This window comes from Streptomyces sp. NPDC041970 (assembly GCF_055588985.1).
Genome location: NZ_JBVJCD010000011.1, coordinates 55143 through 109496 on the forward strand (window position 1 = coordinate 55143; position 54354 = coordinate 109496).

Sequence of the window (54354 nt, forward strand, 5' to 3'; positions counted from 1 at the left end):
GCAACTCGGGCGTCGGCTTCGCGTACGGGGCGATGCCCGCGCTGGTCATGGCCGCGGTGCCCGCGTCGGAGACCGCGTCGGCGAACAGCTTCAACGCCCTGATGCGCTCGATCGGCACCTCGTTCGCGGCGGCCGTGATCGGGGTGGTGCTGGCCCGGATGACCACGGACTTCGGCGGCTTCCCGCTGGCCTCGCAGAACGGCTTCCGGGTGGCGATGCTGATCGGCTGCGGCGTGGGCCTCGCCGCGGCGGTCGTCGCCGCGCTCATCCCCGTACGCCCGACGCCCGAACCGCCGCTCCCCGCGGCCGGTGCGCCGGAGAGGGCGGGAGCGACCGGCCGCACGGCCTGACCAGCGCCGGGGCGAAGGGCGCCGCCCGGCGGCACGACCGTACGGCGGTACAACCGCACGGCGACCGGGCCGGCGGTACGGCGACCGGGCCGGGGCGGCACCCCGCCCCCGGCGGCCCCGCCCCCGGCGGCAGGCGCCTCGCCGCCGGGGCCGGTGGGCGTCACGGCCGCCGGGGCCGCTGGACGTCAGGACAGCAGCCGCAACCGGCTCGCCCGCGCCGTCGCCACCAACTCCTCGACGGTGGCGAGCTTCACGCGGGTCCGGCCGTCGCGCCGCCCCCGGTCCCGCTCGGCCCGGTCGATCGCCGCGAGGCCGCGGGCGTCCACCACGTGGCGGTTGCGTTTCCGGGCGAGCCGCCGGAACGCCTTCGCGTCGCCCGTGGGGGCCGGCAGCCTCCCCGCGACCGCGTCGGCCAGGAGCGTGCCGACCGTCTCGGCCGCGCACGTCCGGTTGGCGCCGATCCCGCCGGACGGCCCCCGCTTGATCCAGCCCACCACGTAACTGCCGGGCAACCCCGCCACCCGGCCGCCCTCGTGCGGGACCGTGCAGGTCACGTCGTCGAACGGCAGGCCGGGGACCGGGAGCCCCCGGTAGCCGATGGCCCGCAGCAGCAGCCCGGCCCGCAGCTCGACCGCACCGCCCCCGCCGTCCGTGACGCGCACGGCGTGCGCCGGGGCGTCGCCGCCGCCCAGGACCTCCACCGGCCGCGAGTGGAAGCGCAGGACGATGCGCCGGTCCGCCCCCGCGGCGGGCGCCGGGGCGCCGGCAGCCGTCCGCACCCGCGCCAGCCCTTGGAGCAGCCCGGCCCGGTCGACCGGCCCGGCCGCGTCGATCGCCGCCGCCGTACGGGGGTCGTGGTCGTCCACCACCAGCTCCACGCCCGGCAGGTGCTTGAGCGCCAGCAGTTCGGACCGGGTGTACGCGGCGTCCTCGGGCCCCCGCCTCCCCAGCACCACCACCTCGCGGACCCGGCTCGCCCGCAGCGCCTCCAACGCGTGGTCCGCGATGTCCGTACCCGCCAACTCCTCCGGGTCCGCGACCAGGACGCGGGCCACGTCGAGCGCGACGTTGCCGTTGCCCACCACGACGACCCGCTCGGCGGACAGGTCGACGCCCTGCGCGACGGCCTCCGGATGGGCGTTGTACCAGGCCACGAACGAGGTCGCCGACAGGCAGCCGGACGACTCCTCGCCGGGGATGCCCAGCCGCCGGTCCGTGGAGGCGCCCACCGCGTAGATCACCGCGTCGTGGTGGGCCGCCAGCTCCTCGGCCGTGACGTCCCGGCCCACCTCGATGCCCAGGTGCATCCGCACGCGGGGGTGGTGGTGGAAGCGGGAGAAGGCGTCACCGACCTTCTTGGTCGCGGGGTGGTCCGGCGCGACGCCGTAGCGGACGAGCCCGCCGGCCACCGGCAGCCGGTCGATCAGCGTCACCTCGGCGCTGGTGTGCAGCAGCAGGTCCTGGGCCGCGTACATCCCCGCCGGGCCGGTCCCGACGACCGCCACCCGCAGCCGCGCGAAGTCCGAGGGCAGGCTGCGCTCGAAGACCGGCTCGCCCCAGGCGTGGAAGTTGGGCCCGTCCACGAGCGGCGCCCGCGACTCCCCGCCCGCGTAGTAGGCGGCGTTGAGCTCCGCGTACTCCCGCTGCCCGGCGGGCAGGGAGTCCACCGGGAAGACGGCGTCCACCGGGCAGGCGTCGGCGCAGGCGCCGCAGTCGATGCACGCGCGCGGGTCGATGTGCAGCATCTCCGTGCTGCCGAAGGCGCGTTCCTCCGGCGTCGGGTGGATGCAGTTGACCGGGCAGACGGCCACGCAGGTGGCGTCGCTGCAGCAGGTCTGGGTGATGGCGTAGGTCATGGCCTCGGCTCAGATCAGGTTCGCGCGCTTGTAGAAGGCCAGGGCGGGCCCGGTGAGCAGCCGGGCCGAGGCCAGGAAGTCCATCAGCCCCGAACAGCTCGACCGCATCATCGACTTGTGGTGCTCGTTGCTCCTGGCGGCGGCCAGCGCGCGCCGCCTGTCGAGACCGGCCTTCCGGTAGACCTCCGGGTTCACCATGCTGGTCACGATGAAGTACGAGGCGACGGCGACGACGAACGCGTTGATCTGCCGCCGCGCCCACCCCGCGTTCTTCAGCCGCTTGAGCGTCTCGTCGCGGGCGAACTTCATGTGGCGGGACTCCTCCACCACGTGGATGTTGTTGATGGTGCGCACGAACGGCACGACCCGCTCGTCCCGCATCCAGTCCCGCTGCATGACGTCCAGGACCTCTTCGGCGACGAGGATCGCCGCGTACGCCGCCTCGCCGAACGCCAGGGTCTTGAAGACCCGGCCCAGCTCCATCACCGCGCGGCGCGGCCGGTAGTGCGGTGCGCCGAGCTTCTGCGCGCCGCGGGCGAACATGATCGAGTGCCGGCACTCCTCGGCCACCTCGGTGAGCGCCCACTGGAACTCCGCGCCCGCCGGGTTCTTCATGTAGATGTCCCGCAGCACCATCTGCTGGAGGATCATCTCGAACCATATGCCCGTGCTGGCGACCGACGCGGCCTCCTGGCGCGTCAGCTCCTTGCGCTGCGCCTCGGTCAACTCGTCCCAGTACGGCGTGCCGTAGAGCGTGCTCCACTCCGGGCTCGCGCCGTGGAAGTCCTTGTCCAGCGGGGTGTCCCAGTCGACCTCGGTGGCCGGGTCGTACGCCAACTGCGCGGCCGAGCCGAGCAGTCGCCGCGCGACGTCGTCGCCCTCGGGGCTGTGCTGGACCTTCGACGGAACGGTGCTGCCGGCCATGCTGCGGCTCCTTGGGTCGAGTGCGGTGTTCCTCGGTCGTGGTGACGTGCGTACGACAGCGGTGCCGGGCGGGCCCGCGGGGGCTGGGGGCCGCACCGCCGCCCCGCCCGCGCCGGAGAGCCCGGCCGGGCTCCCACCCGCTTGTTAGACGCAAGGTATAACAAGGACCCCCGGCGGGCCTACCCCTCGGTAGAGATAGGTGGGGACGCTCACACCATCTCCTCGACCGCCCACAACACCCGTATCCCCCGGCCCTCTTGCCCCGCCCGCCCCGTCGCCGGAGCCGGCTCCGTCGACCCCGTCGGCCTCCACGGACCCGACCGGCCCCGGCAACCCAGCCGGCTCCATGGACGCGACCGGTTCCAGCGACCCAACCGGCTCCGTCGACGCGGGCGGCCCCGGACGCACGGCCCGCCCCGGAAACGACGAAGCGGCCGGGGCGCGCACGCCCCGGCCGCCGAGGCCGCGTCCCGACCCCCGAGGGGTCAGTCCTTGTCCGGTTCCACGACGTCGCGCTTGCCGTCGTGCTTCGCCAGGTCCAACCCGGAGACTCGGGGGTGGTGCAGGTCGAAGGCCGGCGACTCCGACCTGATCCTGGGCAGCGTCACGAAGTTGTGGCGCGGCGGGGGGCAGGACGTGGCCCACTCCAGGGACCGGGCGTACCCCCAGGGGTCGTCGACGGTGACCCGCTTGCCGATCTTCGCGGTCTTCCAGACGTTGTAGAGGAAGGGCAGCGTCGACAGGCCGAGCAGGAACGAGCCGATGGACGAGAGGGTGTTGAGGGCCGTGAAGCCGTCGGCCGCCAGGTAGTCGGCGTACCGGCGCGGCATCCCTTCCGCGCCGAGCCAGTGCTGGACGAGGAACGTCGTGTGGAAGCCGACGAAGAGCGACCAGAAATGGATCTTCCCCAGCCGTTCGTCGAGCATGGTGCCGGTCATCTTCGGCCACCAGAAGTAGAACCCGGCGAACATGGCGAAGACGATCGTCCCGAAGAGCACGTAATGGAAGTGGGCGACCACGAAATACGAGTCGTGGACGTGGAAGTCCAGCGGCGGCGACGCCAGAATGACGCCCGTGAGGCCGCCGAACAGGAAGGTCACGAGGAAACCGACCGACCACAGCATGGGGGTCTCCAGGGAGATGGACCCCTTCCACATCGTGCCGATCCAGTTGAAGAACTTCACGCCGGTCGGCACGGCGATGAGGAAACTCATGAGGGAGAAGAAGGGAAGGAGCACCCCGCCGGTGGCGAACATGTGGTGGGCCCACACGGTCGCGGAGAGCCCGGTGATCGCGATGGTCGCGCCGACCAGGCCGATATAGCCGAACACGGGCTTGCGGGAGAAGACGGGGAAGATCTCGGTGACCACGCCGAAGAAGGGCAGGGCGAGGATGTACACCTCCGGATGCCCGAAGAACCAGAAAAGGTGCTGCCACAGGAGCGCGCCCCCGTTCTCGGGGGCGAAGACGTGCGAGCCGAACCGGCGGTCCGCTTCGAGGACGAGCAGCGCGGCGGCGAGGACGGGGAACGCCAGGAGCACCAGGACGGACGTGAGCAGCACGTTCCAGGTGAAGATGGGCATACGGAACATCGTCATGCCCGGCGCCCTCATGCAGATGACCGTCGTGATGAAGTTGACGGCCCCGAGGATCGTGCCGAACCCGGACAGGGCCAGGCCCATGATCCACATGTCGGCCCCGACGCTGGGCGAGTGCTCCTCCCGGCTGAGCGGGGTGTAGGCCGTCCAGCCGAAATCGGCGGTGCCGTTGCTGGTCAGCAGTCCGCCCACGACGATCAGCCCGCCGAAGAGGAACAACCAGTACGACAACATGTTCAGCCGGGGGAATGCCACATCGGGGGCCCCGATCTGAAGCGGCATGATGGCGTTGGCGAACCCCGCGAAGGTCGGCGTGGCGAAAAGCAGCAGCATCACCGTGCCGTGCATGGTGAATGCCTGGTTGTACTGCTCGTTCGAGACGATCTGCATCCCCGGCCGTGCCAGCTCCGCCCGGACCAGCAGAGCCAGCAGGCCGCCGAAGAGGAAGAAGGCGAAAGACGTGATCAAGTAGAGGTGACCGATTTTCTTGTGGTCCGTGGTCGTGATCCAGCTCACCACCACACTTCCGAGCCCTCTGCTACGCACCGGTACGGGAGTGGCTACTTCCGTGGGTGTGGTCATATCTTCTCCAGCGGGGTTTCGGTGGGGGGTGACCGATATTCGTGGCAGACAGGGAGAGATTAGGCCGAGCCGTGAGTGGGGCGGCGACGGAACACGTAACTTTCCCGAGATACCACCCCTGCCCGTCCCGCGTTCCCCGCACCCGCGCGAAGAATCCACCGGGATCGAACCGGACGCCGAAGCCTCGGGCCTCCGCGGGGAAGGCCCCGAAGGCACGCCCGCCCCAGCAGCGCCGCGGGAAGGCCGCCCGCCGCCGCTTCCGCCCGCCCGTGACGGGAGCGCGGGGAGCGACGACGCGACCGCGACCGGAGGACCCCGCCCCGTACCGACCCGGACGGAGCCGTCCGCACACCCCACCGCCCCGACGCGTCCGCCGACCGGCTCGCCGGCCCGTCCGGGACCGGAACCGGGACCCGACGCCCCGCACGGAGCGCTCCCGCCGGCGCGCCGCCGCGTCCGCGAACGACGAAGGCCCAGGTCGGACGTCGTCCGACCTGGGCCTTCCACCGGGCCCCCTGTCGGATTCGAACCGACGACCTACGCATTACAAGTGCGTTGCTCTGGCCAGACTGAGCTAAGGAGGCGTGCCGGTGCAGTCTAACCAACCCCGCGCCCCGCTCGTCCGCGTTTTCCGCGTGCTCGGGACTACTGACAGATCGGGAAACGCCAGGTAGCGTCACGGCTGGTCCGCTCAAGTGGACCAGACCACTCCCTACTCGGATCGTCCGGCACGTTCCTGCCGGTGGAGGAGAAGATCAGCATGGCCAGTGTCACGTTCGACAAGGCGACCCGCGTCTACCCCGGCTCCACGAAGCCGGCCGTGGACCAGTTGCAGATCGACATCGCGGACGGCGAGTTCCTCGTCCTCGTCGGCCCCTCCGGGTGCGGCAAGTCCACCTCCCTGCGGATGCTCGCGGGCCTGGAGGACGTCAACGGCGGCGCGATCCGCATCGGCGACCGCGACGTCACGCACCTGCCGCCCAAGGACCGGGACATCGCCATGGTGTTCCAGAACTACGCGCTCTACCCGCACATGACCGTCGCGGACAACATGGGCTTCGCGCTGAAGATCGCCGGTGTGAACAAGACCGACATCCGGGCGAAGGTCGAAGAGGCCGCCAAGATGCTGGACCTCACCGACTACCTGGACCGCAAGCCGAAGGCGCTCTCCGGTGGTCAGCGCCAGCGGGTGGCGATGGGGCGGGCCATCGTGCGGGAGCCGCAGGTCTTCCTCATGGACGAGCCGCTGTCGAACCTCGACGCCAAGCTCCGCGTCTCCACCCGTACGCAGATCGCCTCCCTGCAGCGCCGCCTCGGCATCACCACCGTCTACGTCACCCACGACCAGGTCGAGGCCCTCACCATGGGCGACCGGGTCGCGGTCCTCAAGGACGGGCTGCTCCAGCAGGTCGACTCGCCGCGCACCATGTACGACCGGCCCGCCAACCTCTTCGTCGCCGGCTTCATCGGCTCCCCCGCGATGAACCTCGTCGAGGTCCCGATCACCGACGGCGGCGTGAAGTTCGGCAACAGCGTCGTCCCCGTCTCCCGCGAGGCGCTGACCGCCGCCGCCGACCGCGGCGACACCACGGTCACGGTCGGCATCCGCCCCGAGCACTTCGACATCGTCGAGCACGGCGGCGCCGCCGCGTCGCTGACCAAGGGCTCCGCGGAGGAGCCGGCCGGCCTCGCCGTCTCCGTCAACGTCGTCGAGGAGCTGGGCGCCGACGGCTTCGTCTACGGCTCCACCCGTGTCGGCGGCGAGCACAAGGACCTGGTCGTCCGCGTCGGCGGCCGCGACGTCCCGGAGAAGGGCGCCGAGCTGCACGTCGTCCCGCGCCCGGAGGAGCTGCACGTCTTCGCCACCTCGACCGGCGAGCGCCTCACCAACTGACCCGCCCCCTCCGTACGCGCGGCCCCGCCCCTCCACCAGGAGGCGCGGGGCCGTCCGCGTGGGGCTCACCCGTCCGGCCAGGAGAAATACCCCGGCACACAGGGCATTTCTCTGCGGTCCGTCAACCTGGGATTCGAAAGGGCCCCTCGAACCATCCCCCGCCAGGGTGACGAAATGCTGCCAATCCCTCACTGAACGCTACGCTCGCTGCGTGACCCACACCGCGCGCCGCATCGGCCGATCCCTCGCTCTCGTCCTGCCCGTCGTCATGGTTCTCTCCGGGACCCTCGCGGTCACCAGCGTTCCGTGGGCGGGTTCGGACGCCGACTCCCCCCTGTTGGCCGCCTCCTCGAAGTCCGTCTCCACACCCGCGAAGTCCAGCGCCCCGCAGGACGTCCTGCGCGAGAAGCTGCTCGTGGAGCTGCGGGAGAAGGACCCGGCCGCCGCCCTGACGGGCCTCCAGCGCGCCGTCGAGCAGCGCCCGTCGCTCGCCCGCCACTGCATGTCGATCGCGCGGGCCCTCGGCAGGGCCGCCGTCGAGCAGTACGGCCCGACCCGCGCCCACCGCTTCTCCCGCCCGGTCTGCGACACCTCGTTCGCCTCCGGCGTCGCGCAGTTCAGCTAGGCCCTTCGTGCGGATCGTGCCGGACTCCGCGCGCCCGGCACGATCCGCACCGGAGACCCAAGAGCTGCCCGTCATCCCCGGCGGCCGCGCGCCGACGGGCACGGCACGTCACCGTGCTGCCGGAACGCCCGCCCCCTCCCCGCTCGCCAATGCCGTTCCTCCGCGTGGCAGCGCCGCCTCCGACGCCACGCGCTGATCCACCGGGGAGCGCGGATCGTCCCTCAGCGCCCTCCACAGGACGGCTCTCCTACGCGAACGCCGCCCCCGGTCGGGCGGATCCCTCAGGCCCCGTGGCCGCCGGCACCGCCGGCCGCAGTCGGGGCCGTCAGCCTTTCCGGACCAGGAAGCGCTGGTCGGCCTCCCCGGTGCACCGTTCCTCGATCGCTTCGGCTCCCGCAGCGGTCTCGTCGTCGGCGATGCCGACGCACCGGTCGCTGTTCACCGGGCGCAGCCGGAAGCCCTCGCCGTCCGCGGCGGAGGCGGGGGCGTCGAAGCGGAACAGCGTGGCCCGTGCACAGTCGTCCTGGGGCTCGATCATCCCCCGCACCGGGCCGGTGCCCATGACCGTCAGGCACCCCTTGCCCTCCTGCGGGTGGTGCCACTGGATACGGAAGAGGCCTTCCCCCGCCGGTTCGAGGTAGGTACGTGGCACGGCGGCGCGTGCGCAGGGCAGTTGGGCGGCGACGGCACTGCCGTACACACCGTCCCGGTCACGTCCGTCGCTCAGGCAGAGCTCCGGCGAACGGACGGGATGGATGGTCACCCAGCCGCCGGCGGGGATCCGCGAAGCGGTGGGCGGCGCACCGGAACGGTCGATGAGCGCCCACCCGATGCCCGCGGCGAGCAGCAGGATCACGAGGCCGGCCGCGAGGACGACCGGGCGGCCCGTGCTCCGACGTGACCGCGAGCCGGTGGGCGCGGCGGCCCGCGGTGGCGCTTCGGCCTCGGAGGCGGCCACGGGGTCGGGGGCGGGCTCCGGCGGCGGATCGGCGACGCTCCCCGCGGCGATGCGCTCCCTGGCCTCCAACCAGGCGCCGACCCGCTGCCCGTCCCCGCTGGCGCGGACGAACGCGGCCAGCACATCGGGCCGCGGCAGGCTCGTTCGCCGTAGGACGTCGGCCAGCGTGCTGCGTGCCAGCACGTCACCGCTTCGGGCGGCCCGTTCCTCCAGCTCCCGATACGTCAGCCCCGACCGCTCCTTGAGCTGCTGCAACAACTGGACGAAGCCGGCAGCGTCTCGGGCTCCGTACGGCGACAACTCCCCCGGATCCTTCACGAGCGTCATCCTGCTGCCGCCTCGGCGCACGGGGCAACGGGGCGGATCCGGCCAGGGCCGCGCTGTCCGGGACGCGCCTCGGACACGGTGCCGACCAGCCCGGACAGTCCGCGTCTGTCCGGGACAGCCGGATGCCGTTGTCTCCCCCCTGCCGAGGCCAGCAGTCTCTGGGGTGCCCGGCCGGCGCACCTGTCGCCGGCAGCGCGGGGGAGGCGGCACCGCCGGCCGGGTTCCCGCTTCCCACCTCCCCCGCGCGGCTCGGCAACGTGAGCCCAGATCACCGCGTTCACTCGGAGAAGGAGAGTTTCATGCGTGTACGTCATGCCCTCGCGGCGACCATCGCCGGAGCCGCCCTGACGCTCGGGGTCTCCGCCCCCGCCCAGGCCGCCCCGTCCTCGCCGCGGACCGCGGCGAGCATCCCCTCGTGGTGCATCGGGGGTGTGGAGTGGTCCGACCGCAACACCTACGGTGCGGCCTGTGACGTCACCTTCGCGTACTACGCCAAGGTGTCGTGCTCGAACGGCAGCACGACGAAGACGGCCAGGGGCGTGGTCACCAACGACAACCGCTGGTCCTACGCCTACTGCTCCGCCTTCGGCACCAGCTACCGCGCGGTCCCCGGCACCGGCGGTGTCGTCAGGGCCTGACGCCGCAGCGCGTCCCCGCGCCGCCGTGACCCCTGCGGGGCTCACGGCGGCGCCCCGCTCAACCCCCCGCCCCCGTCCGTCCCTTGACGCGGCAGGTGCGGGTGGGCGGTGCGCAGGCGGCCGGGGGCCCTCCCCGGCGGGCCCGGCGGGCGGCGCCCTCCCGCGGCGGGCACCGCCTATCGTGCCTGCCATGCATACGTATCCGACGCAGGCCGTGATCCTTGCCGGGGGCCAGGGGTCGCGGCTGCGGCCGTACACCGACGACCGCCCCAAGCCGATGGTCGAGATCCCCGGAACCGGGACTCCGATCATCGGCCACCAGCTCTCCTGGCTGGCCGCCGAAGGGGTCACCGACGCCGTGGTCTCCTGCGGCCATCTCGCCGAGGTGCTCCAGGAGTGGCTGGAGTCCGCCGCGCTGCCGCTCAAGGTCACCACGGTCGTGGAGACGGAGCCGCTGGGCCGCGGGGGCGGGCTGCGGTACGCCGCCGAGCGGCTGCCCGACCCGGAGCAGCCCTGGTACGCCACCAACGGTGACATCTGGACGCGCTTCTCCCTGCGCGAGATGGCCGCCTTCCACGCCGAGCGCGACGCCACCGCCACCCTGGCCCTGGCCCGGCCCCGGATTCCGTGGGGCGCGGTGGAGACGGACGCGTTCGGTCACATCACGGACTTCATCGAGTCGCCGCCGTCCCCGTACCTGATCAACGCCGGCGTGTACGTGTTCGCGCCCGCGTTCACCGCGTTGCTGCCGGACCGGGGCGACCACGAGCGCACGACGTTCCCCCGGCTGGCCCGTGAGCGCCGGCTGGCCGGCTACCCGCTGCCGCACGGGGCGTACTGGCGGGCGATCGACACCGCCAAGGACCTCACCGAGGCCGCCCGCGAGCTGGGCTCCCCCGCGAGCTGACCGCCGCCCGGACCCCGTACGAAGGGGCGGCCCCCACCCTCGCCGGGTGGGGGCCGCCCCTCGCCGCGTACGCGTACGTCCCGCGGGTCAGCCGAGGAGGCCGCCGATCGGGTTGCGGCCGCCGCCGGAGGTCGATCCGTCGCTGCCGGAGGTGGTCGTTCCGCCGGTGGGCTCCGGCTCGCCGCCGCCGGACGATCCGTCGCCGCCGGTGGCGCCGGACGAGGTGGGGCCGGCGCTCGTGGTGGCCGGGGGCTCCTGCGGGGCGGGGCGGCGCGGGGGCTCCTGGCCGGTGCCCTGGGTCTCGCTGGGCCGGGTGGCGGCCCCGGTGTCCTGCCCGTCGGAGTCGCGGGGCGCGTCCGGTGCGACCTGGCCCGTGGTGGGCGTCGTGGCCGCGTCCGAGCTGGTGGGCTCGGGGCTGCGCCGCTGCTCCGGCGTACGGGAGGGCTTGCGCTCGCCGGCGGTCTCCCGGGGCAGCGGCACGCCGGGGAGGCGGTTGGTCGGGTTGTCGTTGCGGTCGGGGACGGTGACGACCTCCGTGGAGCGGACCGCCCCGCCGAGGACGGACCCGACGAGCAGGGTGAGGCCGACGACGACCGTCGCCACGGCGGTGCCGCGGCGCAGCACCCGGCGGCGCAGGTCCCAGATCTCCGAGCGCGGGCCGAGCGTGCGCCACGCCTCCGCGGCGAGCCGGCCGTCCGCGGAGAAGACGGGGGCGCCCGCGATGATCAGGGGGCTCCAGGCGGCCAGGAAGATGATGTCCGGCGCGTCGTACACCGCGACCGTGCGCCAGCTCACCGTCACCAGGAGCGCGGCGGAGAGCAGGGCGCCGACCGAGGCCGCGACGCGCTGCCAGAGGCCGAGGACGGTGAGGACGCCGACGACGACCTGGAGGAAGGCGACGGTCAGGCCGGCGCCGACCGGGTGCGAGAGGGCGAAGTCGCGCAGCGGCTCGGCCAGCGCCCAGGGGTGCAGCGAGTTCAGCCACTTCACCATCGAGCCGCGCTCGCCGCCGTCGAAGTAGACGGGGTCGCACAGCTTGCCCATGCCGGCGTAGATGGAGATGAAGCCGAGGAAGACCCGCAGGGGCAGCAGGACCACGCCCAGGTTCATCCGGTGGCCGGGGTAGTACGCGTTCCGGACGGAGTCGCCGCCCTGCTGCCGGGCGCGGGCGGCGGCCGCGTCCTCCGCTGCGTCGTCCTCGCCGTGGTCGTGGAGGGCGTCGGGGTCCTCGGGGCCCTCGACGTGGTCGTACGCGCCGAGCGCCTGCCGCATCGGCGGGAGGAGCGGACCGGTGCGTCCCGGCCGGTGCGGGGCGGTCAGTACGGGGGTGGGCTGCGTCTCGTCCAGCAGCGGGATGACCTGTGTCGCGCCCGCCGCGTGGCCGTCCGGGCGCCCGCCGAACCCGGCGTCGAGGTGGTCGGCGGTCGAACCGCGCACGGCCTGGAGCAGGCCCGTCGCGCCGGGGTCGCCGGGAGCGGACTTGCCGCTCCAGACGACCGGCGCCCGCCTGCGGCTCCCGCCGGCACCGCTCATGGCGGGGATACGGGCCGTCTCCGCGGGGGCACCGCGCAGCCGTGCGCGCTGGCCCGGGGGGAGCTGCACCCGGAAGCTGGCGTGGTTGACGATGACCTGCGCGGGGTCGCTGTCCACCTTGGTCATGCTCAGGGCGGGTTGCTCGTCGAACCGAGGCGTTCTGGTGTCCACACTCATCTAACCGAGTGATGGGTGCTTAGGACACTGCCTTGACCGCCCGGATGTGTCCGAGACCCGTCAAGATCAGGCCAAAGTCGGGCATCTGGGGAGGCGTTCGGCGATCGCGCGGCAACTCGGCCGAGGGGCGGCCGTGTTCCGGCCGTCGCGGGACGGTCCTCCGGCGATCGCGGGACCGTACTCCGGCCGTCGCGCGACCCTTCCCCGGGCGTCGCGGGCGGGGGCGGGTGCGTTGCCGTCGGGGCCGTGCCGGGCGGGGCGGAAGCGCGCCCGCCCCCCCCTGCCGCGAGGGGCGACGGGCGGGGCGGGCGCGGTGCGCGGCCGGGCACGCGGCCGGCCGGGCGGGGTCAGCTTCGGCGGCGCGCCACCTCGTACAGCACGATGCCCGCCGCGACACCGGCGTTGAGCGACTCCGCGCCGCCCGGCATGGAGATCCGGACCCGGTAGTCGCAGGTCTCGCCGACCAGGCGGCCGAGCCCCTTGCCCTCGCTGCCGATGACGATGACGACCGGGCCGTCCAGCGCCTCCAGGTCCTCCACCGTGTGCTCGCCGTCGGCGGCCAGGCCGACGACCGTGAGGCCCGCCTTCTGGTAGCCCTCCAGCGCGCGGGTCAGGTTGGTGACCCGCGAGACCGGGGTGCGGGCCGCCGTACCGGCCGACGACTTCCACGCGCCGGCGGTCATGCCGGCCGCGCGGCGCTCGGGCACGACCACGCCGTGGCCGCCGAACGCGGAGACCGAGCGGACGATCGCGCCCAGGTTGCGCGGGTCGGTCACCCCGTCGAGGGCGACGATCAGCGGGTCCTCGTTGTTGTCGTACGCGGCGGCGGTGAGGTCCTCCGGGTGCGCGTACTCGTACGGCGGGACCTGCAGGACGAGGCCCTGGTGGTTCAGGCCGTTCGTCATCCGGTCCAGCTCGGGGCGCGGGGCCTCCATCAGGTTGATGTTGCCGCGATCGCCCGCGAGCTTGAGGACGTCGCGGACGCGCTCGTCGTTGTCGATGTACTGCTGGACGTACAGGGTGACGGCGGGCACGCCGTCGCGCAGGGCCTCGTAGACCGGGTTGCGGCCCACGACCATCTCCGAGGCGCCCTTCGCGCCGCCGCGCCGGGGGGCCGGGCGGCGGGACGCGGCCTGCTTGGCCTGGGCGGTGGCGATGCGGTTCTTCTTGTGTCCCTTGCGGGCGGAGGCGGGCGGCGTGGGTCCCTTGCCTTCGAGACCACGGCGTCGCTGGCCACCGCTGCCGACCTTCATGCCCTTCTTGTTGGACGTGCGGCGGTTCCTGCGTTGGCTGTTCCCGGCCATGATCTACCTGTTTCGTTGCTTTCAGACGTGCGTACGTATGGGGAAAGTGTGCCGTCCGGTTCCTCGGGCGGCACGTCCGCACCGGTCGGACCGGTGCCACGAGGCGGTGCTCAGCGTGCTCCGAGCGTCCACCGGGGGCCGGTGGGGCTGTCCTCGATGACGAGGCCGGACTGGCTCAGCTCGTCGCGGATGGCGTCGGCGGCGGGCCAGTCCTTGCGGGCGCGGGCGGCCTGCCGCTGGTCGAGGACGAGGCGGACGAGGGTGTCGACGACGCCGTGCAGGTCCTCGCTCCGGTCGCCCTCGCCGGCCCAGTGGGGGTCGAGCGGGTCGAGCCCGAGGACGCCGAGCATGGCCCGGACCTCGGCGAGGCGGGCGACGGCGGCTTCCTTGTCGTCGGCGGCGAGCGCGCTGTTGCCCTGGCGGACGGTGGTGTGGACGACCGCGAGCGCCTGCGGAACGCCGAGGTCCTCGTCCATCGCCTCCGCGAAGGCGGGGGGCACCTCGGCGGCCGGGGGGACCGTCTTCCCGGCCTTCTCGGTGACGCGCTGGATGAAGCCCTCGATCCGCGCGAACGCGGACTCGGCTTCGCGCAGGGCCTCCTCGCTGTACTCGATCATGGACCGGTAGTGCGGGGTGCCGAGGTAGTAGCGCAGCACGATGGGGCGCCAGTGCTTGACCATCTCGCTGACGAGGACGGAGTTGCCCAGCGACTTCGACATCTTCTCGCCGGACATGGTGACCCAGCCGTTGTGCACCCAGTAGTTGGCGAACGTGTCGCCGTACGCCTTGGCCTGGGCGATCTCGTTCTCGTGGTGCGGGAAGACGAGGTCGATGCCGCCGCCGTGGATGTCGAACGCGCTGCCCAGGTACTTGTGCGCCATCGCGGAGCACTCCAGGTGCCAGCCGGGGCGGCCGCGGCCCCACGGGGTCTCCCAGCTCGGCTCGCCCGGCTTCACGGCCTTCCACATGGCGAAGTCGCGCGGGTCGCGCTTGCCGGTCTCGCCCTCGCCGGAGGGCTGGCGCAGGTCGTCGAGCTCCTGGTTGGACAGCTCCAGGTAGCCGGGCAGGGAGCGCACGTCGAAGTAGACGTTGCCGTCGGCCTCGTAGGCGTGGCCGCGCTCGATCAGGCCGCGCATCATCTCGATCATCTCGGGGATGTGGCCGGTGGCGCGGGGCTCGTAGGTGGGCGGCAGGCAGCCGAGCACGTCGTAGCCGGCGTTGAACGCCCGCTCGTTCTCGTAGCCGATCGACCACCACGGGCGGCCCTGCTCGGCGGACTTCGCGATGATCTTGTCGTCGATGTCGGTGACGTTCCGGATGAACGTGACGTCGTAGCCGCGGTAGGTGAACCAGCGGCGCATGATGTCGAAGTTCAGGCCCGAGCGGATGTGGCCGATGTGCGGTGCTGCCTGGACGGTGGCGCCACAGAGGTAGATCGAGACGCAGCCCGCGGAGAGCGGGACGAAGTCACGGATCTGCCGGGCGCTGGTGTCGTGCAGGCGAATAGTCACGCCTCAAGGGTAGTAGGCCGACACCAGTGCCCCGCGACCCCTGCGGGGCGCCGGCCGACATTCCGCCGTCGGGGGCGCCCCGGAGGACGGTCCGGGAGGCCCCTGGGGGCGTGCGCCGGGGCCGTCGCGGATCGCGCGCCGGGGCGCGGGGCCTCCCGGTCGGCGGGGCGCGGGGACCTCCTGGTCGGGCGCGCGCCGGGGTTCGGGGCGCGCGCCCGGCGGGCGACGCTAGATCCGGCCGACGACCTTGCCCGGGGAGATCCGGACCACCACGCGCGGGCCGTCGTCGGCGGAGTCCGGGTTGAACTCCGCGTACGGCTTGCCGGTGTACTTCACCGACAGCTCGTCGATCAGCTCCTGGCCGCCCTCCCGCGTCATCGTCACCTCGCCGCGGATCTCCGCGTAGGTGTACGGGGCGTCGAAGGGCTGGACGACGACGGTGGCGCGCGGGTCGCGGCGGAGGTTCTTCTCCTTGCGGCGGCCGACGACGGTGGAGACCAGGAGGTCGTCGCCGTCGCGCTTCACCCAGACCGGGGAGAGCTGGGGGCTGCCGTCGGGCTGGATGGTGGCGATGATGACGAAGACGGGCGTGTCGAGCAGGTCCTTGAGCTGGGCGGAGAGTGCGGCGGCCATGCGTACGTCCTTCTGGGGGTGCGGGCGTCGGGGAGTGCGGGGTGTGGGAGGGGTGCGGGCGTCGGGGTCCGGGGGCTGGAACGTCCTGTGCGCTCCTACCCGGTTCTACCCGGTCCTCGCCCCCGCCCCGGTCCCGCCCCGCCCCCGCTCACCCTCCCGGCCGTTCCGGCGCGTCCCGTCCGGCCGGGAGGGTGGCGCCGGCGCCGCACCGGCCGGCGGGACCGCCGTGAGCGCCGCCCAGCCGGCGCGTATCCCACCGCCGCGCACACCGGACAGCGCGGCGCGCCCTCAGCACGCACCCGGTCAGCGCGCCCGGCCGGCGCGTGCCCCATCAGCGCGTCCAACCGGCGCGCGCCCCTCGGCACGCCGACCAGCACGCGCCCCGTCACCCGGTGCGGTAGACCAGCGCCGTGGCGATGCCGGCGAGGCCCTCGCCGCGTCCGGTGAAGCCGAGCCCGTCCGAGGTGGCGGCGGAGAGGGAGACCGGGGCGCCGACCGCGGCGGACAGCACCTTCTGCGCCTCGTCGCGCCGCTTGCCGATCTTCGGGCGGACGCCGACGACCTGGACGGCGACGTTCCCGATCTCGAAGCCCTCGGCGCGGACGATGCGGGCGGCCTCGGTGAGCAGCGTGACGCCCGCGGCCCCGGACCACTCGGGCCGGCCGGTGCCGAAGTGCTGCCCGAGGTCGCCGAGGCCGGCCGCGGAGAAGAGCGCGTTGCAGGCGGCGTGCGCGACCACGTCCGCGTCGGAGTGCCCGGCCAGGCCGGGCCCCTCGCCCTCCCATCGCAGGCCCGCGCACCACAGGTCGCGGCCCTCCTCGAAGGCGTGGATGTCGGTGCCGATCCCGACGAGCGGGATGACGGGGGCGGCGGCCGCGGCACCGGGGTCCTCAGAAGCCATCGTTGGCCCTCCTGCGGGCGAGCACCGCTTCGGCCAGCACCAGGTCGAGCGGCCGGGTCACCTTGAACGCCTCCTCGTGGCCGGGGACGACGACCACCGGCGCGCCGAGCCGCTCCACCATGCCCGCGTCGTCCGTGGCGCCCTCGCCGTCGACCGCGACCTCGGCGTGGGCCCGTACCAGCGTCTCCCGGTCGAAGCCCTGCGGCGTCTGCACCGCGCGCAGCCTGGCCCGTACGGGGGTGGCGACCACCGGTTCCGGTTCCCCCGGAGCCGCCGCGGGGCCGACCTCCTTGACGGTGTCCGCGAGGGGCAGCGCGGGGACGACGGCCGGGGCCCCGTTCCGTACGGCCTCGACCACCGCGTCCACCGTGTCCACCGGCACCAGCGGGCGGGCGGCGTCGTGGACCAGGACGACGGAGACGTCCTCGGGCAGCACGGCGATGCCGCGCCCCACGGACTCCTGGCGGGTGTCACCGCCCGGCACCACCAGGTAGTCGGTGCGCTCGGGCAGCGCGTGCTCGTCGAGGAGGTGCTTCACCTCGGCCGCGCCGTCCGGCGGGGCGACCACCACGACGAGGGAGACCGTCCGGGAGGCGGCCATGGCCCGGACCGCGTGGATCAGCATGGGCGTCCCGCCGAGCGAGCGCAGGGCCTTGGGCGCGCCCGGTCCGAGCCGGACGCCCCGTCCGGCCGCGGGGATCACCGCGGCGGTACGGGGAGGGCGCGACGGGCCGGACGGGGGTGGCGTCGATGACATCGGTTGCACTCCGAAGGATCGAAGGTTCGGCGGTGGAGGTCCGAAGGTTCGGAAGGTTTGTCGCCCCGGCCCACGTGGGTAGGGGCCCAGCGAGCCGGGCGTGCCGCCCTGACTCGGACCGGGCCCCTTCCGTGACACCCGGCCGGGCCGGACGCGGTGGCGGCCCGGTGACCCGCAAGGGCGGCAGCGGCACCCGTAGCAGGGTTCGAACATGCCGCAGCGCCCGACGACACAGCACGAAAACGGCTGGTCAGCGGGCACTGCGGCATATTCATACAACCGGTGTCATGCGATGCGCACCGGCGTGCTGCGGTTCAGGACGCGAGGACCTCGTCGAGCAGAGCCTCGGCCTTGTCCTCGTTCGTGTTCTCCGCGAGAGCCAGCTCGCTCACCAGGATCTGGCGGGCCTTGGCGAGCATCCGCTTCTCGCCGGCGGAGAGTCCGCGCTCGCGCTCCCGACGCCACAGGTCGCGCACCACTTCGGCGACCTTGATGACATCGCCGGAGGCGAGCTTCTCGAGATTCGCCTTGTAACGCCGGGACCAGTTCGTCGGCTCTTCGGCGTACGGCGCGCGCAGCACCTCGAAGACCCGGTCCAGCCCGTCCTGCCCGACCACGTCGCGCACGCCCACGAACTCCGCATTGTCCGCGGGCACACGAACCGTCAAGTCGCCCTGGGCGACCTTGAGCACCAAGTAGGTCTTGTCCACGCCTTTGATCTGGCGAGTTTCGATAGCCTCGATCAGCGCGGCCCCGTGATGGGGATAGACCACGGTGTCGCCAACCTTGAACGTCATGTGACAGGTACCCCTTCCGTGGCTATCCAGAGTAACACGAGAATCGCCTCTCCTGAATGGCGTTTTCGCAGGTCAGGGCATATCTCGGGGCTTGACAACAGCAACACGGACGTGCTGCGGAAGCCTTCCGGAAGGCGGTATTCGCAGGTGGGAGCCGCTGTGCGCCCGACGCCAAACGCTCGCGCCGCGCAGCCCGGAAGCCCTACAGAAGAGGCCGAAAGTCCCGGTTTGTCGCTTTCTGGAGGCCGATCATTCAGCGCTCCGTTCGACACTCGCTCACCCGTACGGGTGTAAGTACCGGCCCGCAATGGAATTGATCAAGCCGTTCCGCCCCGTGCGCCGCTTTCCGTCGTACGGGCCGGAGAGCGAAGAAGCGGGAAGCGGGGCCGCCCCGGAAGCGGTGAAGACGGGAAGCCGAAGCGGATAATGCGCCACCGCCGGCGGAATTGATCACGGGGTTTATGTGAACACCGTGTGGCATAGCGGAGGCCGAAGGGCCTGACCGGAGGTCGGTACGCGCCTGCCGGCGCCCTTACGGTCCACCGCCGGACCGGACGCCGGGAAGTGGTGGAGGGCACAGGGGCGGGTCGGGTGCGGGCCGGGCGCGGCGGCTCGGTAGCCTAAGCCCGCTGACACACCCTTGGGGCGGCTTCGGCGTCTCTCCTTCCGCCGCCGTTGCCGGGGAGGGTCGGCACGACGTGAAGCCGGAGCACCACCGGCGCCACCGCCCGACGTCCGAAGCCCGCAGTCCGATCGTTCAAGGAGTTGCCGCCGCCGTGAGCCGCAGCCTTCGACACGGCGCTCTCGCCGCCACTGCCATCGCGTTCTCCATCGTCTCGCTGTCCGCCTGCAGCGCGGGCAACGACGCCCAGACGCTCCAGGTCAGGCCGGACAACGCGGCCACCTCGGTCGGCACCATCAAGATCCAGAACGTGAACGTCATCACCCAGCCCGAGAAGGGCGAGGGCCCGGCCGCCGTCGCCGCGACCCTGTTCAACGAGGGCTCCGAGCGCGAGGTGCTGGAAGCCGTCACGCTGCCCGGCAGCGACGCCGAGGTGAAGCTGCGGGCGGCCGGGGGCAAGGGCCCCATCGTCGTCCCGCCCGGCGGCCAGGTCATCCTCGGCGGCAAGGGCAACGCCGCCGCCATGATCGAGAACGGCCACGAGGCCACGCGCGACGGCGACGTGCAGCAGGTCGTCTTCAAGCTGAGCCGCACCGGCGACGTCGCCCTCGGGGCCAACGTCTACCCGGCCGAGGGCTTCTTCAAGGACTTCGGCCCCGCCCCGCAGACCGCGACCCCGACGCCCGAGCCGAGTGCGACGCCCTCCGGGAGCGCCGAGACCCCCGGCGGGGCCGCGGAGACTCCGGGCGCGACCGAGGGCGGGACGCCGGGCACGCCGGACGGCGCCGCCTCCACGCAGCCCGCGGCCCACTGAGGCCCGCACGCCGACCGCGTACGCACGGCACCGAGCACGACGAAGGGCGCCCCCGGCCGGGGGCGCCCTTCGTGTCGTCGTCCGGACCGCTCCTCGCCGGAGCGGGTGCCGTCTACGGCTCGAACTTGTACCCGAGGCCCCGCACCGTGACGAGGTAGCGCGGCGCGCCGGGGTCGGGCTCGATCTTGGCGCGCAGGCGCTTGACGTGGACGTCGAGGGTCTTGGTGTCGCCGACGTAGTCCGCGCCCCAGACCCGGTCGATGAGCTGCATCCGGGTCAGCACGCGGCCCGCGTTGCGCAGCAGCATCTCCAGCAGGTCGAACTCCTTGAGCGGGAGGTCGACCTTTGCGCCGGAGACGGTGACGACGTGGCGGTCCACGTCCATCCGGACCGGGCCCGCCTCCAGGGCCGCCGGGGTGACCTCCTCCGGCTCGCCGCGGCGGCGCAGGACCGCGCGGATGCGGGCGACCAGCTCGCGGGAGGAGAAGGGCTTGGTGACGTAGTCGTCGGCTCCTATCTCCAGCCCGACGACCTTGTCGATCTCGCTGTCCTTGGCGGTGACCATGATCACCGGAACGTTGGAGCGGCTGCGGAGCTGGCGGCAGACCTCGGTGCCGGGCAGGCCGGGGAGCATCAGGTCGAGCAGGACCAGGTCGGCGCCGTTGCGCTCGAACTCGTCCAGGCCGTCGGGGCCGGTCGCCGCGATGGCGACCTCGAAACCTTCCTTGCGCAGCATGTAGGACAGGGCGTCGCTGAAGGATTCCTCATCCTCGACGACAAGCACTCGGGTCACGGAAGAGCCTCCGGGGCAGGGAAGGGGTCAAAGGTGTCGGTCTCGTACGGCCCCTCGTCGTCGCCGTTGACGATAAGCGGTCCGCCGGTGGTGCGCTCCCTCACGACGCCCGATTCGGGCAGCCGGAGGGTGAAGGTGGAGCCCTGGCCCTCGGAGCTCCATACGGTGACCTCCCCGCCGTGCGAGGCGGCCACGTGCTTGACGATGGCGAGGCCGAGACCGGTGCCACCGGTGGCCCGCGAGCGGGCCGGGTCGACGCGGTAGAACCGCTCGAAGACCCGTTCGCGGTCCTTCTCCGAGATGCCGAGACCCTGGTCGGTGACGGCGATCTCGATGAGGTCCCCGCCGGGAGCGGTCACACGGCGCGCGGCGATGCCGACGCGGGTGCGGGCGGGGCTGTAGTTGACGGCGTTCTCGACGAGGTTGCCGAGCGCCGCGGCGAGCTGGCTCCGGTTGCCCCAGACCGTGAGGTCCTCGGCGCCCCCGGAGGCGATCGTGATCTGCTTCGCTCCCGCCTGCTGGCGGCAGCGGTCGACGGCCTCGTCGACCAGCGTCTCCACCGGGACCGGCTCGGCGTCCTCCAGCGGGTCGTCGTTCTGCACCCGCGAGAGGTCGATCAGCTCCTGGACGAGGTTGGTCAGCCGGGTCGCCTCGATCTGCATCCGTCCGGCGAACCGCTCCACCGCCTCCGGATCGTCCGAGGCGTCCATGACCGCTTCCGAGAGCAGCGAGAGCGCGCCCGTGGGGGTCTTCAGCTCATGGCTGACGTTGGCGACGAAGTCGCGCCGGACCGCTTCGATCCGCCGCGCCTCGGTGAGGTCCTCGACCAGCAGCAGCACCAGCCGCGAGCCCAGCGGGGCGACCCGCGCGGAGACGGCCAGCACCTCGCCCCGGCCGGTGCCGCGCCGGGGGAGGTCCAGCTCGACCTGCCGTATCTCACCGTCCCGGCGGGTGTCCCTGGCCATGTTGAGCATGGGCTCCACGGCCAGCCGGCCGCCCCTGACCAGGCCCAGGGCGTACGCCGCCGAGCTGGCCTTCACCACGCTGTCGCTCTCGTCGAGGACGACGGCGGAGGAGCTGAGCACGGAGAGGACGATGTCCACGCCGGGTGGGAGAGCGGCGTTGCCGTCCGGCCGCAGCGAGGTCCGCGTGGGCCGTTTGAGGTCGCGCTCGCTCCAGCGGAACGCCAGCATGGCGATCACACCGGTGCACAGCCCGGCGATCGCTGCTGCTGCGGCGACCGCCGCGTTCACGTCCATGCTTCAAGGTTATGCGGCCGCGACAACCCCCTCCCAGCCGTCCGTGTGCTATCTCGAACACTCGTCGCCCAGAGTTCACTGGGGGGATGGGGCCGGTTCATTTACGGGGTTGGATTCGGACGCGTTGCGGCCGCACCGTGGGAGCGTGGGGGTCGGTCCGAGACCCCGGCCTCAGTTCGGAACTGGAGAGGGACTTCCATGCGCGACGCTTACCACGAGGAACTCGATTCGATCGGAGAGGGCCTGGTCGAGATGGCCCGGCTGGTCGGTTCGGCGATCGGCCGGGCGACCACGTCCATGCTCGACGCGGACCTGACGCTGGCGGAGAGCGTGATCGCCGGCGACCAGAAGGTCGACGAGCTCCAGCACGACCTGGAGGCCCGCGCCATCGCGCTCCTCGCCCGCCAGCAGCCGGTCGCCACCGACCTGCGCATCGTGGTGACCTCGCTGCGGATGAGCGCCGACCTGGAGCGCTCCGGCGACCTCGCCCAGCACGTGGCGAAGCTGGCCCGGCTGCGCTTCCCGCAGTCGGCGGTCCCCCACGACCTGCACGCCACCATCCTGGAGATGGGGCAGCTCGCGCAGCGCCTGATGGCCAAGGCGGCCGAGGTCATCATCACCAAGGACGTCGACCTCGCCCTCCAGTTGGAGCAGGACGACGACGAGATGGACCTGCTGCACCGCACGCTGTTCCAGCACCTGATGGACGACCGCTGGAAGCACGGCATCGAGACGGCCGTCGACGTGACCCTCCTGGGCCGCTACTACGAGCGCTTCGCCGACCACGCGGTCTCGGTCGCCAAGCGCGTCGTCTACCTGGTGACGGGCGAGCACGCGGACGAGATCCAGGCGGCGGCCCCGGTCGAGGGCGCGTAGCCGCCCCGTCGGGCCCGGTCCCGTACGCCCCGGCGCATCGACGGCGCACGCCTGTCGCACATACGTTTCTGCACGGATGCGCCGTTGATGCGCCCGCCGGGGTGGGCATGGAATGGGGTGGGCGGCGGCGTACCGACGTGTTCCGTGGGTCGTGCCGTACGCCTCGGCGTACGAGTACGTCTCGTACGCCACCGGCGGCGGCGCGGCACGCGTCCGCCGCCCAGCCGTACGCCCCTGAGGAGGAACCATGGCCGATTCCCCCACGACCGACCCCCAGCAGGAGATCCCGACCGAAGTGGTGCGCCTGACCGTGCTCGGCGCCTGCGGCTGCGGCTCGGGCTGCGGATGCGGCTGCCAGTCCGGTGCTCCGTGCCAGTGCGGCGGCTGCTCCGGCTGACGCGCGCACCCCGACGCGGACGGCGCCCGCCCGGAGCACTCTCCGGGCGGGCGCCGTCCGCGGGCGGTGGGCCCGCAGATACCGCCGGGGGCCGGTCGCCGGGAGCTCGGCGTTCCGGCGCAGCGGCGATCAGCCGGGCGCGTCCTCGGAGGCCGGCGGCGTGCTCGCCGGCCACGGCCACGACGTCGGGGGCGGGCCGAACGCGCGACGGGCGGCCTTCACGGTCAGCGCGGCCATGGCGGCGTTGGCCCCGCCCCCGATGACGGCCCCGATGCCGAAGGGCGCGACGCGGCCGAGGACGATGATCCCCTGCTTGGTCCCGTACTTCGTGATGAAGTTCCGCCCCAGGATCTTGTTGATCTGGCGCAACGTCGTCAGCGGCACCTTCGCGACGATCTGACGCCCCCAGTGCTGACCGGTGCGCTCGGCGACCTTGGTGATGGTGGCGGACCCGGACCCGCCGAGCATGAGGCCCAGCACGATCGTCCGGCGGCGCTCGACCTCGTCGAGGGGGACGCCGTGGATCTCGGCGACCGAGAGCGCGAAGAGGGCGCTCAGCTCGAGGGACGAGAACGTCTCGCCCGCCGACAGGGCCAGGGCGGCCCCCGTGCCCACGCCGGGCGCGGCCGCGGCGCCGCCGACCGCGGCGCCCGTACCGGCGAGGGCGCTGACGTACATCCGCTCCAGGTTGCGGACCACCTCCGCGGGCGTCGCGTCCGGGTTCCGCTGGCGGGCCCGAGCGATGTTCTTGCTCACCAGCGGGGTCTGGAAGTCGATCGCCTTGTCCAGCAGGTCGAGGACGCGCTGCCCGCGTCCCGCCGACTCCGGAACCGCACCGTCGGAGGCATCTATGGCCATGCCCTGAACTCCTCGTGTCGTCACGTCCGGACGATCCTCCCACCCGATCATCCGAACGCGCCCCGCTTCCGGCGGACTTGGGCCTCCACCGCCGGGCACGGGCGGCACGCCCCCCGGCGCCGGGACGACGGTCAGACCGCGCGCTCCACCGGCGCGGGCTCCGGCTCGGCCAGGTCGGGGCGGGCCTCGGCCGGGACGGGGGCGGGTTCGACGGGCGTCGGCGCGGCCTCCGGGTCGGCGGACTCGTCGCGCGGCAGGTTGCGCATCAGCAGCCAGTAGCCGGCGCCGGCGACGGTGCCGATCACCGCGCAGGCGCCCCAGAGCCAGGCGGCGCCGTAACGGTCGATGACGACGCCCGACATCAGGGGCGCGACCAGCGCGGCGACCGACCAGGACATCGTGTACACGCCCTGGTAGCGGCCGCGGCCCTGGGCGGGCGACAACTGGACGACCAGCCCGGTCTGGGTGGGGGCGTTCACGATCTCGGCGAGGGTCCAGACGCACACCGTCAGGGCGTACACCGCCACCGACCCGGCGAACGCGGTCAGCCCGAACCCGTACCCCGCGAGCAGCGAGGAGATGATCAGCAGCCGGCGCGGGTCGCGGTGCTGGATGAACCGGGTGACGGGGATCTGGAGCGCCACGATCAGGACGCCGTTGACGGCGATGGCGGTACCGAACTCGGAGCTGGACAGCCCGTCCGCCCCCATCGCCACCGGCAGCCCCACGTACCCCTGCTGGAAGATCAGCGACACCAGGAACGACAGTCCCACGACCCCCATGAAGCGCCCGTCGCGCAGGACGGTGGTCAGCCGCACCTCGTCCTTGGCGCGCTTGCCGCCGACGGTCGGCGCCGGGGCCTGCTCGGGCCGCGACTCCGGCACCTTCGCGAAGACGACGACGGCGCAGACCAGGGTCATCAGGGCCTCGCCGAGGAAGCCGGCGCGGTAGCTGTACTCCGCGATGAACCCGGCTCCGGCCGACGAGATCGCGAAGCCGAGGTTGATGGCCCAGTAGTTGAGCGAGAAGGCCCTGACCCGGTCCTTGGGCTCCACGATGTCCGCCATCATCGCCTGGACGGCGGGGCGCGAGGCGTTGCTCGCCATGCCGACGAAGAACGCCACGGCGGCGATGGCGAAGGGGTGCACCATGAACCCGAGCACCGCCACGGAGACCGCCATCGAGAGCTGCGCGATCAACATGGTGGGCCGCCGCCCGAGCCGGTCGGTCATCACGCCCGCGCCGATCGAGGAGATGACTCCGCCGAGCCCGTGGAGCGCGGCGACCAGACCGGCGTACGAGGCGGAATAGCCCCGGTCCAGGGTCAGGTACAGCGCCATGAACGTCGCGACGAACGCCCCGAGGCGGTTGACCAGGGTGCTCAGCCACAGCCACCAGAACTCCCGCGGCAGCCCGGAGACGGTCTCGCGGGCGGCTGTTCGCAGACCGGCGACGGACATAAGGATTCCCCCCACGGGACGTACGGACCGAGCGCCGCCGGTAAGACTCCCGACGACCCACCGAACATTACGAAGCCGGGCTTCCCGACCGCCACCCGATTGACGCCCGCCGTCAATCGTCGCGGCGGCCGAACGTCCGGACGGCACGGGCGTCCGCGGTACGGGCGGGCGCGCGGAGCCCGCGGGGGTTCCATTACGCTCGGACCCATGGCCGACGCACCGTACAAGCTGATCCTCCTCCGCCACGGCGAGAGCGAATGGAACGCGAAGAACCTGTTCACCGGCTGGGTGGACGTCAACCTCACCGAAAAGGGCGAGAAGGAGGCGGTCCGCGGCGGTGAGCTGCTCAAGGACGCCGGCCTGCTCCCCGACGTCCTGCACACCTCCCTCCAGCGACGGGCGATCCGCACCGCCCAGCTCGCCCTGGAGTCCGCTGACCGCCTCTGGATTCCGGTCCGCCGCTCCTGGCGCCTGAACGAGCGCCACTACGGCGCGCTCCAGGGCAAGGACAAGGCCCAGACGCTCGCCGAGTTCGGCGAGGAGCAGTTCATGCTGTGGCGCCGCTCGTACGACACCCCGCCGCCGCCGCTGGCCCGCGACGCGGAGTACTCCCAGTTCGCGGACCCGCGCTACGCGACCCTCCCCCCGGAGCTGCGCCCGGACACGGAGTGCCTGAAGGACGTCGTCGTCCGGATGCTCCCGTACTGGTTCGACAGCATCGTCCCGGACCTCCTCACCGGCCGCACGGTCCTGGTCGCCGCCCACGGCAACAGCCTCCGCGCCCTGGTGAAGCACCTGGACGGCATCTCGGACGAGGACATCGCGGGCCTCAACATCCCGACCGGCATCCCGCTCTCCTACGAGCTGGACGCCGACTTCAAGCCGCTGAAGGCGGGCGGCACGTATCTGGACCCGGACGCGGCGAAGGCCGCGATCGAGGCCGTGAAGAACCAGGGCAAGAAGAAGTAACCACCTCTGCCCGGCTCGTCGAGCCCCCTGTTTCGCTGATATTCCGCGAGACAGGGGGCTTTCTTGCTCGGTGGAAGGGTTGCGTCGAAGACCCGAAAGCGATCAGGACCTGCCGCCCGATTTCACCACGAGCCGGACATGCCTTGCTCACCGCTTCAGGGCACTGGCAAAATCACCGGCAGACGATGATGACGTACGGGGGATGGTCAGTGGGAACGCAGTTGCGTGTCGGTCAGGTGCTCCGGTCCGGGCAGGACAGGGACCCCTCGGTGGCCACCATGAACGGCTACCCGAATATCCATCACGTCACGGCCTCTCAGGTTCTCGCTCAGATCCAGTTGAGCAAGGGGATCAACCCCATGGCGGAGGTCAAAGTTGACGGAGGGCGACGAAGGCCGGCCATTTTGATCCGGTCCAGCCCCTGGAAGGCCGGCACACCGGAGACGCCCTGGCACGATGTGTTCGACCTGGACAACGGTCGCGTCCGCTACTTCGGGGACCATCGCGTCGACCACACGGTCGCCGTCGGTACCACGCAGGGGAATTCCTTGCTGCTGAAGGCTTTGGCAGAGCACCAAGCGCCCACCGAGGAACAGCGGGCGTCCGCCGTTCCGCTGCTCGTCTTCGCTGCGGTGTCGCGCAATAACGCTCGCAAGGGCTATGTCCAGTTCTACGGGGTCGCCGTCATGGAGAGCGCAAAGCGGATCGAGCAGGAATCCGAGGGCTTGGTCTACCCCAATTACCAGTACGATCTCGCCCTTCTGGATGCACGTCCGGAAAACGACATGATCGACTGGGCATGGATCGAAGCCCGAGGAAACGCCGAACTCTCTGCCGCCGAAGCGTTGGAGCACGCGCCACGTTCCTGGCGTCGGTGGGTGCAACACGGGCAGGCAGTGTTGCCCACCGTTCGGCAGAGTGCAGCCCGACCGGCGGTGCATCAGCCCCGACACTCGCCGTCCATGACACGCGCAGAGCAGGCGGCACAGAATATTCTTCCCCGTCCTCGAACGACGGCGGATGTGCCGGACACACCTGCAGGCGGGGCGCCATCCGAGGAGCTCAACGCGAGCAAACTCATGGAGAGGCTGAGAAGGCTCAGGGTCCACCAGCGAAACGGCCGGCGGAGCAGGCACAAGCCTTTGGCTCTCCTGTGGAGCATCTCCAGGGTCGCCTCGGGAGAACCGCGCCTGGCGCCGTGGCGGGAGTTCCGCGACGAGGTCGGTGGACTGATGACAGAATTCGGTCTCCCCCACTCTTCCCTGACTCCGGAATATCCCTTCTGGCATTTGAGGTCCAGTCGGCTGTGGGATGTCCGCGGCGTACCGCCCGAAGAAGACGGCCAGCCGCGCGTGACCTTGTTCGACGAATCCAATCCCGAAGGTGGAGTGACCGAGGAGGCCGCACGCCTCTTGAAGGACCCCTTCATCCGGTCCCAAGCCATCGCCGTACTCCGGGAGACCTACCTCGCCGACGTCGATCAGCCCGCCCTGATGGCACGACTGGGGTTGGCCGGGTACGACACCGCAAGCGGCGTCCAAGGCGATGCGGACATGCAGGAGACGCAGCGCGGCCCTGCGGAGCGGCGGGCCGGCAACACATCCCGCATCGTCCGTGACGTCGCGTTGGCGGAACGCGTGAAAAGAATGCACGCCGATCACTGTCAAATCTGTGGTCGTCAGGTGCCTGTCAGATTTGGTACGTATAGCGAAGCCGCCCACATCCGCGGTCTCGGCCGTCCCCACAACGGGCCCGACGAGTTGTCCAACCTTCTCGTGTTGTGCCCGAATCATCATGTGCAGTTCGACCGACTCGCCCTTTACGTGGACGGCGCCGGCACGGTCCGTTCGACCACCGACGGCAACCCCGAAGGAAAACTTCGCCGACTGCCCGAGCATCCGATCAGTGACGCCCACCTGCGCTATCAGCGGGCTCTCTGCGGCAGAGACGACACGGTAGACGAGGACCACGACGCGCTCGCCACACCACTCTGAGCACTGCGGTCGTCCGCACCGTGGTGACGACGGCGCAGGCGTTGTCAGACCCTCCTGCCACCATGGCCGTCATGACGACCCTTCTCCTCACCGACATCGAGCGCGCCCTCCGCAGCAGTTGGAGTGCCGAGACCTGCACTCCGGAGTACCGGGCGCGGTGGACTCCGGACAATCCGGCGCGCGATCAGTGCGGGGTGACCGCCATGGTGCTGAACGACCTGGTGGGTGGGGAGTTGATCCGGGGCGAGGTGCACGTCGAGGGTGTGCGGGTGGACTACCACTGGTGGAACCGGTTGGGCGAGGGCGTCGAGGTCGACCTGACGCGGGAGCAGTTCGGGCCCGAGGAGGTCGTCGTCGGGGGCGACGTCATAGCCCGGCCGCCGGTGAGCGAGTGGAAGCGGCTCCAGGAGGAGTACGCGCTGCTCCGCCGGCGGGTGTTGGAGCGGCTCGGGCGGGGCTGATCCGCGCCGGGGGCCTGCGCACCTGAGCACCGGAGACCCTGCGCGGCTACGCCCGCAGGCTCCGCTCGCCCTCGTACCGGGAGGCTCCCGGTGCACCCCCGCGACCGGGCCCGGCGCATCTTCGTACCGGGGGCCCGGCGCATCTTCGTACCGGTCGCGGCGCGCACCCCTTCCAGGTTCAGCGCACCTCCGGTACGAGGGCGCCCGGCGTGCACCCGCGCCGAGAGGTGATCCTTCGCTGCGAGCCCAAGTGGCCCGCGTACGCACTACGGTGGAGCCGTGCCACCCGTGACGGTCCACGACCGCCCCAGGCGTGACCGAGGCGGTGGGCCGTCGGGCCGCGGTGCGGCGCCTCACGGGCAGGGAGATCGGGGGAAGCGATCATGGGCGAGTCTCTGAAGACCTTCGTCGGCGGAGCCGAGGTCGAGGTGCCCAACAGCATCCCGGACATCCGGGCCGCGCTGCCCGAGGAGAGACGCGCGGAGTTCGACCTCGCCATCAACGGCGCCGGGGTGCACGAGATCCAGGCCGTCATGCGGCACTGGATGCTGGAGGCCGTCCCCGACCCCGAGGCCGAGCAGATCCTGGACCGGCTGGCGCAGGACGAGGCCGAGAGGCGGAGCGTCGCTTGAGTTTCCGCATCTCCTACGCACCGCCCGCCGACGACACCCTGGCCAAGATGCGCGACGGCGAGGCGTTCCGCGACGCCATGGCCCGCACCCTGGGCCAGGAGCCGTACGGGCACGCCTCGTCCGCCGTCAAGAGCGAGCGGGACCGGCGGGAGGCGACGGTCTGCGGGGCCATCGTCCTCTACTACGTCTCCCGGTCCGTGCTGACCGTCACCGTCGTCCGGCTCGTCCCCCTGCCCTGACGCCGGAGCGCCGGGGCAGGGGGCGTACGTCAACCGGAACCCCCAGCGCCGGGGCAGGGGAACGTACGGCTCCCTCCGCCCCCGCAGCACCGGTGCAGAGCGGTGCACGTCAAACGGGGCCCCAGCGCCGAGGCACACGGGCGGGCTCTCCGCCACGGGTGACCGGGCGCCGGCGGATCTTCGCGGTGGCCGCGTCGGGGCGGAGAGCCGTACGCAGCCGGCCCGGAGCCCGAGGCCCCGGCCCCAGGCGGCGGCTCTCCGCCTCAGCCGCGAGTCCCGCCGGTCGGCACCGGGGCCGGAGGGGCGTCCGTCAGCCGAGCTTCTTCGCCTGGGCCGCCACGACCTCCGCCGGCACCGGGCCACCCGCCGCGCTGACCGCGTTGAACGTCGCCACGGTGCCCGCCTTGCGGAGCGCCACCACCTTCATCGGGGTGGGCTCGCCGTCCTGCTCGACGACGACCGTCCAGGCCGCCGCCTCGTCGCCGCCGCCGCCGGCGGTCTTGTCCGCCGTGACCGAGACGACCTTCTGCTGCGCACCGGCGACCGTGGCGTCGAAGCCGCCCGCGCAGTCGGCGGCGGCCTTGCCGAGCGCGGCGAACGCGTCCGGGCCGGCCTTCCCCTCGTACGCGGTCAGGACGACGAAGGTGGCCGTCATGCCCAGGTTCGCCTTCATCGCGCCCTCGAGGTCGCCTTCCGCGGCGGCCTTCTTGGCGTCCACCTTCGGCTCGCTGATCAGCCGGCGCTTGGTGGTGGCCTTCGCACCCGCCTGCGCGACGCCGTACATGGCGTGGACGACCGGCAGGCACTCCGCCTTGCCGGCCGTCACGGCACCCGCCGGGACCTCGTCCTTCGGGCCCGCCTCGGCCACCTTGTGGCCCGCGACGTCGCCCTGCTTCAGGGAGGCGGTCTCCAGCTCGGCGGCGGTGAGCGCCTTCGCCTCCGGAGCGGCGGCCGCGCCGGACTCCGTCGACTCCGTCGTCTTCGCCGCCTTGTCGTCCTTGCCGGCCTTCCCTTCGGCGTCGGACGAGCCGCCGCAGGCGGTGGCCAGCAGGGTCAGGGAGACCGCGCAGGCGGCGAGGGCGGTACGGCGTACGGCAGTGGCGCGCATGGTTCATCTTTCCGTGTCGGGAAGCAACGCGCCGCTTCCCGTGCGGCAGTTGGACGCCGTCCTGGGACGGGCCGTCGCAGTGGTCTCACCTTACGATCGAACGTCGGGGCGATCCGGAGGGTGCGACGCCCCCGGCGTGATCGTGATTACGCTGTGATCATCCTGTGAATGCGCTGTGGGCGGGACGCGCGGTATGCACCGGTGTGCGCCGCCCCCAGGCCTCGGTTCAGACGTCGGTCGGGCGCTCGATCAGGTGGCTGAACGCGTCCAGGTTGCGGGTGGACTCGCCGCGCGAGACCCGCCACGCGTACTCCTTGCGGATCGAGCTGGCGAAGCCGAGTTCGAGAAGGGTGTTGAACGGTCCGTCGGCCGCCTCCAGCACCGCCCCCAGCAGCCGGTCCAACTCGTCGGGGGTGACGACGGAGAGCGGCAGCTTGCCGACGAGGTAGACGTCGCCGAGCGAGTCGACCGCGTAACTCACGCCGAAGAGGCGGAGGTTGCGTTCCAGGAGCCAGCGGTGCACCTCGGCGGCGTTCTCGTCGGGGCGCCGGACGACGAACGCGTTGAGGGAGAGGGAGTGCGTGCCGACGATCAGCGAACAGGTCGTCGACAGCTTGCGGGTGCCGGGCAGCGTCACGACGTAGTTGCCGGGGGCCGGGGACTCCCAGGTGAGTCCGGCGTCGTCGAGCGCCGCCTCGATGACCTGGGCCGCTGCTGTTTCGTCGGGTGCGTCAGCCATGCAGCGAGCGTACGACAGGGGCGCGCGCCCCACGCGCCGCCCGGAGCGGACGGGCTCAGCCGCAGTGCGTACGGGCCCGGCGGCGGTGATCGCGGAGGGCGGCCGTGTACACGTCGGCGGTGGCCTCGGCGGCCCGGTCCCAGCCGAAGGACTCGGCGTGCGCGGCGGCCGCCGCCCCCATGCGCTCGACCAGCTCCGGCGCGTCCGCGAACCGTTCGAGCGCGCGGGCGTACGCCTGCGGGTCGTGTCCGGGTATCAGGAAGCCGCTGACCTCGTCGCGCACCGCCACCGGCAGCCCGCCCACCGCCGCCGCGACGACCGGGGTGCCGGTCGCCTGGGCCTCGATGGCGACCAGGCCGAAGGACTCGCTGTACGACGGCATCACCAGCACGGAGGCGGCCCGGAACCAGTCCGCCAGCCGGTCCTGGCTCACCGGCGGATGGAACCGTACGACGTCGGCGATGCCCAGCCGCGCGGCCAGCTTCTGCAGCCCCTCCGGCTTGGCCAGGCCGCTGCCGCTCGGGCCGCCGACGACCGGCACGACCGTCCGGGTCCGCAGGGACGGGTTGCGCTCCAGGAGCACCGCCACCGCGCGCAGCAGCACGTCGGGGGCCTTCAGCGGCTGGATGCGGCCCGCGAAGAGCGGAACGAGCGCGTCCCGCGGCAGCCCCAGGCGGGCCCGCGCGGCGGCGCGCCCGTCGGCGGGGCGGAAGCGGTCCAGGTTGACGCCGGGGTGCACCACGGCGACCGAGGCGGGGTCGGCGTCGTAGAAGCGGACGAGTTCGTCGGCCTCCTCGGCGGTGTTGGCGATCAACCGGTCCGAGGCGTTGACGATCTGGGTCTCGCCGATGACGCGGGCGGGCGGTTCGGGGGCGTCCCCCTCGGCGAGCGCGGCGTTCTTGACCTTGGCCATGGTGTGCATGGCGTGGACGAGCGGGACGCCCCAGCGCTGGGCGGCGAGCCAGCCGACCTGGCCGGAGAGCCAGTAGTGGGAGTGCACGAGGTCGTAGTAGCCGGGGCGCTGGCCGGCCCAGGCCTGCATCACGCCGTGCGTGAAGGCGCAGAGCTGGGCGGGCAGGTCCTCCTTGGCCAGGCCCTCGTACGGCCCGGCGTCCACGTGGCGGACGAGGACGCCCGGAGCCAGCTCCACCGCGGGCGGCAGGGAGCCGGTGGTCGCCCGCGTGAAGATCTCGACCTCGATGTCGATCGCGGCGAGGCGCTTGGCCAGCTCGACGATGTAGACGTTCATGCCGCCCGCGTCGCCGGTGCCGGGCTGGTGGAGCGGCGAGGTGTGCACGGAGAGCATCGCGATGCGGCGCGGCTTGCGCGAGGACCCGGCGAAGCCGCCGGGAAAGCGGATGCGCGGGGCCGACCGGGTGGAGCCGAGCCGGGAGACGTACTGGCTCACGTCGTCGGTCCTCCTCGCTCAGGTCACGCCGGGGAGAGGGGTACGGCGCCCTCCGAGGGGAGAACAGAGGAGTCCTGGGTTTCATTTCCGCTTTGCCGAATTATTACGTTGTCACCGTGCGGCCGGACGGCGGCGCCCGCGGTGTCCCCGAGCGGAGGCGTCGGGCGGGCCCGGCCGGGCGGTCCGCGGGGCCGCTCCCCCGTGTCGCATACGCTCGCCGTATGCGCCAGCGCCCCATCGGCACCGCCACCCGCGGGACCACCAACCCCAACCGCCTCCGCCGCATGGACCGCTGGATCGCCGCCGTGCACGGCCCCGCCCTGCGCCGCGCGGAGAGGCCGGTGGCCGTCGATCTCGGGTACGGGGCCGCCCCCTGGACCGCCGTCGAGCTGCTGGCCCGCCTGCGCACCGCCGAACCGCGCACCGCGGTGGCGGGCGTCGAGATCGACCCGGAGCGGGTCGCCGCCGCGCAGCCGTACGCCCGCGAGGGGCTCACCTTCGTGCACGGCGGCTTCGAGGTCCCGCTGGAGGTGCGGCCCGTGCTGATCCGGGCGGCGAACGTGCTGCGCCAGTACGACGAGGACCAGGTCGCGGAGGTCTGGGCCCGCCTCCGCGCCCGCCTGGCCCCCGGCGGGCTGCTGGTGGAGGGCACCTGCGACGAGATCGGACGCCGGCACGTCTGGGTGGCCCTGGGCCCCGAGGGGCCGCGCACGGTCACCTTCGCCGCCCGGCTCGGCTCGCTGGACCGCCCCTCGGACCTCGCCGAACGCCTGCCGAAGGCGCTGATCCACCGCAACGTGCCGGGCGAGCCGGTCCACGCGTTCCTCCGGGACTTCGACCGGGCCTGGGCGACGGCCGCCCCGTACGCCTCGCTCGGCGCGCGGCAGCGCTGGATCGCGGCGGTGCGGGCGCTGTCGGGGAGCTGGCCGACGACGGACGGGGAGCGGCGGTGGCGCCAGGGCGAGGTCACCGTGGCGTGGGACGCCCTGCGGCCCAACAGCGGGTGAACAACCGCCCGGAAGGACGGAACGCGACCGTTCCGGGAACGACGCGCGGAGATCGTTCGTCCCAGAGGATGGGATGATCAACGGCCGGGGGCGCGAGCGCGGGGGCGCGGACGGATCCGGGAAGCGGGGGGATCGGCGTGGCGGGGGCGGTCGATGTCGTGCCAGGTGCGGTCGGCCCCTGTCGCTTCACGGGTCGACATGGCACGATCTCGTCGTCGCCGAAAAGTTACTGACGGTAAATCAGGTCGACGTCATCCGGCTCGACCGGTTCTCCGCGCGGGGGCCGCTCCTGCCCCTTGCGCCCGCACCGCTCGGCGCGCCCGCGCGGCCCGTACCGCCTCCGCCCGGAGGCGGACCGAAGAAGACGTCCCGGAGGGGGAGTTCGTGAACCGACGCCGCTGTGCCACTGCCGCGATCACGCTGGCCTGTGCGCTGGCTCTGCTGACGGCCCCGGTGCAGGCGATGGCCGCCCCGGTTCCGGACCCCTCGACCGCCCCCTCCTCCGCCTCCGCCCCGTCGCGGTACACCACCGCGGAGCTGGAGAAGGTCCGCGAGCGGATCGAGACGCTCTACCGGAAGGCGGGCGCGGCGACGGACGCGTACAACCTGGCCGAGGAGCAGGCGAAGAAGCAGTCCGGCGAGATAGCGAAGCTGGCCAGGGCGATCGTCGACGGTCAGGCGCGCATCGCCGAGCTGAAGGACCGGGCGGGCGCCCAGGCCCGCGAGCAGTACCGCAACGGCGGGCTGCCCCCCGGCGCGCAGCTGGCCCTCAGCGGCGACCCCCAGCTCTTCCTCGACGGGGTCAACCAGGTCCGGCAGAGCCAGCACGCCTCCAAGTCACTCCTGACCGAGCTGAACCGCCGGCAGGAGGACCTGGAGTCCTACACCCGCGACGCCAGCGCCCACTGGGAGAAGCTGGAGGCCGACCGGCTCAAGCAGGCCAAGGCCAAGAAGCGGATCAACGCCCAGATCGCGGCGGCCGAGAAGATCGAGGACCAGTTGGAGGAGGAGGAGCGCGGCCGGCTGCGCGAGCTGGAGCGGGCCGCCGCCGCGAGGGCGCAGAGCGCGTGGCTCTCCTCCACCACGGTCAAGGACGTCAGCGGCGAGGCGAGCGAGAGCGGCCGGGCGGCGGTGGCCTTCGCGACCGCGCAGATCGGCAAGCCGTATGTCTGGGGGGCCGAGGGCCCCGGTTCGTACGACTGCTCCGGGCTGACCTCGCAGGCCTGGCTGGCGGCCGGGCGCCCGATACCCCGCACCTCGCAGGAGCAGTGGCGGCTGCTGCCGCGCATCGACATCGCGGACATGCGCCCCGGCGACCTGATCATCTACCACGCCGACGCCAGCCATGTCGGGATGTACGTCGGTGACGGCGCGATCGTGCACGCCCCGCGCCCCGGCCGCGACGTCACGCTGGCCGGCGCGGGCTCGATGAAGATCCTCGGCGTGGTGCGCCCCGACAAGTAGCCGCGGCGGCGGTCGGCACCGTACCGGGGGGGGGCGGGCGGTCCGGCTCCGGGCGGGCTTGGAGCACGGCTTCCCGGCTCCGGGTGGGTGGGCGGACGACCGGTGCGGCTCCGGACGACCGGTCCCTCCAGGCGTGCGGACGACCGGCCCGGCTCTCCGGACGACCCGTCCGGCCCCGACCATTCCGGCCCCGATCATTCCGGTTCCGGGCGGGCCGGAGCACGGCTTCCCGGCTCCGGGTGGGTGGGCGGACGACCGGTGCGGCTCCGGACGACCGGTCCCTCCAGGCGGGCGGACGACCGGTCCGGCTCCGGTGGCGGGAGCGCGCAGTCCCGCCCCCGCTCACCGGCCGCGGGACTGCGGCCGGACCGGGACGGGGCCCTGTGAGCAGGGCCACGCCGCCGTCCCCGGCCGCGTGATGTTCGTCATGGGCGCCCCGCCGCCCCTACCGCCGCCCATCGCACCGCTTCCACGCCAGGACGCGGCACCTGACGGCCCGGCGAACGGCGGACGGTCCCCGCGCGCCATTCCGTTCCCCGGCCGCGGGCCGCTATCGTCCCGGACTGGCGGGGCGTCGATCGTCGTTCCGCCGCACCCTCGGGGGAGGGAAGGAAGCCCGAACCGATGCCCGTATCCGTACCGCAGACGCGCTCCGCCGCCGCTGCGGAGACCTCCCACGGCGCCGACCTCACCCTGCTGGTGATCGAGGACGACCCGACGGGCACCGCCGTCCCCGTGCCCGAGCTGTCGGCGGCCGCCGGTACACGGGTCCGCGTCCGCACCGCCCGCAACCTCACCGAGGCCGGGCGGCTGCTCACCGATGACGTCGACTGCATCCTGCTGGACCTCGCGCTCCCCGTCACGGGCGCGACGGGCCCGCCCGGCACCGACGCCGGGGCGTCCGACGCCGGGCAGCGGCCCGAGCCCGCCTCGGAGCGCGCCGCCGAGCTGGCGGCCCTCACCCACGTCCTGCGGATCGCCCCGCTGCACGCGGTCCTCGCGCTCACCGCGCAGGACGACGCCGAACTGGCCGCCGAGGCCGTCCGCGTCGGGGCGCAGGACTACCTCTTCCGGGGCGAACTGGACGCACGCGTCCTCAGCCGGGCGATCCGGTACGCCGTGGAGCGCAAGCGCGCCGACATCGCCCAGCACCAGTTGACCGAGTCCCGGCTGCGCGCCCAGGAGAACGCCCGGCTCGAACGCGGCCTCCTGCCCACCCCGCTCCTGGACGGCTCCGACCTCAGCTTCGCCGCCCTCTACCGCCCCGGTCGCAGCCGGGCCCTCCTCGGCGGCGACTTCTACGACACCGTGCGCACCCCGGACGGCACAGTGCACGCAATGATCGGCGACGTCTGCGGGCACGGCCCGGACGAGGCGGCCCTCGGCGTCGAGTTGCGGATCGCCTGGCGGGCGCTGACCCTGGCCGGGCTCTGCGGGGACGTGCTGCTGTCCACGCTGCAACAGGTGCTGGAGCACGAACGGCAGAGCGAGGAGATCTTCGCGACGCTCTGCACCGTCGACATCTCCCCCGACGGCCGGAGCGCCGGGCTCTGCCTCGCGGGCCACCCGGCGCCGCTGCTCGCCCGCCCCGGACAGCCGGCCCGGCTGCTTCCGTACGAGGACGGCGGCCCGGCGCTGGGGCTGCTCCCGCGGGCCCGGTGGCCGCGGCGGCAGGTGGAGCTGGGCGGCGCGTGGAGCCTGATGATGTACACGGACGGGCTGATCGAGGGGCGCGTCGCCGCCGGCGACGGCCGGCGGCTGGGACAGGACGGCATGGTCGCGGTGGTCAACGGCCGCCGGGAGCGCGGGCTCGCGGGCGAGGAGCTGCTGGAGGCCGCGGTCACCGAGGTGCGGGAGCTGAACGGCGGCGAGCTGACGGACGACGTGGCCGTCCTGCTGCTGGGCCGCGACCTGGAGCGGACACGGGTGCGGGGCGGAAGCCGCACCGCGCTTCCGCCCCGCACCCGTCGCCCGGCGGCCCCGTGAGGCCGCGAGAGGTCAGCGCCCGCCGTTGTAGGGGCCGTACGGGCCGTCGCTGCTGGAGCCGCCCCTGCGGCCGCCCGACACCGCCTTGAGCGCGGGCCGCACGTCGACCATGAAGACGATCGACGCGACCAGGCCCGCGAGCTGGAGGAACAGCATCGGGACGAACAGGTTCACCGCCACCGCCACGCCGAGGAGGATCAGCCAGAAGGGCTTGCTCTTCTTGTCCGCGGCACGGTAGGCGTCCTCCCGGGCGATCGCCGCGAAGACGAAGGCGACCACGGCCAGCGCGAGCATGGCCAGGAAGAGCAGATCGACGAGTGTGCCGAATCCTGAGAGCAACATGGTGTACCGCCTAGTGAATGGATGGGCGCCCTGCGGCCAAGGTACCGGGACAACGAGCCGATCCCCCGTAAAGGTGCCCGCCCCGCGTCCCGGTCACGCGTGTCGCGCGTCGCACCGGAGAGGCCCCCGCGAGGGTCACTCGCCGGCCGGCGGGGTCTTCTTGGCCGCGGGCCTGCGCGGCGCGGGGGTCTTCTTCTCGGAGGCCGTCCCGGCGGTCGCGCCCTTCGTCCCCGCGGACCCGGCGGTCTTGGCGGCCGGGGCGGGCTTGGCGGGGGCCGCCGCGGCGGACGTGCTCTCCGCCTCGCTCTTCGGCGCGGGAGCGCTCTTCGGCGCGGGCTTGGGATCGGCCTCGATGACGGCGGCGATCTCGACGATCTCCTCGGCCGTCTCGCCGCGCCAGGTCCGGACGGCCTGCTCGCCGTGCTCGGCGACCTTCTCGTACGTCTCCCGAGCCCGGATCGCGTACTCGGCGGCCACGCCCACGCTGCGCAGGGCCAGGTCCTGGGCGGTCTCGCCCAGCTTCTTCAGGTCGGCGGCGTCGAACGCGCCGAGCACCTCGCCGACCTTCGCCTGGACGGTGGCCTGGGCCTCCTTGGCCTGGGTGGCCACCTTCTCCTGCACGGCCTTGGGGTCGGTGTTGCGGACGGCGTCGATCCGCTCGGGCGCCTCGGCCCGGAGCTGCTCGATCAGCGCCGGGACCTTGCGCGCCTGCTGCACGGCGAGGTCGGCCGTACCCGCGGCGAAATAGAGGGGGGTGGGGTCGGTGAGGGTCTTGCGCAGGTCATCGGCGATGGCCATGACGGTGGTCCTCCCGGATCATCGGAAACCAGTTGCTAGCTGTGAGGGTCTTGGTCGTCCTTCGGGTCCGCACCGGCGTCGCCGCCGGTACCGGCTCCGGCACCACTGCCCGCGCCGGACGCGGGGGCGTATCCGTTCTCCCGGCGGAAGGAGTCGTAGATCTGGAGCAGAACGCTCTTCTGCCGCTCGCTGATCGAGGGATCGGCCAGAATGGCCGCCCGCGTCTCCAGCTCCTCCCGCTCCCGCTCGTCGAGGATGCCCGCGCGGACGTACAGGGTCTCGGCCGAGATCCGCAGCGCCTTGGCGACCTGCTGGAGCACGTCCGCACTGGGCTTGCGCAGCCCGCGCTCGATCTGGCTGAGATACGGATTCGACACCCCGGTGGCATCGGCGAGCTGCCGCAGCGAGAGCTGCGCCGCACGGCGCTGCTCCCGCAGGTACTCACCGAGATTGCCGACGTTGAGTGATGCCATGACCCGATAGTGCGACCTCGCGCTAACTTTTGCAAGCAGGTGCTTGCAAAAGTGTCGCGCGCCACGTGCTGGGCGGCGGCGCGCGACGGTCAAGCCCCGCCGGCGCCTCCCTGCCGAGAGCCCCGTCCGCGCCGCCGGCCGTGTCCGGCGGCGCGGAGAGCTGGTGGAGGGTCTTGGCGGCTGCTTCCCTGTGCGGGGGCATGAGACCTCCGAGCCGGTCAGTCGACTTGTCCGTACGCCATGGAGGCGGCTGCCTCCGACAGATCGGGACGGGGAGGGCGCGTGCGTTCCGACGAACCGTCAGTGCAGCGGGTCAGGGGCCGCGCCATGCCGACGGACGTCCGGGGCACGGCGCTCCGTCTCAGCTCAGTTGCTCGGCCAACCCGACGATGACGCCCTCCGGGCCGCGGACGTAGCAGACCAGGTAGCTGTCCTCGAACCGGGCGATGCCGCCGACGAGTTCGCCGCCGTGCGGGCGCAGGCGGGCGACGGTGTCCTCGATGTCGTCGACGGCGAACATCACGCGGTGCGTGCCCAGGATGTTGTGCGGCCGGGCGGGCGGCCCGGCGCTGATCGGCGCGGGGCTGCGGTACCTCGCCAGCTCGATCCGGCTGAGACCGTCCGGGGTACGGACCATCGCGATGTCGCAGCGGACGCCGTCGAGCCCGGTGCACCGGTCCACGAACGGGCCCTCGACCTCCGCCCTGCCCTCCAGCTCCATACCCAGCTCCACGAAGAACGCGATGGCCGCGTCCATGTCCTCGACGACGATGCCGACGTTGTCCATCCGCTGAATCGCCATAACGATCTCTCCTTCTTCCTGGTCGCGGCCGGTGGCGACCGCTGAAGTCCCCTGGGGCAGGATCGCCCCCCCGACGTCGCCGCGGTAGTCATGCGGCGCTACCGGGCGCGCCGGGCACGCGCTTCCCCGGCCGGGCTCCGGGGGGCCTCACGACGCCGGGGGCACTGTGCACGCGGATCTGTCGGGCCATCAGAGGCACGAACATTTCTCGCGCTGTCCGCCCGCCGTTCGCCGGGGCCGCCATGGAGGGAGGCCAGGATCGAGCCGTTGCTTCTCCGGGGGGAGAGGACTTCCGCTTCCCTTGGAGTTGAGACGTACATGCATCGCAGCAGGCGCACCGCGCCGCCCCCGGCAGCGGGTCCGGGCACGCCCGTGCTGATCGGCGCGGGCTTACCCGCCCGCGCGGGGACGGGGCTGCCGGGGACGGCGGCGTCCGGCCTGCCCGGCGGCGGGGGTCCGGCGGAGTAACACCGTGTTCCGCCGCCCCGCCGCGGTGCCGCCCGCGCCCGCCGTGCCGCTTCCGGCCGGTCCGTACGGGCCGCCCGGTCACGCGCGGCGCGTGCCGCCGGGCCGTACGGGACGCCCCCGACCGGGTACGCGCGGAGCGGCCCACCGGGGGCCGTGTCCCGGAACGCGGCGGCCGCGCCGGGCGCTGCCCGACCGAGCCGGTCCCGCCCCGCTCCCCCGGCCGGCCACGAACCACTCCGCGTACGCCGCCGGGCGGCCGACGTACACGGACGGCGCCGCCAGGGGCCTCCGCCGGACGGGCCGCGTGCCTCGTCGCCCGGCGGCCCGGCCCTCGCCGCCGACCAGGGCGAGGACACGGCCCCGCTGCCCTCGTCCGCTCCCTCGACTCTTCCGACCAGAACCGGTGAGCCTCCATGACGCATGACCACGACTACGACCCCGACCGAATGCTGCCGCGCTGGGCGGATCCCGCCGTCGCCGAGCAGGGCCTGGACGCGCAGGAGGTCTCCCGGCGGCGGGTGCTGCGCGGAGCCGGCCTGTTCGGTGCGGGGTTCCTGGCGTCCGCCGCGGTCGGCGGCGAGGCGCTGGCCGCCTCCGCCGGGCAGGAGTCCGCGGCGGTCGGGGGCCCTTCGCGCCGTTACGCGTACCTCGTGGGCGACCACCACGTGCACAGCCGGTTCAGCCACGACGCCAAGTACGACCTGCTCCAGCAGACCGGCCACGCCGAGCGGTTCGGCCTCGACTGGATGGTCCTGACCGAGCACTGCAACATCGGCCACACGCGGCCGGGCGGTGCGCTGAAGCAGCACGAGGAGATCCGCGACATCCGCCGGGCCCGCCCCCGGCTCCTCGTCTTCCAGGGACTGGAGTGGTACATCCCGGCGGCCGAGCACGCCACCGTGATGGCCGCACCGGGCCGGCACGAGGTGGACCTGCTCACCCGGTTCGAGCTGGCCCACGACGGTAAGCTCAACAAGCGCGACGCCTCGACCCCCGCGAACGAGCAGGCGGCCGTCGACGCCATCCGGTGGCTCGCGCGCCAGCGTCGTCGCGGGATGGTGCCCGACGTGCTGCTCTTCGCCAACCACCCCTCCCGCCTCGGCATCGACTCGCCGCACGAGATGCGCGCGTGGCGGGACGCGGCACCCGAGATCTTCGTCGGCATGGAGGGCGCGCCCGGCGCCCAGGCCGCGCCCATCGCGACCAACAGCGGACCGGGCAGCGTGCGCGGCGAGTACGAGAACGCCCCCTCGGCCAACTCCTGGCCCGGCTACCCGCCGGAGTCCTACCGGACCCTGGGCGGCTTCGACTGGATGACCGCCACCGTCGGCGGGATGTGGGACTCGCTGCTCGCGGAGGGCAAGCCGTTCTGGATCACCTCCAACTCCGACAACCACCGCACGGTCGCCGACACGTGGCGCGACGGCGACTTCCCGCCCGGCGCCGACTTCGACACGCTGGGGCACAAGCCGAGCCCGACGGACACGGGCGTGCCGCAGCACGGCAGCGACTTCTGGCCCGGTCAGTTCAGCCGCACCCACGTCGGGGTGACCCGCTTCGGCTACCGCCAGGTGATGGACGGCCTGCGGGCCGGCCGGGTGTGGGTGGACCACGGCCACCTCGTCGACGCCATCGACGTACGCCTCCGCCGGGACGGCTTCGACCCCCACGGCGTGACGCTCGGGCAACGGCTGCGGGTGCGGCGCGGCCGCCGTGCAAGCCTCCGGGTCACGATCACCCCGGCCTCCCGGCGCAACTCCCACGGCGACCTGCCCCGGCTGGCCACCCTTGACGTCATCCGCGGGACCGTGACCGGCCCGGCCGCCGACCGCGACGCCTGGCGGGCCCCCGACACGCGGGTGGTGGACCACATCGACGTCTCCCACCGCCGGGGCGCCTTCACCCTCGACATCCCGCTGGGCCGGGTCGACGAGCCGTTCTACGTCCGGCTCCGAGGCAGCGACGGCAGGCGCAACGCCCCCGGCCCCTTCGGCCCGTCCGTCGACGCCCACGCCCCCCAGGCCCACCGCCCCGGCGAGGGCAACCCCTGGGACGACCTGTGGCTCTACACCAACCCGATCTTCGTCGACGTGGTCCGCTAGGCGCACCGGCCCGCCCGGTACGAGGGCGGGGAGGCACGCGGGTCCGCGCCGCCTCAGCGGGGCGTGCGCCGATGCCCCACCGGTCCGGATCGACGCACGCCGTGTCGCCGTCCGGTGGGGTCGGAGCGCCTGCCGTCCGATCCGGTCCGCGGCCCGAGGCCGTGCGCGAACCGGACCGCGGGGCCCCTGGCCCTCGGTCCCGCGGCCACCGGCGCGGGGGCAGGGGCTCCGCTACCACCGCGCGAGGCCCCGCCGCGCCGGGGCCCTCGCCGCCACGATCCCCGGTTCCGCACGGCCCCGAGCCGGACCTGGCATGGGCCGCATGATCGTGTGGATCAACGGCACCCACGGTGCGGGCAAGACGACGACCAGCGCACTCGTACGGGAACTGAGCCCGGACTCACGGGTGTTCGACGCCGAGAAGGTCGGCGAGACGCTCATGGACATCACGCCGGGGCTGCCCGCGACGGACAACTTCCAGCACTGGCCGCCGTGGCGGTCGCTCGTCGTCGAGACCGCCCACCGCGTCCTCGACTACACCGGCGGCACGCTGGTGATGCCCATGACGGTCCTGGTCGAGCCGTACTGGCGCGAGATCAGCGCCGGCCTCGCCCACCACGCCGTCCCCGTACGCCACTTCGTTCTCCACGCCGACCAGGAGACCCTCCGACGCCGTATCGCGGGGGACACGCTGCTCGGCCCCGACTCCGACTTCCGCCTCCGCCACCTCGCGCCCTACGCCGAGGCGGCCCGTACGTGGTTGCACGACGAGGCCGAGGTCGTCGACACCACGCACCTCACGCCCGCACAGGCCGCGCGGCAGATCGCGGACGCCCTCGACGACTGACGGTGCGCGCGACGAGGACCAGCTCCCGGCCCGGCCTGTCCGGCGCGTCGCGCACGTCCTCCACCGCGTAGCCCAGCGCCATCAGCTCCGCCTCGATCTCCGGCCGTCCACGGAAGCGCAGGGTGGAGTCCGACGTCAGCACCTGCCCGTCGGACGCGAAGACGTACGTCCAACGGAACGACACCAGCGGACCGTCCACCTCGGTCACCTCGACCCAGCTCTCGACGGCGCCGACCGCCGGGATCTCCGTCACCCGCCACGAGGCCGCGCGGTTCCACTCCTCCCAGGCACGCGCGGCCGGGTCCCGTGTCTCGAACACCAGGCGGCCGCCCGGCCGCAGCGCCTCGTGCGCGCCGCGCAGGGTCTCCCGCCAGGCCACCGGGTCGACGATCTCCTGGGCGACGTTCGCCGTCATGGTCACCAGGTCGACCCGCAGGGGCGGCAGAGCCGTCGCGTCGCCGCAGATCCAACGCACGCGCTCGCCACCCCGCTTGGCTCGGGCCACGTCGATGGACGCCCCGGCCGGGTCGACGCCGACGGCCTCGATCCCCCGCTCGGCCAGTGCCAGGGCGAACACCCCCGTCCCGCAGCCGACGTCGAGGACCCGGCGCGCTCCGAACTCCACCGCCATCCCCACGTACGCGTCGAGGTCGCCGCGGTCGGGGTCGAGGGGGTCCTGGATCGCGGCGAGCCGTGGATGCCCGAAGCACTCGTCAGCCATGCGGCCGAGCATAGGAGGGGCCGGGGCTCCGGCGGCCGGCCTGCCGGAGCGGCCACGGCCCTCTCAGTGCTGGATCAGGCCGCCGACCGGGACCGCGGCGACGTGGCCCGTCGCCGGGAGGGTCCGCGCCAGCGCCAGGCCCACGTCGACCAGGGACGACCGGCGCAGGCCGGTGACGTCGGGGATCGGCGTCCACACGCACTCCGCGACGTCGTCGTCCGGGTCCGGTCGGAAGCGGTCGCCGATGACGCGGACCTGGTAGAAGATGCCGACGTTCTGGTGTTCCGGGGAGCCGGGGAGAGTGCGTTCCGCCGCAGGGATGATCCGCGAGTCCACGCCCAGCAGGCGCTCCACCACCGCGTCGCAGCCGCTCTCCTCGGCGACCTCGCGGACCACCGCGTCGAACGGGTCCTCCGACTGCTCGACCCCGCCGCCCGGAAGCGTCCATGTGGACGCGCCGCTCGGCGGTACGTGATGGGCGAGCAGGACCCGCCCGTCCTCGACGCACACGGCGTACGCCGCCAGTCGCACACTCATCGCTCCGACCTCCCCGCCCGAACGCTATCCCACCGCCGAGGCGCTCATCAGCCTGCCGAGCGGAGGGAGTTCGAGGCGGCACCGCCTGTGCGGGACCTCCGTCCTATGCTGGCGGACACGTGCGGGGCGTGGTCCCGCCGCTCGGCCGGACCGGCCGGAGCGCGGTGCCGTCGCGCCGGAGGCCGCCCCGGCCGTCCGGCCGCGACGGAGAACGGAACCCTCCCATGAGTACGTCGTACGCCTCCCCCGCCCCCGTCGACCGCGGCTTCGACGCCGTGCTCTGCGACCTCGACAACGTCATCCGCTTCTACGACACGGCCCCGCTCGCCGCACTGGAACGGGCCGCCGGACTGGCGGAGGGGGCCACGACCGAGGTCGCCTACGCGCCCGACGTCGATCTGCCGCTCCTCCTCGGCCGCATCACCACGGACGCCTGGGTGGAGTCCATCACCGCGCGGCTCACCGACCGGGTGGGGCCCGAGCGGGCGCGGGAATTGGGCCGGGCGCTCGCCGCGGCGCCGTTCCGGGCCGACGCCGAGGTGGTCGCGCTGCTGCGGCGGGTCCGGGCGCGCGTCCCGCTGGTGCTCGTGACGAACGCGTCCCACCGACTGGATGCCGACCTGGCCCTGTTGGGCCTCACCGATCTGGCCCACGCGGTCGTGAGCAGCGCGGTGGAGCAGGTCGCCAAGCCCGATCCGGCCATCTACCGCATCGCCGCCCAGCGGGCGGGCACGGCGGTGGAGCGGTGCCTGTTCGTGGACGACCGGCAGGAGAACGTCGACGCGGCCGCCGCCCTCGGCATGACGGGGGTGCTCTACCGCGAACCGGCCGACCTGCGGCGGGCGTTGGGGCCGTACGCCGAGGAGTCGCCGCCCGCGTGAGCCCGCACGCGGGCCGCCCTCACCGCTGCGGTTCCAGCCCCGTGCGGAGCTGGGCGAACGCCTCCCCGGCCGCCCGGACCGCGCTCGGGTGGAGGTGGTCAGCGCTCGCCCCCGCGTCGATCCGCCGCCAGTTCTCCTCGGCCAGGATGCGCAGGACGGCGATGGTCTGACCGGCCGCGAGCCGTCGTGGCACGCCGCCGCCCAGGGCCTCGGCGAGGGCCTCCTCGGAGCGGGACTGGTAGGCGTACAGGCGGGCCACCAGCGACGGGGTCCCGTACAACAGGCGGTGGAACGCCAGGACTTCGGGAGCGTCGCAGAGACCGGTCACCGGGTCGCGCCGGTCCAGGCCGTCGAGGAAGTGGCGGTGCAGGGCCTCCAGCGGGCTCTCGCCGGCGGACCGCCCGGCGACGACGCGGGCGGGCTCGTCCTCGTGGTCGGCGAACCGGTGCAGCACCAGGTCCTCCTTGGCGGGGAAGTACCGGAACAGCGTCGGCTTGGAGATGTCCGCCGCGGCCGCCACCTCCGCCACGGACACCCGGTCGAAGCCCCGCTCCAGGAAGAGCGCGATGGCGGCCTCGGAGACCGCCTCGTAGGTCAGCCGCTTCTTCCGCTCCCGCAGACCGCCCGCACCGGCCCCGCGCGCCGGGGCCTCCGCGGGCCCGCGCGCCGCAGACGCAGCCGGGGCATCCCCGCGCCCCGAAGCCTCCGCACGCCCCCGGCCGACCGCCCCCCGCGCCGGCCCGCCCGGCGAATCCTGAGCCGGACCGCGCTCCGGCCCCCGCTCCTCCGCGCGCCCCGAAGCCTCCGCGGCCCCGCGCGCCGGAGCCGAATCCGGAGCCGAGTCCGCAGTGGCCCCCTCCGCACGCCCCCCGTCGGCCGCACCGCCCCCGTGCTCCGCGCCCCCGCCCTTCTCTCCGCTCATGACCATGCAGCGTACGCCCCCGACCTCAAGCGGACTTGACCCCGCCGCCCGCCACTCCGTCCCGGTGCCCCGCCACTCCGTCCCGCGAGCCGCCCACCACCCCGGCAGGCTCGGCCGTCCGGTGGATCAGCGCCTCGATCCCGTCCAGCGGGCGCTCCGGGCCGAAGGCGAACGCCTGGTCCTGGTCGTCCGGCTCGCCCATCGCCCCGGACTCCGGGAGCCGGAAGACGCCGGGGCGCCCCTCGGGCGGCGGCTCAGAACACGTCCGGGCACCACGGCCGGCGGCCCGTACGGAACAGGGCGTCCGCCGTCCCCGCCGCACCGGCGCGCGCCTCCTCCGCCCGCCCCAGGTCCACCAGTCGGCGCGCCGACTCGTCGCCCAGGTACAGCGTGGCCAACTCCTCCACGCCCAACGTGAGATCGGCGCTCCGGGTGGTCGGGGAACACCGCGCGCCCGAGGCCGAGGCGTCCAGCAGGAAGCGCCCGCCGGCCAGCCCGGCGTCGTCCCGGACGTCGAGCACGAGCTGCGCCTCGATCCCGTAGGCGCGGGCCTCCAGGGCGCGCGGCACGTCCAGCAGCCGCAGCCACATGAAGTCCGCGTACGTGACCATCCGGGCGGCGCGCGGGTCCGGGAGCAGCAGCGGCAGCAGGTCGTCGGGGGCGCGGTGGCCGGAGCGGACCGTGGTGATCCAGTCGATCGAGCAGAGGTAGTGCCACAGGGCCCGCTCGGCCGCCGGGTCCAGCGCGATCAGGTCGCGTACGGACGCGGTGTTCAGCGGCTGCTTGGCGTCGCCCCACTTGTCGTCCGCGGCATACGTCACCAGGCCGTCGATCTCGCCGCTCGCGGTGCGGTGCACCGCGAAGAACGCCGGGGTCCACGGATCGTGCGGGGGGTAGAAGGCCGCCCCGGTGGCCACCTGCCACCGGTGCTCGTCGCGGCTGACGACGCCGGGCTGCCGGGCCGCGAGCCGGGCGTGCAGCTCCGGGCCCGCCCTGCGCACCTCGGCGGCGTCCACCAGCTCGACCCGGCCGCCGCCCTCCGGCCGGCCGGACCGGCGGGGGTCCAGGCCGGCGCGCGGCACGGAGACCTCCCACTCCGCCGCCCACGTCGCGGGGCCGAAGCCGTACCGGCCGTAGATCGGGTACTCGGCGGCGATCAGCGAGGCGAGGACGTCGCCGCGCTCCTTGGCCGCCGCCAGCTCCTGCGCCATCATCCGGCTCAGCAGCCCGCGCCGGCGGTGCGTGGGCGACACGGTCACCGCGGTGATCCCGTCGGCCCGTACGGTGGCGCCGCCGGGCACTGTCAGCTCCTGCTCGAACGAACGGAACGTCGCCACCCACCGCCCGGCGTCGCGCGCGCCCCGCAGCCGCGTGAGGTCGAGGCGGGGCAGCCGGTCCGCGATGTCCTCCTCGGTCGGCACGGCCGCCGTCAGGAAGCCGGTGTACACCGCCCTCACCCAGTCGGGGAAATCGGACGCGGCGACACTGCTGACCTCTGGGTTCATGCCGCCACGCTAAGCACGCGCGGCTCAGAATGTCGCGCGAATTTCTCCCACCCGCGCCGCGCCGCCGAGCAGCGGCGAGCGCCCGATCCGGGCGACCACCGGGGCGTCGACGCCGAGCAGTTCCAGGGCGCGGGCCAGCACCGGGCCGAGCGCCCGCACCCCCCCGTCCTCGATCTTGAACGCGAGGGCCCGGCCGTCGGCCAGCGCCACCGCCTGGACCGCCTCGGCGCCCATCTTGGAGAGCGCGCCCGGCACCCCCTCCATCAGCCAGGTGTCCGGGCGGCGGGTGCCCGCCACGTACGCGGGGTGGGCGCGCATCGCGTCCGCGACCCGGCGTTCGGCGCTTCCGGGCTCCGCCAGGACGAACGACCGGAACGCGCGGGCCAGACCGGTCAGCCCGATCGCCATCAGCGGGGCCCCGCAGCCGTCCGTGCCGAGCGCGGCGACCGGCTCGCCCGCCGCCTCGGCGACGACCCGCGCCACCTCCCGCTGCAACGGGTGGGCCGGGTCGAGGTAGGTCGCGGTGTCCCAGCCGTTGCGGACGCAGACCGCGAGCATCGCCGCGTGCTTGCCCGAGCAGTTCATCGTGATCCGCTCGCGGACCTGCCCCGAGGCGAGGTACGCCTCCGCCTCCACCGGGTCCAGCGGCAGGTCGGGCGGGGTCTGGAGGTCGGCGGGGCTCAGTCCGTGCTCGGCGAGCAGGGTCCGCACCAGGTCGAGGTGGAAGGGCTCCCCCGAGTGGCTCGCGGCGGCCAGCGCCAGCCGCTCGCCGGACAGGTCCAGCCCGGCCCGCAGGATCGCGGCGGCCTGCATCGGCTTGTTGGCGGAGCGGGGGAAGACCGGCGCCGCCGGATCGCCGAGCTCCCGCTCCACGCTGCCGTCGGCCGCCAGCAGGACCAGCGACCCCCGGTGGCGCCCCTCCGTGAACCCGGACCGGACGACCTCGGCCAGGACGGGCGGGGCGGGGGCCTCGGCGGTGGACGGGGCGGACGGGGCGTCGATCGACGTCATGGTGGCCTTCCGGGGACGGGGTGCGGGACCCGCGCCCGGAAGGATCGCTTCAGGCGAGCAGGTCGTCCACTTGTGCTTCGCCGTCACGGTACCTGCGCGCGATCTCCGCGCCGCAATCGTCCGCCGTGCGCTGGAGCTGGTGGCGGCGGCGGGAGACCTGCTGCTCGTAGCGGACGAGCCGGCCCATGGCGGTGCGCAGCTCCTCGTCCGTCCGGGCGTCCAGATCGGACAGCTCGACCTCGGCGAGCGTCTCGGCGGCGAGCCGCCGGAACTCGTCGCCGCGCGGCGTCGTCAGCGTGACGTGCCGGACGGAGGAGCGGTGCCGGGACGGGGTGTCGGTCAGGATCTCCGGGAGCCGGTCGACCACCGCGGTGGCCGCCACGACCGGCGCTCCGGGGTCCCGGCGGCGGGCCAGCTCGGCGCGCAGGATGTCGATGCGGCCCTGCACGAGCCGGCGTACGTAACTGAGATCGGTCTCGTCGCGCTGGGCGTCCCGGCGCAGCGCCCGCAGCTCCGGCAGCCGCATCCCGCCGAACCCGGCCTCGCCGCCGGCCTGCTCCGGCACGGCCGCGTGCGGCCCCGGCACGGGCAGCGCCGCGACGGCGGACGCCAGGTGCGCCGCGCCCCCGGAGCCGGGCGGTGCGGGCTGCTGTCCGGACAGGCCACGCTGTACGGGTGACCGCAGGGGGCCGGCGCCGGTACGCGTACCCGGTACGGCGCCGGGGAGTTGCCCGGCCCCGCAGGCACCGGGAGATTGGCCGGTTCCATATGTACTCATGCTGTTCCGTCCCCTCGACCGGTGCGTCGGCACACCGACATCGTGCATCGTGCCACTCCACAGGGGGCGAACGCAGGTGCTCTGTACCCGTTCAGCCCAAGATAGGTTGGTCTGTATGCGTGCAGTGGTGCAGAGAGTGGACGGCGCGAGCGTCTCCGTCGCCGGTGCGGCGGACGGCTCCTCGGAGCCCGAGATCGTCGGGGAGATCACCGGCGAGGGCCTGTGTGTGCTGGTCGGGGTGGCCCACGACGACACCCCGGAGAAGGCGGCGCAACTGGCCCGCAAGCTCTGGTCGGTACGGGTCCTGGACGGCGAGAAGTCCTGTTCGGAGGTGAATGCCCCCCTCCTGGTGATTTCGCAGTTCACTCTCTACGGGGACGCCCGCAAGGGCCGCCGCCCCACGTGGAACGCCGCCGCGCCGGGCGGGGTCGCCGAGCCGCTGGTGGACGAGGTGGTGGCCCGGCTGCGGGGACTGGGGGCGCGGGTGGAGACGGGCCGGTTCGGGGCGGACATGCGGGTCTCGCTCACCAACCACGGCCCGTTCACCCTGATCATCGAGGTGTGACGCCCCCATGGCCGCGCCCGGACGCGGCTACGGCTCGACCACCGTCTCCTGGGCGGCGGCGGTGTCCCCGGCGATCAGCTCGGCGTCGACCGCCACGTTCCGCTTCACCAGCGCCAGGGCGATCGGGCCCAGCTCGTGGTGGCGGGCCGAGGTGGTGACGAACCCGAGCTGACGCCCCTCCTCGCCCTCGGACGCCAGCCGCACCGGCGTCCCGTGTCCGGGCAGGTGCACCTCGCTGCCGTCCAGGTGCAGGAAGACGAGCCGGCGCGGCGGCTTCCCCAGGTTGTGGACGCGGGCGACGGTCTCCTGGCCCCGGTAGCAGCCCTTCTGGAGGTGGACGGCGGTGCCGATCCAGCCCAGCTCGTGCGGGATGGTGCGGTGGTCGGTCTCGAAGCCGACGCGCGGCCGGTGCGCCTCGACGCGCAGCGCCTCGTACGCGAGGATGCCGGCCGCCGGGCCCTTGTCCGCGGTGTACGCCTCCAGGTCGGCGCGGGGCAGGAACAGGTCCCGGCCCTGCGCGGTCTCCCGTACGGCCACCCCGTCCGGGACCGCGGCGATGGAGCCGGCCGGCAGGTGGAGCAGCGCGGTGTCCCCGGTGCGGTCGGCGACCTCGACCCGGTAGAAGAACTTCATCGACTCCAGATAGGCGATCAGGTCGCCCTGCGCGCCGGGTTCGACGTGCATCCACGTCGTCGCCCCGTCGTCCACCAGGTACAGCGCGTGCTCGATGTGCCCGTTGGCGGTGAGGATCAGCGCCTCGGTGGCCAGATGCGGGGCGAGGTCGCTGACGTGCTGGGTGACGAGCAGGTGCAGCCAGCTCAGCCGGTCCTCGCCGGTCACGGTGACGACACCGCGGTGGGAGAGGTCGACGAAGCCGCCGCCGTCGGCGAGGGCGCGCTGCTCGCGGAACAGGTCGCCGTAGTGCGCGGCGACGCCTTCGTCGCGGCCTTCGGCGGAGACGGCGCCTGGCAGGGACAGCAGGGGGCTCTTCATGGCGCCCAGCCTACGACTCGGCGGCCGGGTCCTTCGCGGCGCGGGCTCCGCCGGCCGGGGCGTCGGCCTCCTGCCGCGCGGCCGAGCACGCCTCGCAGCGGCCGAAGATCGCGAAGTGCTTCATGTCCGTCTCGAAGCCGAAGTCGCCGCGCAGCTTCGCGGTGAAGTCGGCGACGACGGAGAGGTCGGCCTCGATGACGTCCCCGCAGTCCCGGCAGACCAGGTGGATGTGGTGGTGCCGGTCGGCGAGGTGGTACGTCGGCGCCCCGTGCCCCAGGTGCGCGTGGCTGACGAGACCCAGCTCCTCCAGCAGCTCCAGGGTCCGGTACACCGTGGAGATGTTCACCCCGGAGGCCGTCTTGCGCACCTCGCACAGGATGTCGTCCGGAGTCGCGTGCTCCAGCGCGTCCACGGCCTCCAGGACGAGCTGGCGTTGGGGCGTCAGCCGGTAACCGCGCTGCCGGAGGTCGGTCTTCCAGTCGGTGCTCACCACAGCCCCAGTGTAGGTCGGGGCGGGCCTGCGGCCTCCGGCGCGGGCCGCCTACTTGAAGAACGCGATGCCGTCGTCGGGCATGTCCCCGAGGCTCTTCGCCATCTCGGCGACCTCCTCCGGGGTGACGACCTTCTTCAGGTGCGCCGACATGTAGGGGCGCAGCTCGACGTCGGGCGTCGCCTTCTCGCCGACCCACATGAGGTCGCTGTTGACGTACCCGTAGAGCCGCTTGCCCCCGCTGTACGGGCCGGAGGCCGCCGTCCGGGCCACCGCGTCGGTGACCAGGTCGATCTGGGGCTTCTGGTCGGCCAGCTCGCCGTACCAGATCTCGACGACGCCCTGGTCGCGGACCATGACGACCTCGACCTTGCGGTCCTTGTCGACGCGCCAGTAGCCGGACTCGGTCTCCAGCGGCCGGACCTGTTCGCCCTCGGCGTCCAGGACCCAGGTGTGGGAGACGTACTCCAGGAAGTCGCGGCCGTCGTGGCTGAAGGTCACCTCCTGGCCGAAGTTGCACTTCTCGGCGCCGGGGAAGTCGGACACGCCCGCGCCCGCCCAGTTGCCGAGGAGGAAGGCCAGCGGGACGAGGTCCGGGTGGAGGTCGGACGGGATCTCGATCATGAGCGGCTCAGACGATCTGTGAGGGGGAGGGGCGGGACGGGGTGCGGCGAGGGTCAGCGCTGGCCCTGGTAGAGCTTCTTCACGGCGAGCGCGGTGAAGGCGAGGACGCCCACGCAGACCAGGATCAGCAGGGCGGAGAAGAATGCCTCAAGCACGGGGGGCTCCTCGTTGACGAGCGGGTGACGGCGGTACAGGGCCTGGCCTCAGCCTAATGGGTGGGGGCCCGGCCGTCGCGTTCAGGTCGCGGCTCGGGGCGCGGGCCGGTGCGGGGTGCGGAGCAGGGCGGCGGGGCGGATTCGGGGGCGCGGAGCGGGCGTCCGGCGGGGGATTACAGTTCGCCCCATGCCGAAGAAGCTCGTGATCAAGGTGACCGCAGGGGCCGACTCCGCCGAGCGCTGCTCGCAGGCCTTCACCGTGGCGGCGGTGGCCGTCGCCAGCGGTGTGGAGGTCTCGCTCTGGCTGACCGGCGAGTCCGCGTGGTTCGCGCTTCCGGGTCGGGCGGCGGAGTTCGAACTGCCGCACTCCGCCCCGCTGCCCGACCTGCTGGACTCGGTCCTGGCGGGCGGCCGGATCACGCTGTGCACGCAGTGCGCGGCCCGGCGCGGCATCACCGAGAAGGACGTGCTGGAGGGCGTGCGCATCGCGGGCGCGCAGGTCTTCGTGCAGGAGGCCATGGCGGACGGCGCCCAGGCCCTCGTCTACTGAGCCGGACGCCTGCGCGCGGCCCGGTCAGCGGCGCTTCCTGCCGTCCAGCTCCTCCCACCACGCGTCGGACGTCGGGTCGCCGGACGGGTCGTCCCACCAGCGGTCCTCCGGGCCCCGCCGGTTGGCGACCATCGCCGCGACGGGCGGGATCACCATGGCGACCACGCACATGGCGACGGCGACCGGCATGGACCACAGGCGTACGACGGCCCAGGCGGACACGAAGAGGACGACGCATCCGCCCATCATCAGGAGGTAGTTCCGCCTGCGCCGGGCGTACATGCCTCCAGCGTAGAACCGTTCGCGCCGACCGCCCACCCGCCGCGGGGCCCGGACGGCGCGAAGGGCCGCACCCCTGCGTCAGGTGGCGTCCAACCCCCTGGGGTGCGGCCCTTCGGCCGGTGTGCTGCGCCGCGGGTCAGACGGCGATGGCGACCTCGGAGAGTCCACCGGTCCGCGCGACGACCGTGCGGTCCGCGCTGCCGCCCGGCACCAGGGCGCGGAGCGTCCAGGTGCCCTCGGCCGCGTAGAAGCGGAACTGCCCGGTGGCCGAGGTCGGGACCTCGGCGGTGAACTCACCGGTCGAGTCCAGCAGGCGCACGTAGCCGGTGACGGGCTCGCCGTCGCGGGTCACGCTGCCCTGGATGGTGGTCTCGCCGGGCTTGATCGTCGAGGCGTCGGGGCCGCCGGCCTGTGCTCCACACATGGTGTTCTGTCCTTCGGGTCGGTGTCGTGCGGGTCGGTCGGGTTACTTGGCGGGGCCGAGCTCGATCGGCACGCCGACGAGGGAGCCGTACTCGGTCCACGAACCGTCGTAGTTCTTGACGTTCTCCTGGCCGAGCAGCTCGTGCAGCACGAACCAGGTGAGCGCGGAGCGCTCCCCGATGCGGCAGTACGCGATGGTGTCCTTCGCCAGGTCGACCTGCTCGTTCTCGTAGAGGGCCTTCAGCTCCTCGTCCGACTTGAACGTGCCGTCGTCGTTGGCGTTCTTCGACCACGGGATGTTGCGGGCGCTCGGCACGTGGCCGGGGCGCTGCGACTGCTCCTGCGGGAGGTGGGCCGGGGCGAGCAGCTTGCCGCTGAACTCGTCGGGCGAGCGCACGTCGACCAGGTTCTGGTTGCCGATGGCCTTCACGACGTCGTCGCGGTAGGCGCGGATCGACTCGTCCTGCGGCTTGGCCTTGTACTGGGTGGCCGGGCGCGTGGGGACGGCGTCGGTCAGGTCGCGGGAGTCCAGCTCCCACTTCTTGCGGCCGCCGTCGAGCAGCTTGACGTTCTCGTGGCCGTACAGCTTGAAGTACCAGTAGGCGTAGCTGGCGAACCAGTTGTTGTTGCCGCCGTAGAGGACGACCAGCGTGTCGTTGGCGATGCCCTTCTCGCTGAGCAGCTTCTCGAAGCCGGCCTGGTCGACGAAGTCGCGGCGGACCGGGTC

The 54354-nt window shown here is 73.2% G+C and carries 56 protein-coding genes and 1 tRNA gene (2 of these 57 running past the window's edge); 21 read left to right on the plus strand and 36 right to left on the minus strand.

What is annotated here, in order from left to right; genetic code table 11:
- Window positions 1–350 carry the 3' portion of an MFS transporter gene (locus ACZ6EJ_RS08700; protein WP_469265507.1) on the plus strand. It extends 1114 nt beyond the left edge of the window, so only the last 350 of its 1464 coding nucleotides appear in the window; the start codon falls outside the window, past its left edge; it ends in the stop codon at window positions 348–350.
- 185 nt (window positions 351–535) lie between these two features.
- Here the strand turns inward: ACZ6EJ_RS08700 and ACZ6EJ_RS08705 are convergent, their stop codons facing one another.
- The 4 genes from ACZ6EJ_RS08705 to ACZ6EJ_RS08720 all read right to left on the minus strand — a co-directional run bounded on the left by ACZ6EJ_RS08705 (window position 536) and on the right by ACZ6EJ_RS08720 (window position 5894).
- Complete coding sequence (locus tag ACZ6EJ_RS08705; RefSeq protein WP_469265509.1) at window positions 536–2206, minus strand: FAD-dependent oxidoreductase; 1671 nt, start codon at window positions 2204–2206, stop codon at window positions 536–538.
- Window positions 2207–2215: 9 nt separating this feature from the next.
- Window positions 2216–3130: an AurF N-oxygenase family protein gene (locus ACZ6EJ_RS08710; RefSeq protein WP_469265510.1), complete on the minus strand. Its 915-nt coding sequence runs from the start codon at window positions 3128–3130 to the stop codon at window positions 2216–2218.
- A 485-nt stretch (window positions 3131–3615) separates the two neighbouring features.
- Complete coding sequence (gene ctaD / locus ACZ6EJ_RS08715) at window positions 3616–5310, minus strand: aa3-type cytochrome oxidase subunit I (protein ID WP_469265511.1); 1695 nt, start codon at window positions 5308–5310, stop codon at window positions 3616–3618.
- A gap of 509 nt (window positions 5311–5819) precedes the next feature.
- Window positions 5820–5894, minus strand: a tRNA-Thr gene (locus ACZ6EJ_RS08720).
- A gap of 176 nt (window positions 5895–6070) precedes the next feature.
- Here ACZ6EJ_RS08720 and ACZ6EJ_RS08725 point away from each other — a divergent pair.
- Together ACZ6EJ_RS08725 and ACZ6EJ_RS08730 are read left to right on the plus strand one after the other, a co-directional pair.
- Window positions 6071–7204: an ABC transporter ATP-binding protein gene (locus ACZ6EJ_RS08725; RefSeq protein WP_469265512.1), complete on the plus strand. Its 1134-nt coding sequence runs from the start codon at window positions 6071–6073 to the stop codon at window positions 7202–7204.
- Between the two features lie 211 nt (window positions 7205–7415).
- Window positions 7416–7829, plus strand: coding sequence for a hypothetical protein (locus ACZ6EJ_RS08730; RefSeq protein WP_469265513.1), 414 nt, complete (start codon window positions 7416–7418; stop codon window positions 7827–7829).
- Between the two features lie 325 nt (window positions 7830–8154).
- Here the strand turns inward: ACZ6EJ_RS08730 and ACZ6EJ_RS08735 are convergent, their stop codons facing one another.
- Window positions 8155–9114, minus strand: coding sequence for an RICIN domain-containing protein (locus ACZ6EJ_RS08735; RefSeq protein ID WP_469265515.1), 960 nt, complete (start codon window positions 9112–9114; stop codon window positions 8155–8157).
- 299 nt (window positions 9115–9413) lie between these two features.
- Here ACZ6EJ_RS08735 and ACZ6EJ_RS08740 point away from each other — a divergent pair, with 299 nt between their 5' ends.
- Together ACZ6EJ_RS08740 and ACZ6EJ_RS08745 are read left to right on the plus strand one after the other, a co-directional pair.
- Window positions 9414–9752: a hypothetical protein gene (locus ACZ6EJ_RS08740; RefSeq protein ID WP_469265517.1), complete on the plus strand. Its 339-nt coding sequence runs from the start codon at window positions 9414–9416 to the stop codon at window positions 9750–9752.
- A gap of 190 nt (window positions 9753–9942) precedes the next feature.
- Entirely contained in the window at window positions 9943–10659 is a 717-nt protein-coding gene (locus ACZ6EJ_RS08745; RefSeq protein ID WP_469265519.1) for a nucleotidyltransferase family protein, read from the plus strand.
- Between the two features lie 87 nt (window positions 10660–10746).
- Here ACZ6EJ_RS08745 and ACZ6EJ_RS08750 read toward each other — a convergent pair whose 3' ends face one another.
- The 7 genes from ACZ6EJ_RS08750 to ACZ6EJ_RS08780 form a co-directional block, all read right to left on the minus strand.
- Window positions 10747–12369: a DoxX family membrane protein gene (locus ACZ6EJ_RS08750; RefSeq protein WP_469265521.1), complete on the minus strand. Its 1623-nt coding sequence runs from the start codon at window positions 12367–12369 to the stop codon at window positions 10747–10749.
- A gap of 347 nt (window positions 12370–12716) precedes the next feature.
- Entirely contained in the window at window positions 12717–13673 is a 957-nt protein-coding gene (gene rlmB, locus ACZ6EJ_RS08755; RefSeq protein WP_469265523.1) for a 23S rRNA (guanosine(2251)-2'-O)-methyltransferase RlmB, read from the minus strand.
- A gap of 110 nt (window positions 13674–13783) precedes the next feature.
- Window positions 13784–15184 carry a cysteine--tRNA ligase gene (cysS, locus tag ACZ6EJ_RS08760; protein ID WP_469265525.1) on the minus strand — a complete coding sequence of 467 codons (1401 nt, stop codon included), beginning with the start codon at window positions 15182–15184 and terminating at the stop codon, window positions 13784–13786.
- A gap of 228 nt (window positions 15185–15412) precedes the next feature.
- Window positions 15413–15817, minus strand: a complete 405-nt coding sequence (locus ACZ6EJ_RS08765; RefSeq protein ID WP_469265526.1) for a PPOX class F420-dependent oxidoreductase — start codon at window positions 15815–15817, stop codon at window positions 15413–15415.
- A gap of 385 nt (window positions 15818–16202) precedes the next feature.
- Complete coding sequence (ispF, locus tag ACZ6EJ_RS08770) at window positions 16203–16718, minus strand: 2-C-methyl-D-erythritol 2,4-cyclodiphosphate synthase (protein WP_469265527.1); 516 nt, start codon at window positions 16716–16718, stop codon at window positions 16203–16205.
- Window positions 16708–17475 (minus strand): 2-C-methyl-D-erythritol 4-phosphate cytidylyltransferase, encoded by a 768-nt coding sequence (ispD, locus tag ACZ6EJ_RS08775; protein WP_469265529.1) that lies wholly within the window; start codon window positions 17473–17475, stop codon window positions 16708–16710. The genes ispF and ispD overlap by 11 nt, the downstream gene beginning before the upstream one ends.
- Before the next feature lie 314 nt (window positions 17476–17789).
- Window positions 17790–18272: a CarD family transcriptional regulator gene (locus tag ACZ6EJ_RS08780; RefSeq protein ID WP_003953493.1), complete on the minus strand. Its 483-nt coding sequence runs from the start codon at window positions 18270–18272 to the stop codon at window positions 17790–17792.
- A 776-nt stretch (window positions 18273–19048) separates the two neighbouring features.
- On the opposite strand from ACZ6EJ_RS08780, the gene ACZ6EJ_RS08785 reads away from it, so the two are divergent.
- Window positions 19049–19708 carry a DUF461 domain-containing protein gene (locus ACZ6EJ_RS08785; protein WP_469265531.1) on the plus strand — a complete coding sequence of 220 codons (660 nt, stop codon included), beginning with the start codon at window positions 19049–19051 and terminating at the stop codon, window positions 19706–19708.
- 112 nt (window positions 19709–19820) lie between these two features.
- Here the strand turns inward: ACZ6EJ_RS08785 and phoP are convergent, their stop codons facing one another.
- Both phoP and phoR read right to left on the minus strand, forming a co-directional pair.
- On the minus strand, window positions 19821–20492 hold the full coding sequence (gene phoP / locus ACZ6EJ_RS08790; RefSeq protein WP_469265641.1) for a two-component system response regulator PhoP: 672 nt from the start codon (window positions 20490–20492) through the stop codon (window positions 19821–19823).
- 5 nt (window positions 20493–20497) lie between these two features.
- The gene (gene phoR, locus ACZ6EJ_RS08795) at window positions 20498–21760 is read right to left on the minus strand and encodes a two-component system sensor histidine kinase PhoR (protein ID WP_469265533.1); all 1263 of its coding nucleotides are present in this window, start codon (window positions 21758–21760) and stop codon (window positions 20498–20500) included.
- A 198-nt stretch (window positions 21761–21958) separates the two neighbouring features.
- On the opposite strand from phoR, the gene phoU reads away from it, so the two are divergent.
- Both phoU and ACZ6EJ_RS08805 read left to right on the plus strand, forming a co-directional pair.
- Complete coding sequence (gene phoU, locus ACZ6EJ_RS08800) at window positions 21959–22636, plus strand: phosphate signaling complex protein PhoU (protein WP_469265535.1); 678 nt, start codon at window positions 21959–21961, stop codon at window positions 22634–22636.
- A 247-nt stretch (window positions 22637–22883) separates the two neighbouring features.
- Complete coding sequence (locus ACZ6EJ_RS08805; RefSeq protein ID WP_469265537.1) at window positions 22884–23033, plus strand: hypothetical protein; 150 nt, start codon at window positions 22884–22886, stop codon at window positions 23031–23033.
- Between the two features lie 129 nt (window positions 23034–23162).
- Here the strand turns inward: ACZ6EJ_RS08805 and ACZ6EJ_RS08810 are convergent, their stop codons facing one another.
- The gene (locus ACZ6EJ_RS08810; RefSeq protein WP_469265539.1) at window positions 23163–23891 is read right to left on the minus strand and encodes a hypothetical protein; all 729 of its coding nucleotides are present in this window, start codon (window positions 23889–23891) and stop codon (window positions 23163–23165) included.
- A 131-nt stretch (window positions 23892–24022) separates the two neighbouring features.
- Entirely contained in the window at window positions 24023–25351 is a 1329-nt protein-coding gene (locus tag ACZ6EJ_RS08815) for an MDR family MFS transporter (RefSeq protein ID WP_469265540.1), read from the minus strand.
- 207 nt (window positions 25352–25558) lie between these two features.
- On the opposite strand from ACZ6EJ_RS08815, the gene ACZ6EJ_RS08820 reads away from it, so the two are divergent.
- The 5 genes from ACZ6EJ_RS08820 (at window position 25559) to ACZ6EJ_RS08840 (ending at window position 29646) form a co-directional block, all read left to right on the plus strand.
- The gene (locus ACZ6EJ_RS08820; protein WP_469265541.1) at window positions 25559–26320 is read left to right on the plus strand and encodes a phosphoglyceromutase; all 762 of its coding nucleotides are present in this window, start codon (window positions 25559–25561) and stop codon (window positions 26318–26320) included.
- Window positions 26321–26598: 278 nt separating this feature from the next.
- Window positions 26599–28314 carry a phosphorothioated DNA-binding restriction endonuclease family protein gene (locus ACZ6EJ_RS08825; RefSeq protein WP_469265642.1) on the plus strand — a complete coding sequence of 572 codons (1716 nt, stop codon included), beginning with the start codon at window positions 26599–26601 and terminating at the stop codon, window positions 28312–28314.
- Window positions 28315–28385: 71 nt separating this feature from the next.
- Entirely contained in the window at window positions 28386–28775 is a 390-nt protein-coding gene (locus ACZ6EJ_RS08830; protein WP_469265543.1) for a YunG family protein, read from the plus strand.
- Between the two features lie 383 nt (window positions 28776–29158).
- A complete protein-coding gene (locus ACZ6EJ_RS08835; protein ID WP_469265545.1) occupies window positions 29159–29407 on the plus strand; it encodes a hypothetical protein in 249 nt (82 codons plus the stop codon).
- Complete coding sequence (locus ACZ6EJ_RS08840) at window positions 29404–29646, plus strand: hypothetical protein (RefSeq protein ID WP_469265546.1); 243 nt, start codon at window positions 29404–29406, stop codon at window positions 29644–29646. The genes ACZ6EJ_RS08835 and ACZ6EJ_RS08840 overlap by 4 nt, the downstream gene beginning before the upstream one ends.
- A 310-nt stretch (window positions 29647–29956) precedes the next feature.
- On the opposite strand, the gene ACZ6EJ_RS08845 is transcribed toward ACZ6EJ_RS08840, so the two are convergent.
- The 3 genes from ACZ6EJ_RS08845 to mshA form a co-directional block, all read right to left on the minus strand.
- Window positions 29957–30754: a hypothetical protein gene (locus tag ACZ6EJ_RS08845; protein WP_469265548.1), complete on the minus strand. Its 798-nt coding sequence runs from the start codon at window positions 30752–30754 to the stop codon at window positions 29957–29959.
- A 226-nt stretch (window positions 30755–30980) separates the two neighbouring features.
- On the minus strand, window positions 30981–31493 hold the full coding sequence (locus ACZ6EJ_RS08850; RefSeq protein WP_469265550.1) for a type III secretion system chaperone family protein: 513 nt from the start codon (window positions 31491–31493) through the stop codon (window positions 30981–30983).
- Window positions 31494–31548: 55 nt separating this feature from the next.
- Entirely contained in the window at window positions 31549–32901 is a 1353-nt protein-coding gene (gene mshA, locus ACZ6EJ_RS08855) for a D-inositol-3-phosphate glycosyltransferase (RefSeq protein ID WP_469265551.1), read from the minus strand.
- Between the two features lie 221 nt (window positions 32902–33122).
- Between mshA and ACZ6EJ_RS08860 the strand changes: the two genes are divergently transcribed.
- The 3 genes from ACZ6EJ_RS08860 (at window position 33123) to ACZ6EJ_RS08870 (ending at window position 37358) form a co-directional block, all read left to right on the plus strand.
- Window positions 33123–33908 carry a class I SAM-dependent methyltransferase gene (locus ACZ6EJ_RS08860; RefSeq protein WP_469265552.1) on the plus strand — a complete coding sequence of 262 codons (786 nt, stop codon included), beginning with the start codon at window positions 33123–33125 and terminating at the stop codon, window positions 33906–33908.
- Window positions 33909–34292: 384 nt separating this feature from the next.
- On the plus strand, window positions 34293–35372 hold the full coding sequence (locus ACZ6EJ_RS08865; RefSeq protein WP_469265554.1) for a C40 family peptidase: 1080 nt from the start codon (window positions 34293–34295) through the stop codon (window positions 35370–35372).
- Between the two features lie 624 nt (window positions 35373–35996).
- The gene (locus ACZ6EJ_RS08870; protein WP_469265555.1) at window positions 35997–37358 is read left to right on the plus strand and encodes a PP2C family protein-serine/threonine phosphatase; all 1362 of its coding nucleotides are present in this window, start codon (window positions 35997–35999) and stop codon (window positions 37356–37358) included.
- A 12-nt stretch (window positions 37359–37370) separates the two neighbouring features.
- On the opposite strand, the gene ACZ6EJ_RS08875 is transcribed toward ACZ6EJ_RS08870, so the two are convergent.
- The 4 genes from ACZ6EJ_RS08875 to ACZ6EJ_RS08890 form a co-directional block, all read right to left on the minus strand.
- Window positions 37371–37700 carry a DUF2516 family protein gene (locus tag ACZ6EJ_RS08875; RefSeq protein WP_469265556.1) on the minus strand — a complete coding sequence of 110 codons (330 nt, stop codon included), beginning with the start codon at window positions 37698–37700 and terminating at the stop codon, window positions 37371–37373.
- 135 nt (window positions 37701–37835) lie between these two features.
- On the minus strand, window positions 37836–38498 hold the full coding sequence (locus ACZ6EJ_RS08880) for a hypothetical protein (RefSeq protein ID WP_469265557.1): 663 nt from the start codon (window positions 38496–38498) through the stop codon (window positions 37836–37838).
- Window positions 38499–38533: 35 nt separating this feature from the next.
- Window positions 38534–38971, minus strand: a complete 438-nt coding sequence (locus ACZ6EJ_RS08885) for a helix-turn-helix domain-containing protein (protein ID WP_469265558.1) — start codon at window positions 38969–38971, stop codon at window positions 38534–38536.
- Between the two features lie 361 nt (window positions 38972–39332).
- Entirely contained in the window at window positions 39333–39773 is a 441-nt protein-coding gene (locus ACZ6EJ_RS08890; protein WP_469265559.1) for a VOC family protein, read from the minus strand.
- An 881-nt stretch (window positions 39774–40654) separates the two neighbouring features.
- Between ACZ6EJ_RS08890 and ACZ6EJ_RS08895 the strand changes: the two genes are divergently transcribed.
- Both ACZ6EJ_RS08895 and ACZ6EJ_RS08900 read left to right on the plus strand, forming a co-directional pair.
- Window positions 40655–42343 carry a PHP domain-containing protein gene (locus tag ACZ6EJ_RS08895; RefSeq protein WP_469265560.1) on the plus strand — a complete coding sequence of 563 codons (1689 nt, stop codon included), beginning with the start codon at window positions 40655–40657 and terminating at the stop codon, window positions 42341–42343.
- Window positions 42344–42665: 322 nt separating this feature from the next.
- Complete coding sequence (locus ACZ6EJ_RS08900; RefSeq protein ID WP_469265644.1) at window positions 42666–43190, plus strand: AAA family ATPase; 525 nt, start codon at window positions 42666–42668, stop codon at window positions 43188–43190.
- Here the strand turns inward: ACZ6EJ_RS08900 and ACZ6EJ_RS08905 are convergent.
- Window positions 43141–43911, minus strand: a complete 771-nt coding sequence (locus ACZ6EJ_RS08905; RefSeq protein ID WP_469265562.1) for a class I SAM-dependent methyltransferase — start codon at window positions 43909–43911, stop codon at window positions 43141–43143. The two genes, ACZ6EJ_RS08900 and ACZ6EJ_RS08905, sit on opposite strands and share 50 nt — an antisense overlap.
- Window positions 43912–43974: 63 nt before the next feature.
- Window positions 43975–44448 carry an NUDIX hydrolase gene (locus tag ACZ6EJ_RS08910; RefSeq protein WP_469265563.1) on the minus strand — a complete coding sequence of 158 codons (474 nt, stop codon included), beginning with the start codon at window positions 44446–44448 and terminating at the stop codon, window positions 43975–43977.
- Window positions 44449–44672: 224 nt separating this feature from the next.
- On the opposite strand from ACZ6EJ_RS08910, the gene ACZ6EJ_RS08915 reads away from it, so the two are divergent.
- Window positions 44673–45329 carry an HAD-IA family hydrolase gene (locus ACZ6EJ_RS08915; protein WP_469265565.1) on the plus strand — a complete coding sequence of 219 codons (657 nt, stop codon included), beginning with the start codon at window positions 44673–44675 and terminating at the stop codon, window positions 45327–45329.
- 19 nt (window positions 45330–45348) lie between these two features.
- On the opposite strand, the gene ACZ6EJ_RS08920 is transcribed toward ACZ6EJ_RS08915, so the two are convergent.
- The 5 genes from ACZ6EJ_RS08920 to ACZ6EJ_RS08940 form a co-directional block, all read right to left on the minus strand.
- Window positions 45349–45948 carry a TetR family transcriptional regulator gene (locus tag ACZ6EJ_RS08920; protein ID WP_469265645.1) on the minus strand — a complete coding sequence of 200 codons (600 nt, stop codon included), beginning with the start codon at window positions 45946–45948 and terminating at the stop codon, window positions 45349–45351.
- A 328-nt stretch (window positions 45949–46276) separates the two neighbouring features.
- Window positions 46277–46453 (minus strand): hypothetical protein, encoded by a 177-nt coding sequence (locus tag ACZ6EJ_RS08925; protein ID WP_469265567.1) that lies wholly within the window; start codon window positions 46451–46453, stop codon window positions 46277–46279.
- Window positions 46454–46505: 52 nt separating this feature from the next.
- Window positions 46506–47756 (minus strand): GNAT family N-acetyltransferase, encoded by a 1251-nt coding sequence (locus ACZ6EJ_RS08930; protein ID WP_469265568.1) that lies wholly within the window; start codon window positions 47754–47756, stop codon window positions 46506–46508.
- Between the two features lie 24 nt (window positions 47757–47780).
- Entirely contained in the window at window positions 47781–48767 is a 987-nt protein-coding gene (locus ACZ6EJ_RS08935) for an asparaginase (protein WP_469265569.1), read from the minus strand.
- Between the two features lie 49 nt (window positions 48768–48816).
- On the minus strand, window positions 48817–49545 hold the full coding sequence (locus ACZ6EJ_RS08940) for an RsiG family protein (RefSeq protein ID WP_469265570.1): 729 nt from the start codon (window positions 49543–49545) through the stop codon (window positions 48817–48819).
- Window positions 49546–49660: 115 nt separating this feature from the next.
- Between ACZ6EJ_RS08940 and dtd the strand changes: the two genes are divergently transcribed.
- Entirely contained in the window at window positions 49661–50110 is a 450-nt protein-coding gene (gene dtd / locus ACZ6EJ_RS08945) for a D-aminoacyl-tRNA deacylase (RefSeq protein ID WP_469265572.1), read from the plus strand.
- Between the two features lie 27 nt (window positions 50111–50137).
- Here the strand turns inward: dtd and ygfZ are convergent, their stop codons facing one another.
- The 3 genes from ygfZ to ACZ6EJ_RS08960 are packed head-to-tail and all read right to left on the minus strand — an operon-like array spanning window position 50138 to window position 52217.
- Complete coding sequence (gene ygfZ, locus ACZ6EJ_RS08950; protein WP_469265573.1) at window positions 50138–51103, minus strand: CAF17-like 4Fe-4S cluster assembly/insertion protein YgfZ; 966 nt, start codon at window positions 51101–51103, stop codon at window positions 50138–50140.
- Window positions 51104–51113: 10 nt separating this feature from the next.
- The gene (locus ACZ6EJ_RS08955; RefSeq protein ID WP_469265575.1) at window positions 51114–51596 is read right to left on the minus strand and encodes a Fur family transcriptional regulator; all 483 of its coding nucleotides are present in this window, start codon (window positions 51594–51596) and stop codon (window positions 51114–51116) included.
- 48 nt (window positions 51597–51644) lie between these two features.
- Window positions 51645–52217 carry a heme-binding beta-barrel domain-containing protein gene (locus tag ACZ6EJ_RS08960; RefSeq protein ID WP_469265577.1) on the minus strand — a complete coding sequence of 191 codons (573 nt, stop codon included), beginning with the start codon at window positions 52215–52217 and terminating at the stop codon, window positions 51645–51647.
- Between the two features lie 342 nt (window positions 52218–52559).
- On the opposite strand from ACZ6EJ_RS08960, the gene ACZ6EJ_RS08965 reads away from it, so the two are divergent.
- Window positions 52560–52922, plus strand: coding sequence for a DsrE family protein (locus tag ACZ6EJ_RS08965; protein WP_469265578.1), 363 nt, complete (start codon window positions 52560–52562; stop codon window positions 52920–52922).
- A gap of 24 nt (window positions 52923–52946) precedes the next feature.
- On the opposite strand, the gene ACZ6EJ_RS08970 is transcribed toward ACZ6EJ_RS08965, so the two are convergent.
- The 3 genes from ACZ6EJ_RS08970 to ACZ6EJ_RS08980 form a co-directional block, all read right to left on the minus strand.
- Window positions 52947–53204, minus strand: a complete 258-nt coding sequence (locus ACZ6EJ_RS08970) for a DUF3099 domain-containing protein (RefSeq protein ID WP_469265580.1) — start codon at window positions 53202–53204, stop codon at window positions 52947–52949.
- A gap of 136 nt (window positions 53205–53340) precedes the next feature.
- Complete coding sequence (locus ACZ6EJ_RS08975) at window positions 53341–53628, minus strand: DUF1416 domain-containing protein (RefSeq protein WP_084748041.1); 288 nt, start codon at window positions 53626–53628, stop codon at window positions 53341–53343.
- 42 nt (window positions 53629–53670) lie between these two features.
- Window positions 53671–54354: the 3' portion of a sulfurtransferase gene (locus tag ACZ6EJ_RS08980; RefSeq protein WP_469265582.1), read on the minus strand. The gene runs 156 nt beyond the window's last position; the window shows 684 of its 840 coding nt (coding positions 157–840); the start codon falls outside the window, past its right edge; its stop codon occupies window positions 53671–53673.

Coding starts and splice junctions, on each gene's coding strand:
- ACZ6EJ_RS08705 (WP_469265509.1), bottom strand. CDS start 2,206: ATGACCTACGCCATCACCCAGACCTGCTGCAGCGACGCCACCTGCGTG.
- ACZ6EJ_RS08710 (WP_469265510.1), bottom strand. CDS start 3,130: ATGGCCGGCAGCACCGTTCCGTCGAAGGTCCAGCACAGCCCCGAGGGC.
- ctaD (WP_469265511.1), bottom strand. CDS start 5,310: ATGACCACACCCACGGAAGTAGCCACTCCCGTACCGGTGCGTAGCAGA.
- ACZ6EJ_RS08725 (WP_469265512.1), top strand. CDS start 6,071: ATGGCCAGTGTCACGTTCGACAAGGCGACCCGCGTCTACCCCGGCTCC.
- ACZ6EJ_RS08735 (WP_469265515.1), bottom strand. CDS start 9,114: ATGACGCTCGTGAAGGATCCGGGGGAGTTGTCGCCGTACGGAGCCCGA.
- ACZ6EJ_RS08740 (WP_469265517.1), top strand. CDS start 9,414: ATGCGTGTACGTCATGCCCTCGCGGCGACCATCGCCGGAGCCGCCCTG.
- ACZ6EJ_RS08745 (WP_469265519.1), top strand. CDS start 9,943: ATGCATACGTATCCGACGCAGGCCGTGATCCTTGCCGGGGGCCAGGGG.
- ACZ6EJ_RS08750 (WP_469265521.1), bottom strand. CDS start 12,369: ATGAGTGTGGACACCAGAACGCCTCGGTTCGACGAGCAACCCGCCCTG.
- rlmB (WP_469265523.1), bottom strand. CDS start 13,673: ATGGCCGGGAACAGCCAACGCAGGAACCGCCGCACGTCCAACAAGAAG.
- ACZ6EJ_RS08765 (WP_469265526.1), bottom strand. CDS start 15,817: ATGGCCGCCGCACTCTCCGCCCAGCTCAAGGACCTGCTCGACACGCCC.
- ispF (WP_469265527.1), bottom strand. CDS start 16,718: ATGGCTTCTGAGGACCCCGGTGCCGCGGCCGCCGCCCCCGTCATCCCG.
- ispD (WP_469265529.1), bottom strand. CDS start 17,475: ATGTCATCGACGCCACCCCCGTCCGGCCCGTCGCGCCCTCCCCGTACC.
- ACZ6EJ_RS08780 (WP_003953493.1), bottom strand. CDS start 18,272: ATGACGTTCAAGGTTGGCGACACCGTGGTCTATCCCCATCACGGGGCC.
- phoR (WP_469265533.1), bottom strand. CDS start 21,760: ATGGACGTGAACGCGGCGGTCGCCGCAGCAGCAGCGATCGCCGGGCTG.
- phoU (WP_469265535.1), top strand. CDS start 21,959: ATGCGCGACGCTTACCACGAGGAACTCGATTCGATCGGAGAGGGCCTG.
- ACZ6EJ_RS08805 (WP_469265537.1), top strand. CDS start 22,884: ATGGCCGATTCCCCCACGACCGACCCCCAGCAGGAGATCCCGACCGAA.
- ACZ6EJ_RS08810 (WP_469265539.1), bottom strand. CDS start 23,891: ATGGCCATAGATGCCTCCGACGGTGCGGTTCCGGAGTCGGCGGGACGC.
- ACZ6EJ_RS08815 (WP_469265540.1), bottom strand. CDS start 25,351: ATGTCCGTCGCCGGTCTGCGAACAGCCGCCCGCGAGACCGTCTCCGGG.
- ACZ6EJ_RS08820 (WP_469265541.1), top strand. CDS start 25,559: ATGGCCGACGCACCGTACAAGCTGATCCTCCTCCGCCACGGCGAGAGC.
- ACZ6EJ_RS08825 (WP_469265642.1), top strand. CDS start 26,599: ATGAACGGCTACCCGAATATCCATCACGTCACGGCCTCTCAGGTTCTC.
- ACZ6EJ_RS08830 (WP_469265543.1), top strand. CDS start 28,386: ATGACGACCCTTCTCCTCACCGACATCGAGCGCGCCCTCCGCAGCAGT.
- ACZ6EJ_RS08835 (WP_469265545.1), top strand. CDS start 29,159: ATGGGCGAGTCTCTGAAGACCTTCGTCGGCGGAGCCGAGGTCGAGGTG.
- ACZ6EJ_RS08845 (WP_469265548.1), bottom strand. CDS start 30,754: ATGCGCGCCACTGCCGTACGCCGTACCGCCCTCGCCGCCTGCGCGGTC.
- ACZ6EJ_RS08850 (WP_469265550.1), bottom strand. CDS start 31,493: ATGGCTGACGCACCCGACGAAACAGCAGCGGCCCAGGTCATCGAGGCG.
- ACZ6EJ_RS08860 (WP_469265552.1), top strand. CDS start 33,123: ATGCGCCAGCGCCCCATCGGCACCGCCACCCGCGGGACCACCAACCCC.
- ACZ6EJ_RS08870 (WP_469265555.1), top strand. CDS start 35,997: ATGCCCGTATCCGTACCGCAGACGCGCTCCGCCGCCGCTGCGGAGACC.
- ACZ6EJ_RS08875 (WP_469265556.1), bottom strand. CDS start 37,700: ATGTTGCTCTCAGGATTCGGCACACTCGTCGATCTGCTCTTCCTGGCC.
- ACZ6EJ_RS08880 (WP_469265557.1), bottom strand. CDS start 38,498: ATGGCCATCGCCGATGACCTGCGCAAGACCCTCACCGACCCCACCCCC.
- ACZ6EJ_RS08885 (WP_469265558.1), bottom strand. CDS start 38,971: ATGGCATCACTCAACGTCGGCAATCTCGGTGAGTACCTGCGGGAGCAG.
- ACZ6EJ_RS08890 (WP_469265559.1), bottom strand. CDS start 39,773: ATGGCGATTCAGCGGATGGACAACGTCGGCATCGTCGTCGAGGACATG.
- ACZ6EJ_RS08895 (WP_469265560.1), top strand. CDS start 40,655: ATGACGCATGACCACGACTACGACCCCGACCGAATGCTGCCGCGCTGG.
- ACZ6EJ_RS08900 (WP_469265644.1), top strand. CDS start 42,666: ATGATCGTGTGGATCAACGGCACCCACGGTGCGGGCAAGACGACGACC.
- ACZ6EJ_RS08905 (WP_469265562.1), bottom strand. CDS start 43,911: ATGGCTGACGAGTGCTTCGGGCATCCACGGCTCGCCGCGATCCAGGAC.
- ACZ6EJ_RS08910 (WP_469265563.1), bottom strand. CDS start 44,448: ATGAGTGTGCGACTGGCGGCGTACGCCGTGTGCGTCGAGGACGGGCGG.
- ACZ6EJ_RS08915 (WP_469265565.1), top strand. CDS start 44,673: ATGAGTACGTCGTACGCCTCCCCCGCCCCCGTCGACCGCGGCTTCGAC.
- ACZ6EJ_RS08925 (WP_469265567.1), bottom strand. CDS start 46,453: ATGGGCGAGCCGGACGACCAGGACCAGGCGTTCGCCTTCGGCCCGGAG.
- ACZ6EJ_RS08930 (WP_469265568.1), bottom strand. CDS start 47,756: ATGAACCCAGAGGTCAGCAGTGTCGCCGCGTCCGATTTCCCCGACTGG.
- ACZ6EJ_RS08935 (WP_469265569.1), bottom strand. CDS start 48,767: ATGACGTCGATCGACGCCCCGTCCGCCCCGTCCACCGCCGAGGCCCCC.
- ACZ6EJ_RS08940 (WP_469265570.1), bottom strand. CDS start 49,545: ATGAGTACATATGGAACCGGCCAATCTCCCGGTGCCTGCGGGGCCGGG.
- dtd (WP_469265572.1), top strand. CDS start 49,661: ATGCGTGCAGTGGTGCAGAGAGTGGACGGCGCGAGCGTCTCCGTCGCC.
- ygfZ (WP_469265573.1), bottom strand. CDS start 51,103: ATGAAGAGCCCCCTGCTGTCCCTGCCAGGCGCCGTCTCCGCCGAAGGC.
- ACZ6EJ_RS08960 (WP_469265577.1), bottom strand. CDS start 52,217: ATGATCGAGATCCCGTCCGACCTCCACCCGGACCTCGTCCCGCTGGCC.
- ACZ6EJ_RS08965 (WP_469265578.1), top strand. CDS start 52,560: ATGCCGAAGAAGCTCGTGATCAAGGTGACCGCAGGGGCCGACTCCGCC.
- ACZ6EJ_RS08970 (WP_469265580.1), bottom strand. CDS start 53,204: ATGTACGCCCGGCGCAGGCGGAACTACCTCCTGATGATGGGCGGATGC.
- ACZ6EJ_RS08975 (WP_084748041.1), bottom strand. CDS start 53,628: ATGTGTGGAGCACAGGCCGGCGGCCCCGACGCCTCGACGATCAAGCCC.